Here is a 54,579-nt window from a genome sequence, read left to right as displayed (position 1 = left end):
ATACGTATCCTGTAGCTATATCCGTAATATACTTGGCATGATTCGCTACGAGCATATTATTAGGCAACCCTTTGTCCTCATCAGACGGACGCTCTAAAATAGCATGTTTTCCCATGTAGTAGTTATCAAGCATATTCAGTCGGTCGATGCTTTCTTGATGTTCCTTAATACAACTTGAAATTAATTCAACAGGGATGCCTTTCTCTATCAGTTCTCTATTGCGAATAATCGCCATGTCTTCACCTCAATCCAAATAATGCTTTACTGCCGATTCTTGCTTTGCTATTCTTCTTCATATCAGCCTCAAAAGCATACCTAGTCGCATCAATCGTATGGTTATCTTTATCTTCAAGACGTGCTTTCGGATTACCGTCACGGTCCGTCTGATAATCGATGTTCTCGAATTCTCTTGCTATATTCGGAGTGCGTAATGGATCAATGCAGATAAAATCCAAGTCGTCTAGCCACTCTTCCCCGTACTCAACCGAATCTGGGCCTTTTATTGCAGCCTTAAGACGCCTTATGCCATGTTCATTGCGTAATTCGTCGTTAGACTTAGGCTCAGCGGATTCAGCTGTCATATCCTGCTTTTCGTAACCTTTTTTAATTATCCATTCTGCCAGCTTACGGTTGCTCACTTTCTGGTCATACAATTCATCGATGGCATAGATGCCGTTTTTCTTCTTGTTATAATGCCATCTAACGAATGCCAAAGGATCCGGACCATATCCGTAGTCAATCCCTTGACGAATGTTGTCGAAGGTCTTCACCATATCGTCCGTGATGCTTCCCGCTTTCACTTTCAAGTTATCGAACGGCACAACACCCGAACCAACTGCCTTACCTTCATATTCCCATTCGTAACGCCTGTGATTACGTTCCTTGGCTGCTTCTGCTTCCGCTATGAATTGTTTGGAAATGAACGGGTTGTCCAAGTATGTCGAATGATGAACAAGCGTGTTAGCAGGTTGGAATGAGCTTTCATACTTCTTATTCACCCATGATTGTTTGCGCTTCGGTGGGTTGTAACTGAAAAAGAACTTATAAAAAAGACCATCAGCCAATTCTCCACGTAATAGGGAGTTGGTGATGGTCGTTACCTCTTCTTCGGTTTTGAACTCTGCTAATTCCTCAATCCAAGCAATAGCAAAAGGATAATTCGATGATTTCAAGCCTTTGATACGTTCAGGCTCCTGTGCTCCACGGAATACCATATAATTTCCACGCGGAATGTACGTGATCCGCATCGGGGACTTATTAATCTTGAATAGATGCGAAACACCTTGCTCTGATACGGCCCATTTCATCTGCTCGAAGATTGATAGCTCAATCGTGTTGTCCACTTTACGGATGCCGACCGCATTCACTGCGTATCGCATAAGCAATTGGACGATGATGTGAGCGAAGTCAGATGACTTACCGGAACCACGGCCACCCTTACAGACGATGTTCAAAATGTCTTCTGCTATAGCTGCGCGCCAGACTGGATGGAATGCTTTCGGAAGTAATTCGGATAACTTTTTAACCGCCATCACTATCACCACTTATGTCATCTATGAATTGAACAGCACCAGTAATTTCGGTTTCCACTTTGTCAGTCCAGAGCTTGTAACGCTTACCGAGTAGTTCAGCCGCTTTAACACGTTCAGCCATAGTCGGAGGCATTTCTCCTTCAATTTCTTCGGCGCCACCACCAAGCCCGATTAATGTTGCTGCTCTTGCTTCTCCTCGAATGACGGACGTTAGTAATTCGAGTATTTCTTGTTGATCTGCTACTCTCTCCGACTTCAATTCTTCCATGCGATTGGCTATATAGGCTTTTACCTTAGCATTTCCAAGCATACGACTTCCGTTTGTGCTCGCCGTCGTTTCTTTCTTCACACTCGGATAAGCTTTCAAATACGCTTGTGTGGCGTTTCCTAGCTCTATATAGTAGTCAGCAAATGCTAATTGCTTCTCTGTCAATTTACGTTCAATCAATGGCATCACCCCATTATGCTAGTCGCTTAGTTTGTTTTTGGACATAGAAAAAGCACCCGGGAGGATGCTCGCGAATAATAAGTATTAATTTAGCGTCAATTTTACTTCATTTTTCTTAACCACAATTTTTTTATTTTATTAGCATACATTTTCCCGTCCTGCGTTTTCGCACAAGCATAAACTTGTACTTTATCGCCTTCCTTGAACTTTTGACTCAATAGTAACTCAGACATTTCCGATTCCGTTAAACTATGCCTAAATGCATCATTCCACTCTAATTTACTATTATTCCTTAAAGGATACTCGACACTTATAGATATGTACCTATTCTGATTGTTTTTATATGCAAAGCCGTAAATCATTAAGTTAACAGGGATATTCCTCTTATTTATAACTTTCATTTTCCAATGACCTCGACTAACATCATGCGCTAATTCAAGTTTGTAAAAAGTGTTTCTGACACTGAAATACAAAGTGATCATTAAACCTATGAATGTTAGTGCGGATAATACTATGTTAGAGATTGCAGACACAATATCCCAATTTATCTGTTCAAGCATTTCCCTCACCTCCTACTGACAACATTCGCCAAGAAAAGTGTAAATCCTTTATTTACTACTCGTATGTATCAGGGCTGTAGGAGGGGTCTGGTCGCTCGAACGCACCCCCTCTTTTAATTCTCCCCCTCATATATGCAAACTTCGTATATCAAGCGTATATCACGGAATCTTTATCCATTCTTTCATCGACCTTTTTCTTCGCCCTGCGAATCGATTGCTGCACCATGCTTTTACTGACTCCCAGCTCGTTAGCGATATCGCTCATACTCCTCTTTTGTGCAACATGGAGAATGTAGCATTGACGCTCTCTTAACGAAAACGAAGCTAGAATGTCCGCCATAATAACCTTTTCTTCTCTCGTCATAAACAAATGCTTTTTATTAATATCGTTCTCATCCCTCAGTTGCATCTCGATATCTGGAATCAAATCAATGTTTTCATACGACCTCCGTTGATAAACAGCCTTTTCATCGACCCCTCGATACGTACCTGGTTGTCTACCTGTCGTCATCCACTCCAACGAAAAAGACATACTTTCAATCATACTATTAATCTGCTTCAAGTCCTGCAATTCAATCGGGTTATTCCTATCAATTTGATCCGCACGCTTTTTTAGTTCTTGCCGCCCGCCCGTATACTCTTGTATCAATTCATCTGCCCAATTCAACATAAGATCCCCTCCTCATCATTGGTTAAATGCTTCGCCCTTTTTCAATCAATTCCGTTTGTAACGCCCTTATCTTCTTCACTCCCTATTTTTGAAATAATAAAAGAGGACAACAAATGACACAGCGCAATGCTGTAATCATTGTTGTCCTCTGGTTGGCCAGGGGGACTATTGTCTCAATTTCATATTAGCTTTATTGAGTCTATCTCTATAATGCTGAATTTCATTATCCGCTATTGGCATACCTTCCTTGAACCATTCCAAAGCTAGTTCGAAATCTTTAAGTATTTCGAGACATTCAATGAAGGCATCATATTTTTCCTCAGAAATTATATTGGTTGGAATTTCCGTTAATTGTTGGCGAGTTATTTTATTTATCTCAATAATTCCTTCTACTTTTTTTGGATCTAACTTACCTTCAAGAAAATACTTCATTCTTAATAGTGAAAAATTAACCCCATTTTGCACATTGGCATAGTATTTTCTAAACTCAAAATTTAATTCTTTCATTTTTTCTCTTTTTAATATAGTCTGTTGCATCGTCATTACATTGACAGCATGTTTACCTGCAATAGTTGCACCAATAAAGGCACCCACTAATGTGAATATCCCCCCAAATAAGCTAGGAAAGAACCAGTTTGGTAATAGGTTAGCCTCTGAAGATACAATATTGAGGCAGAGGGAGATGATTATTAGCACCAATACACCGATAATCACTTCAAAAATATAAGTTTTTCCCTTCAAAACTCTTCCCCCGTTTCACTTCCCCTGATTAAAAAATTATTGCTTACAAGTCATTATTTGGTTCCCTCTTAATTGCTCGTAGAACTATTTAACTTGCTCATATACTAAGTGTGTATATGGAACCACTCCACTTAAGAAACAAAAAAACAACATATCCTGAATATCCTTCGAAAAACCAAAGTTACCGTATGTTATATCAATTAATATTGGTAATAGGCCCAAAAATACTATCAACACTGTAAAATCAGCTAGTAAGATTTTTTTCAAATAATTAATTTCTGGTTCACTAAAAGCTAAACGAGTTTTCCCTAAAAACCTCAATAGCCAGCAGTATATTTTATATTCAAAATAAAATACCATTGAGATCAATAATAAAACTGCTTCTTTCGAATAGTTGTTTATAAATACGTTAACCCATGAAAAAAATTCATCTGTTTTAATAATAGTTTCATTAAAAATGATCATGTATGCACTAATAATTAATAGTAAAATTAATGATGATACTATCATCATTAAAGATATAAATCCCACTCTTCCTAATAAACCAAGGTAAATTAATGTCGGAGTCTTCAATAACTTTTCTAACTCTTCAACCAACTTTAGAGTAATAATAACTAATGGGCCGAAGATAATTTTTTTTAAAATGTCGTAGGATATTGTTAGTAAGGTCATTGCTCCATAAATTAAAGTTACCATTATTACGTTCTCAATCAAGTGAATATCATCCACCATTCTATATTAGCCTTTTATTTCAACTGATTTATATGTTCTTGAACCTTACCTATTAATTTCTTTATATCACTTTTCTTATTTAGAATATGCATTTTATCGTGACAGTTCGGACATAAAGCAACAGCGTTGTCTATTGTATCTGACCCACCTTTAGACAACCATTTAATATGGTGGGTATGAAAATAGGGTTTTCCTTTTTTATCATTGAATGGAGCCTTTTCTTCACACAATTGACAGACACCATTCGCCCATCTTTTTGCATACTCAACAATGTACTGATCTCTTTCAAATGTAGTAGACCGCACACTTCTAGTTCCAGGTTTTCCATGGGATAATTCAGCTCTTCTTCTTAGCTCTTCAGTTGATAATTTTCCTGCTTCCCTTACTTGCTTCTCTTTTCTATTTTCATTTTTTTGGATATCAATTTCTAATTTCTTGAATCCATCTTTTAATTTCAACGAGAAAACCCAAACTACCCTTGCATTATTATATTTATCCAATTGTTTTTCAGTAAAAGGATCTGCGATTAATTGAACCCGGCCAATAAAGGTGTATTTTTTGGGCTCAAACACCTCAAATAAATAAACTTCTACACCATTCTTATTAGATTCATTCAAAGTTTTATTTTGATCCTTATGTAAATTTTGATCTCCAACTTGTCCCATACCAGTATAGTAAAACGTGTCAGAAATCCATCTATCCATATAAAGTGATTTATAAGGATCTGATATTATCACTAAACTATTAGTTCTGTGGGATCTTCTCATCCCCCCTTGTGGAGCACATTTAAAAACATTTGTTAGTTGGCTATTATTTAGTTCATCACCTTGTTTTAATCCATTTAGAAATACCACTATAATTCCTCTCCTCTACCCTTCGCATCCGTTTCATTTTCCCCTGATACATCACAATCTTATCCACCATACACCAAAGGACAACAATTGACACAGCGCAATGCTGTAATCAATCGTTGTCCTCTGGTTGGCCAGGGGGACTATATCTTCAGAATACTAATACTTCTTATTTTGGTTAAAATCAAAGTCCGGCAATTTATATGGATTCACTTTTATATCTATTTCAGACTCCAAGATTGGTGGATTTAATTCTTTGTATCGATCAAACACTTTTTGTTCTAGAGGTGTTAGTGTCTTTTTCATTTTTTTAATATAAAGCTTGGTAAAAACCTTACTTTCAATAAAATCATTTTTCAGCATCTTTTTAAATTCTTTATTACTTTTTGCTAATTTTAGTGCATTAAATACTCTTTGCATTGTATGAGTAATGCCTTTCCGTGAAGCGTTAGCAATCTTTTTCAGAATCAGGTTAAATAGATTAATTACTATGCCCCCTGCTAATGAAATGAATATCCAATCCAATATTGTTAAATCAGAAAACTTTAATAAATATTCTTTCAACACTCTTCCCTCCGCATCCTACGAACTTCCCCCTGATGCATTACAACCCTATATTTCCCATGTTATATAAGGACAACAAATGACACAGTGCAATGCTGTAATCATCGTTGTCCTCTGGTTGGTCAGGGGGGACTTTTATATATTCCTAAAATATGAATGTGTTAAATACATATCATTTTTCGGTCGCATATTTTCAAACTTCAATTGAGGAGAATTACATTTAAACTGATTTCCTAAAAAATCAATACCTGTTATCTGAATTATTCCCTCTGTATATCCTCGAAATCCTTTATAATCTATTTTTATAGGAACTATAATTTTATAGTCACCGTACGTTTTCTCATCCCCTCGAGTCTTAATGGGTTGCATTCCCATTAAGCCGTTGTACGAAATTTCTATATCTCTATTAGTGAAACTTACACTTTCGATTATAAAGAAATTTTCTTTTTCATTCACCAAGATTAGATGATCGTTATTTGTTGGCAGCTTATCAATTCGGAATACAGGTTTATGGGAAAATTCCCATTGCTGTTTTTGTAAGTCTACCTGCCCAGCCATATTCTTTACGGATTGATAAGACACGAACACTCCAGATAACGCGATCAACGCTGTTATTACTAATATCCACTCAGACGCACTCAAAATTCCTCTCCCTCTTCCCTCCGCATCCGTTTGATCTTCCCCTGATGCGTCACAATCCTGTATTCCCCGTGCTCCGGCAATTCCCTCACTTTCGCAACCCCATCCGAAATCACCACAACACAGTTCAATGGTAGTTCCATTATACCAATTCCCAACAATAATGCATCCGTATTAAAAGTAATATCTTTGTTCACCAGGACCCCTCCTATGTGGTATACTTTGCTTGTCTAGGGCAGGAGGAATCCTGTCTTCTTTTATTGCCCCAAAACCCCTCTTGGCCGTTGTTTAACCAAACCCTGTTCCGCTTGATCCATAATCAGCAGCGCAACACTTCTTTGATTGCAATGCAGTTCCTTCGCCATTTCTGAAATCCCTACGCCTTCATTCCACAACAGTCGGAATCGCATCAGTTCACTTTCGCGCCAGACCCACTTGACTTCTATATCTTCAAACAGCACGTACTTAACTTCTTGTGCAGCTATCATTTAGGTTGCTCCAATGCTTGATGGGCTGTTCTTCCGCAATCGATTAGAACAGTCTGTTGAAAATATCCTTTTGCATATATCTCTTGATCCGCATAAAACTCCAAAGCTCCACGTAATCGTCTGTTTTCATGTACCGCACTTACCCATTCATGTTGAAGACTTTTGAAATTCAGCTCAAACTCCTGCGCCCGTTCAGCTTGTTCGATAAGAAAACTAATATCGCTCGGCCATACATCACCAGTTGAGTTGAAATGCTTTCGTATCCTTTCCGCATTCGTTTCACTCATCCTAACCCCTCCTCAATTCACTCTGTCTAAATATCCCAACCCGATTGCACTTAGCAAACAGCACCTCATACTGTTGACCGCGCAATCCCTTTATGACCCGCCCTCGAACTCCTTGAAACTCTTTCAGATAGTAATAGTCCTCGACTTCTTTTTCAGTCACATTGACCACGACTTCGACTGTGTTTCCAATCTCGAAAGTTGTTGTTGGCACATCAAATATGGTTAGTTGCTGCACCATTGGTATCACTCCTTTTTACTACTCCTAATGGTCGGAATGTGTAGTAGGACTTAATTCTTCCTCGAACTTTTCTTCTGTTTATGATCAGTAAAAATAGTTTAAATTATAGTAAATAGGTATTTGTTTTAAAAAAAATATTGGTATAATCGTTTTAAAAACAAATTTTTCATAGAAAAGAGGAAGTTTTCATGGTAGAAAGTTTTGTACATCATTTGTGCATCCAAACCAATACATATATAGAAACGTTAAAATTTTATACTGAAAGATTAGGTTTTAAGGTAGTACAAGAATCACCCGATTTCCATGGGCGTAATTTCAACACATGGATACAATTAGGAGACTTTTATATTGAATTGCAAACTGGAAAACAAGATGAAATACTTTGCGATGGAAACGCAAATTCACAAGGCCTAACGCATTTTTGTTTATGGGTTGAAGATTTAAACACAGAGGTAGCACGTCTACGGGAACTTGGCACCGAATTCTTAATGAAGAACAATGAATTCATTTACTATGTCGAGAATGGTAGCTTATGCAAAATAAAAGCTCCTGAAGGAACCATTGTAGAACTTCGTGACAATAAGGGCATTTAAATACCTAACAGGTCCCCTAACGACACAAAATCTGTCTAGTACGACATAAGACAGCACGATAAGTGAAAATTTGCATATGCTATTGAATAGTTTATATTTTCCCTCATCTCCAACTTTTTGTGTTTTTCCGTTTGAGACCTTCTGTTATGAAGGTCTTTTTTCTGTTTACTTGAGTTATAGTGTGGTCGAACCGCGAATTAATCTTCCACAACTACCCAATCTGAATCTAAATGAAGAGTTCGGTCATTTTTGCGCGCTGCTTAGTTCTAACTCATACATCGAATTTTGTCGTAATTTTTGGTCAAAATTATATACCCATCCACTTCCATTGATGTTAAAATTTTGTTCACAATCAGTAAAGGGGTGAATAACATGAAAAAGAAGTTTACACTAGTCGTATCTGCTGTATGTCTTGCAATACTCTTAGTAGGACCAAACTCAGCATCTGCAGGTGGTCTTGGTGGTGGTCCTTGGCCAGGATGTGGTAATAAGCCTTGTTATGACAACCTATAAAGACTTACTATTTTTAATTATCTGTCGCAAAAACTGCCAAAGTCTAATTGGCAGTTTTTTTAGTGCGCTTTTTGGTCGAACTGTGTACTATTTTCTAAACAATTTATAACCACATCTACAACGTTTAATGGTGCTGTAATAAATGTGCATATTTTATTAATGGGGCAAATTATCAGAACGAAATCTGGAATTTAATGATATAATATCCATTCTGTAAATTTAGATAATGAAGGAGGAACCCTACATGATTACTCTCAGAAAAATCACATTAGAAAACCGGCGTGCCATATTTAATTTGGAAGTTTCAGAAGACCAACGTCGCTTCGTTGCGTCCAATCTATCAAGCGTGGCTTCGTGTTACGTCCTTGCAACCAATGAGGGACACCCATTTCCGTTTGCTATTTATTCGAATGAGCAGCCGGTTGGATTTGTTATGCTGACCTATGGAATCACCGGATACGAACTCCCATCAATCGAAGACGACGGCTATTGCATCGTGCGACTGATGATTGACAGGCAATACCAGAACCAAGGATACGGTCGAGAAGCTATGAAAAAAATCTTGGAATTTATCCGTACCTTTCCGGCCGGCCCCGCAAATTACTGCTGGACATCTTATGAGGCCAATAACGTCGTCGCCAAAAAGCTCTATGAAAGCTTCGGCTTCCGTGACAACGGTGAAATCTTCCACAACGAGCCAATAACCGTATTGCAACTCTAGTTTGTTGCCACTCCATGAAAGAAGAATCGTTAAATTTCTCAATTTCTGCGTTCTTATGATTTAACTAGCGGGTGCGATTTTTGCGAGAAATGAGTTTTCATTTCTCTCTCACCCTCCTTACTTCACATTTTGTGTCTACTCCGTACTAAAACAAATCCATCAACCCGCCCCTTTTCCCACACTTCCTGCAGCAGTCTCCCAATTTCTTGACCTTATGCTTGCAGATATGCCGTTTCAAAATCTTGAACATCATCCACCCCATTAGTATTTGATACAAACAACCACTTTCGGCGACAAACTATAAAACTTCCTAACCGTTAGATCCACCACTTGGCTATCGTCCTGCCAAATGACCTTTGTAAGTCCGTCCTTCACGCCCTTAACGTAGTTATCAACGTCAGGTTTAGTTGTTGGCCTTAATTCCCCAGATGCAATGAGTGCCTGTTTAGGCTTAGTTTGCAGGTTCTTCGGTGTCGGACGATAAACATCCACACATAACCGTATCGGGCCTGTAATCAATTCCTTAGGAGCGTGCTGCATAGCTACCAATCTGACAAACTGCTTGAAGTCCTTAGACTTAATCGGATCATAGAGAACCGTTTTTCCGCTAAATGACTTACCTGCCCGAGGTCTAGCTTGCGCGACTGGCTCACCTGGTATTTCGAATAATATCTTTCTCATGCACTCAATCTCTCCTGCTCAACAACCTGGTCAATCGTAATTTGAATCCTTTCAAACTCCGCATCTGCTTCCGCTTGTTTCACCTTGCAGACTGGCCCGTACTCATCATCAATCGACTTCTGTGTTTTCAATTTCCTGCCACACCTTCCGCATGCATTCATTGCTCGTCCCTCCTCAACAGATCCCTTAACGCCTTATCAAAGCACTTGTAACAAAGATATTTACCGCGTTGCCTAACTGGATTGCTACACTCAACACAATTCTTCGGCATGCTCACCCCTCCTAGTTTTTAACGTCCACACGATCTACATTGCATCTATGTGCTACGACACTCACGCCGCAACCTCCCTTTCTGACAATGATTCTTCAAGTAGTCTCACAGCACCCTCCGGCGTCGTCCCTGTCGCTTTACGTAGATCGTTGAGCAATGAGTCGAATTGTCGTTCTAGACGCTTGTCCTTACTTCCAGTGGCGTTCCATGCGCCGACAGTGAGGATTAGTTTGTTGATGATGTCTACTGTCATTCCGATTCCCCCTAAAATGTTTTCTTCCTGTAATCCCTGCCATTCATCCGAATCACGTCTGTGTTATCCATGATTCGCGAGAAGTTCCTGGCATTCACCTTACTTTCAAGTTCCGCGCTAGAAAGATTAGTCGTGTAAATAGTGTGTTTGCCAGATCGACTGTCGATGACTTCAAACAACTTCGTCCACGTCCAGTTGTCCGCTCCGTTTCGCATATTCGTGTATTCTGTCCCGAGGTCATCAAGGACCAGGAGGTCGACTGTCGCAATATAGTTCAGCAAATCATTTTCTGAAAAGCTCGCCTTAGCGTTGTACGTCTCCTTGATTTTCGTTAGCAGCTTAGGAACTGACAGGAAAAGTGCCGTATGCCCTTTCTCTATCAATTTCTTTGCTACAGAGAACGAAAGATGGCTTTTACCAGTGCCGTAAGTTCCGGTTAGCAGCAGGTTCTTCCCTTCCTGCGGATCAAACATCCAAGCGTATTCGACAAGTAACCTCTTAGCAGTTTCAAGTTCTTGCGTAGGTGGGATATAACTTTCAAAAGTCGCTTTCAGCAGTGATTGATTGACCAATGAATTCTGGTCGAACACGTCCTTAGCGCGATTCATCTTGGCTTTGCGCTCGTTTTCAATGACCCGTAACTCAATTTTCTTGTCACCGCATTTGCACCCAAGTAGGAATTGCTCAACCATCCCCTTGTTAGGCCCACCCATAATTGGCATTTCAGTCAACTTCACTCTTTCGCCACAGTCACATTTGTATTCTTCCAAAATGATAGGAGCCGGAAAGTTTTCAAGTACCTTTGCGTAGTTCATGACACCCTCCTAAAATCCGTAGTCATATTTGTGTTCGTGTTCAATTTTCTTCGGTGGTTCGAAGCGATGAACGTTGCTTGGCAGTTTAGGTTTGTTCATTTTCATAACCAACGCATCGTATCTACTTCTTAACTTCGCAGGCGACAAGACATTACTCATTTCGAAATCATCCTGCTGAACCCAACGAATTAATGCACCGATTTCTTTCTTGTCTCGTTTATCAAGTTCGATCAACTTACGGATATCATCAGACCATTTCTGGAGATTAGGTTCTTTGTGATTCGAATTGTTTTTCAATATCTCTTTGTAAAAGAAGTCTGCAAGAATGTAAGGTGGTGAATCTTCGTCGTAAACTCGTTTATGACTACTCTTTAATTCTTTATTATTCTTAATACATTCTTTATCATTCTTCTTTATATCCGCTCGCTGTTCCCTAGCTTCTCCGCTCACTGTTCCTTTGCTGTTACCCTCTCCGTTTTCAACTTGGTACAAATCCCAATTTGACACGGTTACTAGTGTGTATTGTCTGTTACCCCTACCACGGTCAATCTCGATCATCTGCTGTTTTTCTAACCATGCTAAAATGGTAGAAACTGTCTTGGGGTTTGGCTCTTTCCACGCAAGACCTTCGTAATATCCGACCCCTTGAGCGATACTTCTGACGGACGTTAAATGCTGCCCCGGTTTAATAGAGAAGAAATTTCCGTCTTCCATCGGGATTTTATTAGGCGAATGATTCACTTTGTATTTCAGATATTGCCAAACCCTGTGATAAAGAGGGGGCATCATCCAAATGTCGCTTCTCAACTCTGATCTAAAATCTTTTATAAAGCCGCCCATTCTTCCACCCCCTCGATTTATTAGTTAGTTAAACCAATTCCCCAATTTCAATCGTGTCTTTCAGCTGTTTCGTCTTCCTGCAGTAAGCACACTTCTCACACCGTGTAGGTTCTACTTCGCCCGCTTTCAATGCCGCAAACTGATCTATCTTGTGTTCTACATAATCAAGTTCGAACTGGAATCTCGTATCATCGAAGTGCAGCACCGCTTTATCTGGTGGATCTTCTTTCGTTACCGCCACCACATAAGGCGAGTAATAGCTTCCTGTATTCGCTTGGATAATTTCACGGTACATAGCCATCTGTAGCACGTAATCCCATGCTTCAATGAAGGAAACATACTTCTGGTACTTGTCCGACCAATAACGTTGCGAAAGGCTTCTGGTAGTCTTTAAATCAGTGAATGTATTACGAGTGTGATTAATAGAATCGATTTTCGCTTTCCACTTAACTCCGAAAAGTTCGGCAGTGAGGATAATTTCTTTCTCGCCATCCATTGCGAACATAGCAAACTTGTCATTTTTGACAGTTCCGATCATGGCATCAGCGGTTATGAAGTCGGCATATTTATTACCACTTCTATTGAAGATTTCATCAGTATTTTCAGCAGTAAACTTTTCGAATTCGTGATCACTCTCAAACGCCGCATGCGTGTACGATCCGACGACTAACGCTTTACCGAATGATTCTTCATGCTCGCCTTTCAACTTGGCTACAGCCTTCGCTTGGCACTCCACGAACCCTTTGAATTGGGAGACCGAGAAATACTCTCGGTCCGCTTCAAGTGAGAAGTAATTACTTTGGTTCAGTTCCAGCGACATTCACCTTCACCTCGTCCTGTTTCGGTTGTTCATCTGTTTTGAACGATTCAGCCAATCCACTAGACTGCTTTTTCTTCACGTCTCTATCGAACCAATCTTCCGGCTTGCTCATACCGTCCTTAATAGAAGTAAAGATATTGATTAGCTCCACATAGTCGTATTCAGTGAAGGATTCGGCGTTATAACCGAACTTCGTTTCGACCATTTCCTGCGTAATGCGGTGTTGTTCTTTAAACGCCTTTAATGCGTTTGCTATGCGGTCTTTCAATGGGCCTTCATTGTTCCCTTGTAGAGTTCTCTCGCACTCTGAAACAGCTTTGTCTACGATGTCCCCAGGGATAATTCCGAGCACACAAGCACGAACGCGACGAGCTCCGCTACTTGCAACCAATTCGTAGATGTCTCGAGGATCCGTGAGCTTTTGTAATTTCCCTTTCGCTTGTCGGCTATGCTTCACCGTGAACACTTTTTCTTGTCTAACATTCGTTTCTAAGTCCCATGCATAAGCCATGGCGACTGATTCACCTTCGCGTTGTTCGAGTTCCTTTATTCCGAATGCGAGGTTGCCCCAGTTTTGAGCTAGCACCTCAGCCAATCTAATTGACGGACCAATTACTTTCGTTCCCGCTCGTGGATACTGATACATCGCTACTTGAGCAAGTGATGGTCGTTTGCAAGAATCCAAGATCCGTTGTTCCGCTTGGAATATGTTGCGAGGGAATTGTTTGGCCATGAATATCTGACCCTTTACCTCTTCCATCTCTCTCGATGCCGTAGCCTGTCCAATTACTCCTGGTTGTTGACTGTTCTGAAATTGCGATGATAGTTCATTCATGTATATTTCCTCCCGATTTGTGATATAGTAGTTTCAAAGATATTTTTCGTGAGGGCCACTTTGCTGAGTGGCCTTTTTTATTGTCCTGCGTAACTCCATTCAGCCAATCCGATTTTCTCCAAATACTCACCAAGGCAAGTCGGGCCACAAAACAACTCACTGGCATGAAGGATAGAAAGTTCATCCTTGTGTATTTCCTCGCCGCAACACTTACATTTCGTGTATACGACTGGTTCGCCGAACGGGTATCCAGTTTCGATTGTTCGTTCAATCGTTGGATGCATCATAGTTTTTCACCTCTTTCAATAGCGTCTGATACTTCTTTGTTGCACATGTCGCAAAGTGTGGGTTGACCTGACTCTGTGCCTGTAAAGCAACCACACGACTCGCAATAGACGCCTTGTGAGACTAACTTTGCGTATTCATCCATTTGATTCACCCCTTTTCGAACGTTTCCACCGTGTACCGATATAAAACGCGATACATTGCGACAAGAGGATCATCAAAACGTCAACTTTATCTGCTAGTGTTAGCATGTCATCACCCTTTCTGATGGTTGAATCCCATCAACCAGCTCAGGACACAGGGAGGTGATCCCGAACTGATTGATAGGAGCCAAAGCTCCTTCAATGTGTTATAATGTAGTTATCTACTATCGATAAGTTCTCGCCGACTGATCTTGACCATCAGTTGGCTTTTTTTATTTCTTGTAATACTTTCAATGAACGAAGTGCATCTTCTGTACGTTTAACCGCTAAATATACGTCACCCACTTTCAGCTTTTTGAATGCTGCCCTCAAACACATTTCCGCTACAAAGCGTTCGTGTTCTGCTCCTATGAATACGTCCATGATTTCCTCCTAATAAATGAATTTGATAAAGCCGATAACGCCACTCATGCTGTTTAGTACATTCGATAATATCGTTAGGCCGTCCATACCCGCAATGAAGGCTACTAGTACATCCGGCGACTGTGTTAACGTGGCCCACTTTTGAAATGTCGACATCGACGGTTCCTTCGAACCCCGTTCAAACTTCGATACATCGGACTGGTTTATGAATAGCTGCTCAGCTAACTCTGCCTGACTTAATCCTGCCCGCTCACGACATGCTTTCAATATTGATCCGTAACTCATTTTCTTTTCCCCTTCCTTATATTCCAGATTGGAATAGGGAATCTAGTAATCTCGTTGTATAGTTAAGTTGTAAGTGAGACCCCTCCTTACAACTGCTCAAACCCTCGATTTACAAACTCCCAAATTCCGTTTCTAAGGGGCATGGCCACCCCTCTCCGTTTTACTCTACTAACCTCAAATGTTGCTGATTGTTCAATCGCTTGATTTCAAGCCGTAAAGCCGTGTCCGGCGACCATTCTTGGATGTAGATAAGCGATTCCTCGAATTGACCTTTTGGCAACTCTCCGTATCTAGGGATTTCAAAGTATTTCTTGAAGTCCCTCCAAAATTGAGAGAATGCCTTTTTACCGATTTCTTTATATGCAGGTGATTCAATGCCACCTAAACATTGCATTACCTTCCCTCGGGCATTTGCTCCTATTCGTTGTTCTTGCGCTCCGTTAACTCGCATGTGATTTTTCAAATACTTAACTTCGGTTTCGACGGTATCCAAACGTTCTTCTTGTTGAAGTGCTGTTTGTAAAAGTAGTTTTGTGTTGCTTGGTTGTGTTTCTATTATTTTGTAATACTCGTCCACTAACATTTCGTAAGCGTCCCAAGCTTGATCAGTGTTAAGTGACTTAGCATGCAGCCATGCACCTTTTTCCGTCCAAAGGTATAAAACTGACGTATATTTAAGGCTGTCGTCAATTTGACGTGACCCTTTAAACTCCCTTAATTCGTTGCCAGATAAAGCATAGTAGTGCTTACCTTGTTCATATCGCTCGGAGTTGCGTTGAAAATTTCTATTGATAATTTTGTTATCTGTACCAAACGATTCAGCAAGTTGGGATGTTGTCAAAACTCGTTGGTTGTTCTGTTCAATAATTGATAAACTCATACGTTGTCGCCCTCCCGTCTTTTGTTAACTGCCAAAGTTGTAGACCAAATCGTAATTACTTCTACTCTTAATCCATTCAAGCAACTGATCCGTGACGATTTTTGCATGACCAAAATCATGAGTGACTGGGAATCCTTGAATTTTAGATGCACGATATATTGTCGTATAGCTAACGCTCAACAAATCCGCTGCATCTTGTAACGATAGTAAGATTGGCAGATGACGTTCTCGCAACGCTTCACCAACTGCTTGTCTTACCGCTTCGTTGATCACTTCCTGCAAGTCTTTTGCGTTTACTAGAGTGATTTCTGACATTTTCACACCCCTCTCTCTCCTTCACGCCCACCAAACTGAATTTGAATCTCGGCTCTTTAACTCTGTTTATCGCTCCCCTATTTGGGTCGTGGCGCAGGTGGCTATTCAAATGCAGTTCGCTGGGCGTGAGTACATATTTTTAAACAACTTCCGTTCTTGTTGTATGAGTTTCTTGTACTTCATTATCAAATAAAAAGAAGATATCCTCTTCTAAAATTCGAGATATTCGAAGTGCAGTTTCCAAAGGTGGGGATATATAACCGTTTTCCCAATTGGCTACTGACTGCTTACCTTTGTATCCAAGCAATTTTGCCAGCTGTTCTTGAGTTAATCTTTTTTTCTCACGAGATTTTACTAGATTAATATTTTTCATATCGTCACCTCCGTTGTATGAACAACTTGTACCTTCAGTATACATACAAGATTCTTGTACGTCAACAATAAATACAAATATCTTGTACTTTTATTTATTTCTAATTCGTATGATGTACAATATCCTTGTACACGTGGATATTAGGGGGAGTTTCAGTGTTATCCCAAAGGATGAAATACGCTAGAAAAAAATCTAAACTTACACAAGAAGAACTTGCTGCAAAGGTAAATACAACAAAAAGCACTATCAGTAATTACGAAAATGGGCACAGCACCCCATCGAATGACATGCTAATACTTTTATCTGATGCACTTGATATTACAATTGACTATTTATTAGGTAAAACAGATAACCCTAGTTCAGTAGATAAAGAAGAGAAAGAGTTCGAAGCGTTCGTAAACGATCCTGAACTTGGTCGTTGGTACAAAGAGTTGCCGGAAAGCGATGAAGAAGACCTTCGAAAACTTCGACAAATGTGGGAAATCATTAAAAGTGATAAAAGAAACTAACTAATACCCTTTATAAACGAATTTCGTAAAAACCCTATCTAAATTGGTGGGGTATTATTTTAACTAAATAACCAAACAAACATTCCCATCTAGAGGTGACACCATGATGAATTATAGCCATTTGGAAGATTACGTGAAGAATCTTTATACGAGCATAGGAATAAACAATCCTGAACAACTAAACAAAAATTCGATTGCCGTCAGACTAGGGATTACTTTATATGCTTTTAACGGTACGAGTGAAGGTGTTTATTCGAACGGCCGGCAATATATATTTTTAAATCGAAATTTGACTCGAAGAGGACAGTGGCAAGAGTTTGGTCACGAGTTATGTCACATTTTAAGACATGCCGGTAACCAAAAGAAGATGCCTCGAACTTTTATAGACTACCAAGAATGGCAAGCCGAAAATTTCGCATTACATTTTTGTATACCCACTTTTATGTTGATGCACTTGGAATTACCCAAAGATTTCTACCTGGCCGCACGCATGGTTCGAGAGACGTTTCACGTCACTTATGAATTCGCGGAAAAAAGATTGGATATGTGGAAACGGAAGGAGGTGTTTTCAACGAGATACGCTATGCCAATTAGATAAATTATTAATTGAGAGGAGAAATGAATATGTATTGTCGTGTACTCAAAAATGGCAAGTGGTCGTGTACAACTGATGCTACACCGAATCCCCTAACTGGACAGCGTAGGCAAGTAACACGCCGTGGAGATACGAAAAAAGAAGCTGTGCGCAGGGCACAACTTGCGGCTGACGAATTATCGAAAGAACGCCAAACGATGAAAAGGATCGTGCAGGAAGTTTATGACGAATGGTTGAACGTTTATAAAGAAACTGTTAAAGCGTCATCAGTAAAAACTAGAATGGTAGCAATTAAACCGTTTATCGACAAGCATGGCGCACATTTGATTAGTAAGTTACAGATAAACGATATACAAAAATTTTTAGTTGAGAGACGGGACACCGGCATATCACAGCATCATATTGCCGGGACTCGCACCACTTTGAATTTAATGTTTGATTTTGCAGTAAAAAACGACTATGTAGAAAAAAATATCGTGAAAGATACTGTGATACCAAAAGCTAACAAGAAATCCCGACTACTTGTGAACGCAAAGAAGAAATATCTTGAAAAAGATGAAATTCAAAACTTTTTAGCTGGTGTTAGGTCTTCCGGTAGAAGAAATGCTTATCCTGTGGCGCTCACGATGCTTTCTACAGGTTTGCGCATCGGCGAGGTGTTAGCGCTCACATGGAATGATATCGACTTGGAAAAGCGTGTGTTGGTGGTAAATAAGACGTTGTTTGAAAAAGGTGCTGAAGAAGGTGGATTTGAGTTTGCACCGCCTAAAACAGAGGATTCAAATCGTACTGTTTCATTTAATGAGGATTTAGCAGAAGAATTAAAGCGGATGAAGGTGCAATACAACAAAGAAAAGTTAATTGGCCTGCGTGATCCAAAGTCGGAGTTTCGTAATTTAGTGTTTGCAGGTAAATATCAACAACCAGTACGGGCTGTGACAATCGGTAGTGTGTTTAACACGATTTACAGGGCGTATGGCATCAACGATGTAAGTGGGACACATATATTACGGCACACACATATCACGATGCTAGTCGAAGCCGGTGTGGACTTGCCTGTCATTATGGAGAGAGTTGGACACTCGAACATAAACATCACTTTAGAAATTTACACACACGTCACAAAAAAGATGCAGCAACAAAGTGACGATAAAATTAATGAGTATTTCCGCCAATTTATCTAAAATGAAAATAAATGTGGTTTTTGTGTGGTTTTTCACTTCGCGCAACTCTCAATTAACTCGTGCTAACACTGTGGTTGCGCCCTTTCGGCTTTTCAACGTTTGAAATGATCATCATTTCTATTAAAGTAAACGCATGTTCATTTTTAATGAATTTCATCTAATCACTCCATTCATAACTTATTCATCATGCCGTAAACAGGTAATAGTAATGCCAGATAGGCAGCTAAAATACAAATTGCGATGATGCCGAAAAGTGCCGGCTGTAGCATAGCCAATGCCTTGGTCAACTTATCGTCAATCGCTTCCCCCAGATGCTCGCTGTAAATCAACAACTCTTTCGATAGATGGCCACTTTCTGCTCCGTGCTTGGCAAAAGCCGCCAATTGATTTGTTAGTCCCTCCGTCATCTGGCTAGCCGAATGGAACGATTCTCCAAAAACGACTTGTCGTTTCACGTTTTTTGCAATTTCACTGAGTACAACATCCAGTTGTTGATCTATCAAAACATCAAGCGCATTTTGCATTGAAAGCCCCGACTGTAACAAGCCGCCAATTTCACTTGCAAAATCACGTGTTTTCAACATTAAAAAGAAAGTCCCCACAACCGGGATTGCTGTCATGACACGAATTTTAGTATCTGGTTCAATTTTTTTATAGATGATGACACATACTACCGTTAGCAACGCAGATAGAATACCCATACCTATAACAATATCGGGAATCTTAGTCACCAAAGCCGGTAGGATTGATACAAAACTATTTGTTGATTCTTTCCTGGAAAACGCAAGCGCCTCCATGTTTGGCAAGAAAAAACGCCGATAAGCAACTAGTAACACGGTAATAAAAACGAATAAAACAATTGGATATGCGAGCAGACTTTTTAACTTTTTTTGTTTTTCTTCCTTCTTTCTTAAACGAGCCGCCATCCCTTTCAGGGCCAATGCAAGTCGACCATCCAGTTCAGCAATTGCGACAGGAAGAAGCACATTAGAAGAAAAGCCAAAACGACTCAAGATTTGCGTTACACCTAACCCTTCTTTAAAGTCATTGTTGATGTTCGTTAATACGGTCGTGTATTCTTTCATATGATGTGGTAATAACAGCGTGATACCTTCATGAAATGTGTATCCTTCCGTCAACAGCACAGAGAGTCTATCCAGAAATGCCGGCCGATTTAGAAGTACAACTTTTTTCTTAAACGGGATTTTACCCATCTTGCATCACACTTTGTCTAGCGTATTTCCGGATGAGCGACTCCACTTTTAGATCCTCCGGAACGACTACTCTTTCTCCCTTCATAACCGAGTCGGTCATGCGATCGAGCATGTCGCCTTGAATAATTTCAAATACTGCTCCCATCTGACCGGAAGTTGTTCGGATAAGCCGCTGTGCTGAAATACATACGATTGTTTGTCGCAATTCTTCGGCAGAAATACCAAAATCCATCATTCGGTAAAAACAGCCTGCTGGATCTTTAGCATGAACACTTGTAAGCACCAAATGGCCTGTCAATGCAGCTTGAATGGCAATCTTCGCCGTCTCCTTGTCCCGAATTTCCCCAATCATAATGACATCAGGAGAATGGCGTAGTATCGCTTTCAGACCGGCAGCATAAGTCATGCCAGATCGTTCATTTACCTGGACCTGCAGTAAATGGGAATGGTTGTTTTCAACAGGATCTTCCAATGTAATCACATGTCGCTCTAATTGATTCACGCAATGGGCTGTCATTGAGTAAATGGTTGTTGTTTTCCCACAGCCTGTGGGACCTGTGAGGATGACCAATCCTTGTTGCTCCTGTACAACTTGGCGCAATTTATGCGACCATTCTATTTCAATGCAAAGCTCATCAAGCGAAACAATTCGGTCATGCCTTTGAAGACGGATAACTACACTTTCTTTCATGCCAATGGAGGGAATCGTTGACACACGAAAAGAAAAATTATTACCTTGTATCTGTTTGTGAAAAGAACCACTTTGAGGTTTGCGCTTGTCGCTAATATCGAGTGAGGAAAGGAATTTGTAAAAGGAAATCATACGGCCCGCTAACTGCGGAGGTAACGTTCCCGACTGATGAAGTTTTGCATCTTTTTTGAACAATACATCATATCCATCTATCATGGGAACAAAATGAATATCGCTAGCTTCGTATTGAATCGCTGTCTCCAGGAGTTGAAAACTTTTCTTTTCGACAATGTTATCATTCCGAATCATTGCACACCCCTCTTTTTCAAGATGAAGACGAAAGACCACTTTCCATCTTAAGACACAGTATACGACTTGCTAGCCGCCATTGGAATACTTTCCCTTAAAGTTGAATTTTGCACTGCCAAAAGGGGCCAAATTCGCATTTCGACTTTATTTTTCAAAGCAAATCTCAAATTTATAGAAAGATTCTCCTAATACACTTCTTTGTCACAATGAAAGTACGATTGGAGTTTACATCTACAGCTGTTATCCTTTATAATGAATGGGAGCTTATTGTAATGTTTTATTAAGGAGGGACGCACACATGGATAATATGTTTAAATTAATGGGCTGGTGGACAGGCATCTTCGCAGTTATGTTCTTTATCGGAGATATGCTTACTCCCGCGCTTATTTTTGTTGCGAGCACGGTTTTCTTCTTACTACTTGGGTTTTTGAACCTTACAGAACGTATGTATATGTATATCTTCGGGGCATACCTAACTGTTTTCATGGTTGGATTCAGCTATTATACAACATTCATTCACGTACAAGGTATGCACTAAAAAGTACATACAAAAAAACAGCCTCAATTGGGGCTGTTTTTTTGTTTTCTGTTACAACCTTCCTTGCCGGTTACTAAGAAGGCAGTTAAAACCCATTCAAATATGGATTTGAATCTTTTTCATCCCCTGGTGTTGTTGCAGATTCATGACCAGGATAGATAATATAATCATCATCGAGTGTTAGTAATTTATTGTGAATGGAGTCAAGCAAGATACCGGTATTACCTCCTGGCAAGTCGGTTCTACCAATGCTTCGCTTAAATAATGTATCGCCAACAATCGCAAAACGGTCCTCCTCAAAAATGTAGGAAACACTTCCTGGGGAGTGACCGGGTGTATAGAGCACTTCAAAGCTAAATGGACCTACATTCATCAAACCTTCTTTTGAGATAAGATGATCCGGCTTTCGTATACGTACATCTTGCAACCCAGGGTATTTTGCAGAACCATTCAGCTTAGGATCCGACAACCACTCGCGCTCTTCCTCGTGAATATAAAGCGGAATGCCAAATCGATCCCGTATACTGTCAACAGCCCCGATATGATCAAAATGGGCATGTGTTAGCAGAATTGCGATTGGGGTCAATTCTTGGCTAACCACTTTACGAATAATACGCGAACTTTCTTCACCGGGATCGACTATAAGACAATTCCCTGCCTCATCCCGAACAATATAACAATTCGTCTGAATTGGCCCCAACGGATAAGTATTAATTTTTAACATCATTCCCACCTCCTTCAAAACATAATACGCAACATGAAATACGATTTCAAACATTCGTCACTTATTTACCTCGACAAAATTGATTGTAAACAGTACAATAGAGGAGGAATATTAATCAATTATACCTCGGCGTATCTGCATCCAAATTTTGAAATACGTTTGTACAATTAATCCCTTTCAAAATTTGTGACATCGGCCTGAGGCTAACAGTGAGGAATTGAACTTCATTCCTCTTCATTCAGCTTGGGAGTGAATCCCAACTGAATTGAATGGCTGTTTCGCATTCATCCCACAACCAATAGATGTGGGGGATTTCTGCTAAAGCAGGTGCAATCAGACTTGCACAGAAGTTCCTATTGAAAGGAGTGTCTTCCCAATGAACTTATTGATGGTTATTTTCGGACTGGTCGCAATTTTAGCGGTAGTTGGTACAGTTCAGGCGTTCAAAGAACGTAACATTTTAAGTATTGTATTCAATCTTGGAGCTGCAGTCGTTTTTGGAGGCTTTACAATTGCGACAGTTGTCTTCCAGGGGTATCCACCAGGTCTATAAGAAAAGCGAAAGCACCTATTCAAGGTGCTTTTTTCTTTGCCTAACAAAAAACAACATCCTTTATGAATAAACATACAAAGGATGTTATTTCACTTAATTTTATTTCATTTCATTTCAAATATTCTAGCCATTTACTACTTTCCTCAGTCTCAACATCGATAATTGTTACCAACGAAGTACCTGTTAAGCATTTTTGGCCTGATGGCGAACAGCGTAGGTAGCCTTCTACAACCTCTTCCCCAATCACCTTCTGTTGTCCTTCTCTTATCTGTAACAGCCTAAACTGGGAGGTCAACTCGTCTAGTTGACCGCCCGTTGCTGATGCACTCAGGTATACCGTATTGCTTGAAACCCATTCAACTTCAGGAATCACCCATTCCGAATAATTACTGACAGCAGGCAATGTCCATTCCGAGCGAGCTGTGCCATCCAATTCGGACAGTATGTAATACGCATCCCCTACATCATCTATACGCACTGTAAGTAATGAGTCGTTATATGTATCAAAATAAACAATCCCTGTTCTATCTAAATCCTCCCACTTCTCTGTTGACAGATCAAATGTAAGTAGCTTTCCACCATCCAATACATGGTCCTCTATATTGGCAACGACAATTTTTTCCCTACCAAACCATTTAGGAAAAGGATCATCGACTGGCAAAAGACCTAAATAAGATTCGGCACCATTATAAAGAAAAAGATCGAACGTCCAATCTTGATAAAATGCGGTGAGCAGAATGAGTGAAGGGTCTAAATCATTCCACTCAATTCCCAACTCAGTGGATGCAACTTCAATTTCATTCTGTACGACACCATCCGCCGACAATACTTTAATCGTAGCAGAAGTTGAGTCATCACTTGTATGTAGTAAAAGATAGTTTTTAGTGGGGTGGATGAGGACATCGATGATCATCGACTTTTCTTCGTACAGATTATCCGTTTCGCCTGTATGCACGTCAAAACTATTCACTTTATAAAAACCCTCATCTTTTTCAACATAAACAATCTTTGTATCCGTTAGCCAACCTGCCACAAAGTGAAATTTCGCAGGATCAACAGTAAGTATCTGACTCATTTCCTCATCAGTCTCGTCTGTGTGTTCGACAGGCTCATCATCTGGTACTATTTCGTCGTTATTATCCGTTTTCGCTGTACAGCCTGTTACAAGTAAGGCTGCTAAGCAAAAAGTGAACAATCTTTTTTTCACGATGCCACCCCCCTCACGTATTCATATGTAAAAAAAAGGCCGCACGGAAAGTTCCGTGCAGAACCTTATTGTTGTTGCTGGTAACCTTTCATCGGTGGAGTCTGCTCTAGTTCTTGCTCTTCTTTAAATCTGAGCAAATCTCCATTAATAATCATGTCAGAATAGTTCAGCTCGGTCGAAGTACGTTCGATAAACGGTTCGCATTCAGCCATTTCGATCTCATCACCCGTTTCACTATCATAACAGACATCCTGTGTGTAAACTGCTTTATCTGTTACAAAACGTCCGTCACGGAAAATGACAAATGGCTCATGATCCGGTGAGAAAATATCTGCACCCAATTGCATATCGTCTTTTGTATCGACGCCCATCAAGTGAAGAATGGTTGGTCTTAAGTCAATTTGCCCTGCTACTTCGTCAATCGTCTGCCCTTCACCGTAACCAGGAATATGAACGTAAAGTGGAACCCGTTGCAATTTCGCATTATCATAAGGTGTAATTTCCTTATCTAAATACATTCCCATCGCTTTGTTATGATTCTCAGAAATACCATAATGATCTCCATACATTACAATAATCGAGTTGTCATATAAACCACTAGCTTTTAAGTCTTCGAAAAGTACTTTTATTGCCTCATCCATATACCTTACCGTCTGGAAGTATTTATTTAACGTCTTCGAGTTTGAGGTGTATTCTGGAATCAGTTTATCTTCTTCATCCAAATCAAACGGATGATGGTTTGTCAATGTAATCAACCTTGAGTAGAACGGTTGCGGCATGTCTTTCATCAATTCAACCGATTGATTGAAGAACGGGATATCTTTCATTCCCCAGTTGACAGCCTCCCCTTCCCCAACTTTATAGCTTTCAAGATCGTAAAACTTATCAATTCCAAGCGCATTGTACATGATATCGCGGTTCCAAAAACTTCTGTTATTGGCATGCATCACATTTGTAAAATAGCCTTCTTGACCAAGTTGTTCCGCCATTGATTGGTATTTATTTCCGCTATGTGTGAAAAATACAGCACTACCGTTTCTTGGATACAACGAGTTTTCGAGAATAAATTCTGAATCCGATGTTTTCCCTAGTCCTGTCTGATGATAAAAATTAGGGAAGTAGAATGTATCTGGATCCTTCGATAGCTCATTTAAGAAGGGAGTAATCACATGCCCATCCATCTCTTCATTAATAACGAAGGATTGTAAGGATTCAAGTGAAATAGCAATAATATTACGCCCTTTTGCCACGCCGTACATTTCCGAGTCAGGAGCAGCGTAATTTGCATTAATATAGTTCCCCGCTTCTACCAATTCACTACCATCCGCAAGTGCACGTTGCGCGTGCGATTTGGATTGGATAAACAAATCATAAATATGATAGTTGTAAGTTCCAATATTTTTCACGAGCAGTTCTCTGTCAAAGCTTCGTGTTAATAATTGCGGTCTTTCCATTTCAGCAAGACCAAGATTCACCATCATAACAGTAGCCGTAACAACAAAATAAAGTTTACGTGCAATTTTTCCGCGCTGAACACTTCGTTGACCTTCCGGAATAAACCGAATGGCTAAGAAGACGATTAATACATCTGTGAAAAAGAATATATCTGTCAAGTGTAGATTGGCAGTCACCGAGGATGATAGATCTCCAAAGTTACTCGTTTGGAATAACACAGGCAATGTAATAAAATCATTGAAAAATCTATAAAACACTGCGTTACTGAACATAATGATCGAGGTAATTATACTCACTGACAGTAAGTATATATTACGTCTTTTTGTACTCTTCATGAATAGCGCAAGGCCATATACGAATAACAGGAAACTTAGTGGATTCAAAAAAAGAATGAATTCCTGCATCATATTATCGATTTTCATTTTAAAGCTAGTTAAATAACCGAAATATGTTGTAAGCCAAGTTGCGATAATTGCGATGATGAGTACGGAATGTTTGGGCCATACTATTTTCTTCATTCCATCTCTCCCTTTCAGTATAGTTACTACTATAAATTTGGTATTACATGCGTTTTTTAATCTGCACCCTATATTAGACGGTGTAGACAGAGAAAAGTTTCAAAAATAAATAAGTAAAGATGAAAAAAATGATAACAACAGGTCTATTCTCGCTACTTGGATGCTTCGTTCCGCAAAATCAGTACAGCTTGCAAATAATCTTCCTGCATCAATAAACCATTATCATATAGATCTTTTACTTCCGATTCTAACATGGCGATATCATCTTTCCGATCACCTGTGTAAACATAGATACCGAAACGTTTCAATAATTGAAGGACTCCAAAAAAATCTTTCATGCTCACTCCTCGTTTTCCTGGCAACTAATTACTTGTTCTACCGTGAAAATCTTGTTAATTGGCATATCATGATCTTCATTAGGGATGACATGACCCGTCTGGCATGGGAATGCTAATGATAGCGTCTCACCCTGATAATCAGTTAAGTAGCGATCGTAATACCCACCGCCAAAACCAATCCTGTACCCTTCGTTCGAAAAAACAACGCCCGGCACAATTTGCAAATCGATGACATCTTTTTCAACCGAAACCGTCTCTTCAATAATCGGCTCTAAAAGGTCCATATATACAGTTTCTAAATGATTATACGCCGTAATGATCCGAAAATCCATCCCGCGCGTTGCTCGCAGACATTTTGGTAGCGCAATCCGCTTTCCAGCTTGCCATGCAGCTTCGATGAGGGGGCGTGTATCCACTTCCGGGAACCGGGAAAGCGTTATGCCAATTGTATCAGCACGGCGGAATTCATCCGACGCAACAACACGATCCACAATCGCTCTGGACATATTTTTATATTCTGTTCGATCCATACTATTCAATATATCTAGCACTTGATTCCTTATTAACTTTTTAGTCATTTACATTCCCCTTTCGGTTCTGAAATGAAAAAACCAAAACCGGTGAAGGTTTTGGCCTGAGCGATTATTTCGTTTCACGGTGCAAAGTTTGTTTCTTTTCACGTGAGCAGTATTTTTTCATTTCAAGACGTTCCGGATTGTTACGCTTGTTTTTCTTTGAAATATAGTTGCGCTCACCGCATTCTGTGCAAGCAAGTGTAATATTTACGCGCATTATTGTCCCTCCCACTCATCAGGAATATAAATTTTTTATGAGCATGATTTATACGACTTATCAAGTGTACCACATAAACCGTTTTTGTCTAGTAGAAAGTTTGAAATTTCCTTACCGAGCTAGGTATGCTAAAATAGGGACAATTGATTCATTAAGGAGCGTTGACATGGACATCACACTAATCCTCCTCATTATTGGACTGATAAGTATTGTGGCTTCCTTTTTCACAAAAAACTTTTCCACCAAATATGCAGATGAGTTAGAAAGAGTTTCTATAAGCCTTCACGAAGAAACCAGTAGTTTAAAAAAAAGAATTAAAGTTGTTGAGGAAGAATTAATGATCAGCAGCAATCAGTTGCCTTTAGGTAATAAAGGGAATCCAGTACCAAAAGTGAAACCTGTTCACGACATCATTGTCAATCAGATTCTATCCCTTCATTCCCAAGGCTATTCCATCAACGACATTGCAAAACGCTCTACATTATCAAAAGAAGATGTCATCACAGTGTTGCAGTCGAAAGGTGTGAGAGCATGATTCGTGAAGTATTGCGTATACTGGGCGTTGGCTGTATCCTCGCAAGTGGAATCCTTTATTTTACTAATGACGGAAGTGCTATTTCCGACACACAGGTAATAAAATTACAAGATGAGCTAGTCAACCTTAAAAGTGATCTTGCTAAAACAAAAGAGGAATTGGCAATTGCCCAAACAACTTCTTCAACAGAAGCAAAAGTCCCTAGAATGGACCAAAAAGAAGTAGAAAGCTTGACGGAACCTTTGCTGACAATTGAACCAGGTTCAAATTCCACAGTGGTTTCTGCATCATTGGAAAAACTAGGTATTATCAAAAACGCCGCTGAATTCGACGCCTATCTCGCCGACCACGCCTTGGCAGGTAAAATCCAAATTGGCGAATACAAAGTAGATACTTCCATGGATTTTGAATCGATTGCCAAAACAATCACAACAGGAAAATAGGGAAGCCACTCAAGTGGCTTCCCTATTTTCTATTTGTCTGATTCTGTTTCAGCCGGCTTTTTAATTGGCTGGGTAACATCAGCCGTATTTTCTTCAGCTCGCTGCGCTTTTAGTTCAAAATACTTATCCACGGCCGCTTTAGCAATTTCATTATTGGCATATGGATATTTACTTGTAGTAGAGACATGAGGAATGAGAACAGCGTACGCAATTTCTGGATTTTCAAAAGGAGCAAAACCAACATGAGACAGGCTAATTGTCGTACGGCCTGAGCTACTAGTTTGTGCTGTTCCTGTTTTCCCTGCCCCATCAAAATCATTAAAAATTCTTTTGGCCGTCCCATTTGCCCCGTGATACGTATAGTACATACCACGCTTCACTTGTTCAATTTCTGCATCGGTACTATTAATACGATTCAAAATCGTCACATCAGTTTCCTGAATTAATGGTCCAAGTATTTCCCCATCCTCAGAAGGCTCACGAATTTCTTTTAATACTTTGGGTGCAATCCGGTAGCCGCCATTAGCAATCGTAGACACATATTGCGCCAGCTGGAGTGGTGAATATGTATCGTACTGCCCAATGGCAAAGTCAAGCAATAATCCTGTTTTTGTTTCATTTCCAACATAGCCCGCTGATTCACCTGGTAAATCAATTCCTGTTTTTACGCCTAAGCCAAACGAGGCAAATGATTGACGGAATGTTTCGAATGCTGTTTTGTCAATGCTCATTGACTCTCCATACCTATAATTGCCTTTCCCCATAGCGATAGCAATCCTGAACATATAAACGTTTGAGGATCTACCAATTGCTTCAATATCACCTATTGACATTCTAGAGCCCCGGTTGAAAACCGAACTTTTGAGTGTACCCCCAATCTTAATCGGCTCATCAATTTTAAATTCACCAATGCGTGCTGCATTCTCTTGATACCCCGTGAGCAGTGTCGCCATCTTCACTGTCGATCCGGCTTCATAGGAAGAAGTGAAAGTACCGTATGCGTAATCTAGTATTTCAAATTTCCCCGTGTCCTGATTCTTAACGACTTGTTTACCAACAAGAGAGAGAACCTCTCCATTATTCGGATTCATCATGACTAGAAACGCACGATCTAACTCCTGCGCATTTGGGCCCGCCTTCAGTTCCAATAGTTTGTTTGACACGATTTCTTCCAGTGCTTGTTCTAGCTCACTGTCAATGGACAGGACTAAATCTTTACCAGGTTCTCCTTCTCGAATCGTTTTAGTTTCTACGACACGACCACTGCGATCTTTAATATTTTTAGCAATGGTTTTTTGCCCTCTCAATAACTCCTCATAATACTGCTCGATATAACTTTTTCCCACACGGTCATTTCTTGCATAATCTCTTGCCAAAAAATATTCCTTGCGCGAATCTGGAATACCCTCTATCGGAGTACTCAGTCTTCCAAGAATGGCACTCTTCGATTTTTGGACTCGAACCCAGTCTGACGTTGTGTCGACACCTTGAAGCTCCGGTTCACCAAGTCGCTCCGAAACAGCTGCGAACTCTTCTTTAGAAACATTACCACTTTTTACAATTTGCGGAGAGTAAGCGTACCCTGACATCATTTCCCTATAAATAGCCAACACTTCAAGTTCCTCATCTGTAAAGGAGTTAATCTCTTCATCAGTCACGCGTTCTCGTGTCAGCTTATTAATAGCGCGCTGAGCTTCCGTACGCGTTAGTGAGCCATCCTTTTCATACTTTAGTTGTTCTTTCTTCGAAACTTTCGCTAACGCTTCTTCCGGATGGTTTAAAATCCAAAAATCTCTTTTATCCCCCCGCGTAATCCTGTTCGTATCCTGTTCAATTAAAGTTGCCAATACTTTGGCGATTTCATGCATCTCTTTCGCACTTGTTGAAGTTGTTTTCGTATACGTGATGGCATCCTTCGGTTCATTATCAACGAGAACAGTTCCTGAACGGTCGAATAACCTTCCTCGCGGTACACTTGTATTGACAGCAACTTCTTCTGTCCGCTCAAGCTTGCGGCTGTATTCTTCCCCTTTGACAATCTGTAAATAGCCCAGCCGAAAAATCAGCAAAGAAAATAGAATGAAAATAGAAAAGAATAGGAAGTTCATCCGAAATGCGATATGTTTTCGTTGGCGTATTTTAGCTTGATCTGCTTTATGTACCTGCTTTTTCATATGTATCCCCTCTCCCAAAGACAATTAATGCCCGGCGAAATGATGACATTTACCGATGGCATTCACTTACAACTGTAGCGGTTGGCCTCTTTGCTGAAGAGAGTCAACCATGTTGAATTATAGCACCCTAAAAAGAAAAAGCACATACCTTGACGTACAAGGTCTGTGCTTTGTTCCTTCAAAAGGGTATTCCGTTCAATTATTTACCGTAACGTTTTGCAACTTCATCCCAGTTAACAACATTCCAGAACGCTGCAATGTAGTCGGGACGACGGTTTTGATAGTTTAGGTAATACGCATGTTCCCAAACGTCAAGTCCAAGAAGTGGAGTATTCCCTTCCATGATTGGTGAATCTTGGTTTGGAGTTGAAGTAATTTCCAACTCGCCATTGTTTACTGAAAGCCAAGCCCAGCCTGATCCAAAACGAGTAGCGCCCGCTTTTGCAAACTCTTCTTTAAATGCATCAAAGCTACCGAATTTTTTATCAATCGCTGCAGCAAGTTCACCAGTTGGTTGGCCACCGCCGTCAGCTGAAAGTTGTTCCCAGAATAAAGAGTGGTTTGAGTGGCCGCCACCGTTATTACGGACAGCAGTACGTGCCGCTTCAGGAACAGCGTCTAAGTTTGCAATTAGTTCTTCAATTGACTTGCTAAGAAGTTCTTCGTTTCCTGCAAGTGCATTATTCAAGTTAGTTACATATGCATTATGGTGTTTCGTGTGGTGAATGTTCATTGTTTCCTTGTCGAAATGTGGTTCCAATGCATCGTATGCATATGGTAGTTCAGGTAGTTGGTAAGCCATTGTCATTTCCTCCTAGAGAGTTTCAATATTATCCTACGCCTTCAACATTATCAAAATTGCAAATAGCGTTCAAATAAAATGTACTATTTTAGCACTTTCATCGAACAAAGATGAAAAAGACAGCAATCATAACTACCATGACAAATCCTTTTGTCACAATTGACGTAAAAAATCCAACGAGCGAGCCGACACCTGTCTTAAACGCCTGTTTAACATCTGAACGTGAGACAATCAGTTCTGCAATTACAGCCCCCAAAAAGGGACCTATCAAAATACCAGCGACCGGAATGACGAATGGCCCCAATAGAAGACCGATTGTGCTTCCCCACATCCCTGCTTTTGAACCACCAAACTTCTTCACACCTACCAGGTTTGACAATGTGTCCGCACCGAACAACAAGATTACGAACAGCACTTGGATAATCCAGAAGTATGCGTTCATCCCATCAAATGTATGGATCCATCCAAACAGGAGGTATCCGCCTACTAAGAAGAGAGCAGACGGAATGATTGGATACACTAGTCCGGCAAAAGCAATGATAAACATGACGATTGCAACAATCCAGCCTATGATTTCCATTGGTTCCCCCCTAAATTATCCCCTATTTCCTAGAATCGCTTCTGCGATATTCACCGCATGGTCACCAATACGTTCCAAGTTTGAGACGATATCGACAAACACCATACCCGATTGCGCTGTACAGCGACCTTCATTAAGACGTAGAATATGTGATTTTCTAAATTTCCGTTCCATTTTATCTATTAAATCTTCTTGTTCTGCAACAGCCCTCGCTAATTCCATATCATTCATATTAAGCGAATCAACAGCTTTTTGCACAGTTTCAATGGTCAACGTAAACATTTCCGACAACTCAGCCATCGCATCACTTGTCAACTTGACGCGATTCACATCTCTGTAGTCGATAAGTTCGATAATATTTTCAAAATGATCTCCAATTCGTTCAATATCACGCACTGAATCCATGAGCATGACATGACGAGCAGATTCAACCGGTGAAATACTGACAGAAGAAATTTCAATCAAATAATCCGTAATTTTCCGATCTAAATTATTGATAGCGTCCTCAATCTGTCCAGCTGTTTCGGCATGTTTCTTATTCCCAGTCTTCAGGTATTCAAAGGATTCCTGCAAACCATGTACACCAAATTCACCCATTCGGACAATTTCTTCTTTTGCCTGCCCGATTGCAACTGCAGGAGATTGATCAATGAAATGCCTATCCAAATGTTTCGGCTTATATTCAATTGTCACATCTTCACCTGGAATCACTTTTGTCACCAACCATGCCCATGCACCAATTAACGGGAATTGAATGATAGTGTTTGCAATGTTGAATGAACCGTGCGCAAAGGCAATTTGCATTTTATTTTCAAGCGCTAAGACTCCTGTTAACCATTCCACATAGGCGGTAAACGGCACAAGGAGCAACATAAAGACAATTGTCCCAATTACATTGAAAAGAACATGCGCTGCCGCTGCCCGTTTAGCTGCAATGGATGCACCTATTGAAGCAAGTACCGCTGTAATCGTCGTTCCGATGTTGTCACCGAACAAAATCGGTAAAGCTCCATTTAAATCGACAAGATTTTCAGCATAAAGTCCCTGTAAAATTCCAATCGTCGCACTAGAACTTTGTACAATTAGCGTAAAGACCGTTCCAACAACTACACCAAGTATCGGCTGATCACTCATTGAAACCATCAAATTAGTAAATGTATCCAGCTCCCGAAGTGGTTTCATTCCCCCACTCATCAATTCAAGTCCAAGGAATAATCCACCGAAACCAAAAATGACTTCCCCTACATTTTTCACTTGACTTTTCTTGATGAAGAAAATAAGGAATGCACCAACTGCCATGATCGGCAGTGCGTATGCACCGACATCGAGTCCAATGATGAATGCAGTTACGGTAGTCCCAATATTGGCCCCCATAATTACACCAATCGCCTGTCGCAGTGTCATAAATCCTGCGCTGACAAGTCCAACCGTAATCACAGTCGTTCCAGAACTCGATTGAATGAGAACTGTCACGATAATTCCAACAAGCACTCCCATGAAAGGGTTTGTGGTGAAACGATCTAGAATTGCGCGTAGCCTATCGCCCGCTGCTTTTTGAAGACCATCACCCATGTACTTTATTGCGAACAAGAATATCCCAAGTCCGCCCAAAAACTGGAACAGCATTTCCTGCCAGTTTACTTCCATTCTGCAGTCAACCTCCATCATCCTCATATGTATAGCATCTTATTATGTTGATAAGACCTACGGATTGTAAATAGAAATGAGTCAATCTTTACATTCCCTTAACAATTGATTCACAAAATGTCATCATTCTGTCGAATTTGTTGTTAAGCACTATTTCCAAAGATAATGGTAGACTGTTACTAGACGGAGGAGGATATACATATGAAGTTTCATCAAATTTTTAAAGCAGCTATTTATGAACCGAAAAAGTTAGCCGCATTCCGTTTATTGAAGATCGGCAAAGTTTTCCGCTACGTATTCCTGTTTGTAACACTATTTACCGCAATATCTTTCATCCGCTATGTGACTGGCGACGCTGTGCTGTTTGAGGCCTCACCAGAACTGTTGGAGCACGCAAAATTGGTCGGCTGGTTAATCTACCCGATTGCCTTCATCCTGCAGCTGGTTATCAGTACCACTTATATCTTCCTTCGTATTAGCATTTTTGGTTATGTCGGCGTCTTGCTCTTACGATTGACAAAAAGACGTGGTGAGTACCGATTTATGTGGAATACTGCGGCTATCGCAGTCACTGTTCCAATTCTGGTGACGATTATACTTGATTTCTTTCCAGCAACGAGTAACTATAGTATGTTTGTCACGTCACTCATTCATGTCGGCTATATTGCAGCTGCGGCCAAGTATTATCCAAAACTAGTGAAATGAATAATTCCCCTTCCCGTGCATATAGTGACGGAGGGGGGAATTTTTATGAGAATACTACTACTTGCCGCACTATTATTCGTAGCCTTTCACTTCATCCGAATGGACCTTGTTGAAGGGACCATTTCGCTCGCTTCCTTTATGAATGATGATGAGCCTGTGCATTGTGAAGAACAGCCTGCACCAACATCTATTCCCGTCACGACTGTTGATGGTGATACAATTGAAACACTCTTTGCGCTGTATCCTGATCCAGAAACTAACTTTATAGATAGATTGAATTCTTTTTATTCCCTAAACCCACATCTTCAAAACCAACAAATCATCGGTGGGGAGAATATTGTACTCCCGCTTTCGCGTATCCCATCTGACGATTGTACAGAATCTACAAGATAAGGGCTGTCCCTTGTCTTTTTGCTGTGTTGATTGCTAAAATAGATATAGTTATAAGGTCTAGACCAACTAAGGAGAGAAATAAATGAAACCAATGATAAACAGAGCAAACACACGTCAGGTCCGCGTTGGAAACTTGACTATCGGCGGCAGTGACGAGCTTTTCATCCAAAGTATGACCACAACAAAGACGCATGACGTGGAAGCGACAGTCGCGGAAATCTTGCGTTTAGAAGAGGCCGGATGTCAAATCGTCCGCGTTGCATGTCCAGATGAACGTGCCGCCTATTCAATTGGGGCTATCAAAAAACAAATTAATATACCGCTTGTCGTCGACATTCACTTCGATTACAAGTTAGCACTAATTGCCATCGAACAAGGGGCGGACAAAATCCGCATTAACCCAGGAAATATCGGAAGGCAATCGAAAGTTGAAGCTGTTGTCAATGCTGCAAAAGCAAAAGGTATTCCCATTCGTATTGGTGTCAACGCTGGATCACTAGAAAAGAAAATTCTTGAGAAGTATGGCTACCCAACTGCGGACGGCATGGTCGAAAGTGCCCTTCACCATATTAAAATATTAGAAGACCTCGATTTCCATGACATCATCGTGTCTTTAAAAGCGTCCGATGTCAATTTGGCTGTCGAAGCTTATAAGAAAGCCGCGGCTGCTTTCGATTATCCATTACATTTAGGGATTACCGAATCTGGTACACTATTTGCGGGATCCATTAAAAGCTCAGCTGGTCTTGGGACATTGCTGTCAGCCGGAATTGGTAATACCATGCGCGTATCGTTGAGCGCAGATCCTGTACAGGAAGTTAAAGTGGCACGTGAGTTGTTGAAAGTATTTGGTCTTTCATCCAATGCAGCAACGCTCATTTCATGCCCAACATGTGGACGCATTGAAATCGACCTCATTTCAATCGCTAATGAAGTCGAAGAGTATATTTCGCATATCAAGGCACCTCTGAAAGTCGCAGTTCTCGGTTGTGCGGTCAACGGACCAGGTGAAGCACGTGAAGCAGATATCGGCATCGCCGGGGCACGTGGTGAAGGTTTGCTCTTTATGAAAGGGAAAATCGTTCGTAAAGTACCTGAGGCAACGATGGTCGATGAACTGAAAATTGAAATCGATAAACTTGCGGAAGAGTATTTTGAAAAGAAACGCCAAGAAGAACTACTACTACAAGCGGGAAAAACGGAATGAGAAATCTCCGTTTCGGCATCGACATCGATGGTACGGTGACATGCCCGACTTCCCTACTGCCACATATCAATAAACAGTTCGGTTGCAATCTTGTTCTCGATGACATTACAGCCTATGACTTGACCGAAGCATTCCAGGTGGATAAGGATATATTTTGGCAGTGGTATACGGGGGCGGAGGCACATATATATAGTACTTCTCCTGCGCAAGCCTATGCCAAGAAGGTATTGGACAACTGGCATTCACAGTTCGAACTATATTATATTTCTGCCCGTGGTCCGCAAGTCTATGATGCTACAATGGATTGGTTCAAGCGTGAAGAAATTCCATACGACCATATTGAGCTTGTCGGTAGTCATCATAAGATTGAAACAGCGAAAAAGCTTGGCGTTCATGCATTTTTTGAAGATAAGCATGACAATGCCGTGGAAATTCACGAGGAGCTTAATATCCCTGTCCTTCTGTTTGATACGCCGTATAACCGGGAGCCTATTCCCGAAGGTGTCATACGCGTTAATGACTGGCAAGAAGCGAACGATTGGATTAAGAAATTATTTCCGATTGAACAAGCGATATCGAAATAAAAAAATGGTGTGGTACTCTAATTTTAGAGTGCCACACCATTTTTAATTCGCTACACATAAAGGACATTTTCCGTAAATCTCAAATTTATGCCCTTCCACTTCGTAATCCGGTAAATTGACTGAAATCATTTCCATCGGACAATGCGGGATGTTGCGCGTCTTCCCACAGGTCGTACAGATGAAATGATGATGATGGACACCAGGCTCACATTGCATACGGAAATGACGTTCGCCTGTCAAATCTGTTTCCTCAAGAATACCGAGTTCCGCAAAGGTCGTAAGGTTCCTATATATCGTATCGAAACTAATCCCCGGGTTGTCTTGTCCCATAAAACTTCTTACTTCCGCCGCAGTCATATAGCGATCATTTTGCGAGAAAAAATGAAGAATGGTTTCCCGATTTTTCGTCCGCTTAAATTGATTGTCTTGCAAAATACGCCATGCTTCGTCGAGTGTCATACCATTCCCTCCTTCACAACACGAGCACGATGCCCAGCCCGTAATTTATTCCACATAAGAACGATCAGTAAAATAAGGATAGACGTAATCACGATTGTTCCACCAGGAGCAATATCAAGATAATAAGCTGTCACAAGACCCACGATGACGGAAGTCTCACCAAAAGCGATGGAATAGATCATCGCTCCTTTGAAACTCTTCGCAAGTTGCATTGCCGCCGCGACCGGAATAGTCATTAGCGAAGACACTAGTAATATACCGACGATGCGCATCGATGCCCCTATGACAAGCGCCGTAATAATCATAAACACCATTTGGATAAAGCGACCATTGACGCCTGATACTTTGGCATAGTCCTGATCAAATGACAAAGCAAACAGTTCTTTATACAAAAACCGGATAAATACGATGACAATGATGGCAATAATGACGACAATAACTAGGTCTTGTCTGCTCACCGCGGACACGGAACCAAACAAATAGCCAATCAAGTCAGAAGCGAAACCTTTCGATAATGAAATGAAAATCGCGCCAAGCCCAATACCTGCCGATAAAATCACCGGTATGGCAAGTTCCTCATAATGTTTGTAGGCGCCCCTTAATTTTTCAATTAGGAGTGAACCACCAACCGCGGAAGCAATTCCGAGGTAAACTGGATTCAACGCGGCAAAAAAGAGCACTTGCTGACTTAAGTAAAGACTTCCTGCAATGCCTGCAAGCGCAACATGGCTAAGCGCATCTGCGATAAGTGCAAGACGTCTAACGACGATAAACAAGCCCAGTAAAGGCGCAATAATGCCTATGATCAATCCCGAAAGAAATGCATTTTGCAGAAATTCATACGATAAAATAGCGCTGATCATCGTCCCACCTCCGTCGGTTGCTGGTGAACGCGTCGCACTGGATGCCCATACCACCTAGATATATCTTGATCTTCCATATTTTTATACGCAGATTGCACGCCATGAAAATGAATCGTTCTGTTTAGACAGGCCACATGCGTCGCCAAATCGGTCACAAGATCAATTTCATGTGTTACAAGTACAATGGCAATACCATGCTCACGATTCAAGTTATTGAGCATAGAATAGAACGATGCTACGTTTTGTTGGTCGATTCCTACGGTCGGCTCATCCATAATGAGCAGATCCGGTTTCCCTGCAAGTGCCCGTGCGATAAAGACGCGTTGCTGTTGACCACCGGATAATTGACCGATATTCTGTCTTGCAAATTCCTCCATCCCGACAATGCGGAGCGCTTCTAACGCCTGTTGTTCATTTTTTTTCGAAAAACTTTTAAATAATCCTACTTTTCGCGTCAAGCCGCTACGTACTACCTCAAGGACAGTCGCCGGAAAGCCAGAGTTAAATGAATTCGATTTCTGCGACACATAACCAATCCGCTCCCGATGGTTAAATGACTCCATATCCTCGCCAAATAATTTCACTGAGCCACTCGTTGGTTTGAGTAGCCCCAAAATAATATTGATAAGCGTTGATTTACCGGAACCATTTGGTCCTATTAGTGCCCAAAATTCACCTTCCTCCACTTGGAGGGAAATATGTTCAAGGGCGATGGACTGTTCATAACTGAAACTCACATCGTCCAATTGAATAATTGTATTTTTCATTTTGCGATCCTTTCTCCTTAACAGTAACCATTCCGATTCACTCGTCAAAGTATAAACTATTAGGCGAAGGGAAACAACCTTTTAAGAAAGATGGTGTTTATAGTGGATTATGCGCAACTATTGAATGAAGTAAAGTTGAGAAGTGATGAGGATGTAAAAGTTCTTGCGAGGCAGTACGGAGTCGAACTTTCTATCACGGAAATTAGAGCCCTTCGACCTCTATTAGACGATGTTTCATTCCATTGGCTTTTTACGGGTGTCCCTGAATCGTTCATCAACAAAATCAGAAAAGCGATTGGTAACCGGAAAACAGAAATACTTTTTCAAAAATATATAGACACTACAAAATGATAAAACCCGTCTGCATTGTATGCCAATTGCAGACGGGTTTTGTTATTCAGCTTTCAATTGTTCCATTTTTGCCGGCTCAAATGATTTCGCCTTCAACATCTCAATTTCGAGTTTATAAGGCGCCGATTTCTTTTTAGGATCTTCACCAACAAAAGGAGTCTCCAAAATTTTTGGAATTGCTGCGAATGTCGGATGATGAACGATATAAGAAAGCGGTTCAAAGCCAATATGACCAAATCCGATGTTCTCATGACGGTCTTTCTTCGCGCCGCGCTCATTCTTACTATCATTGACGTGAATGACAGAGATTCTGTCGAGTCCAACAATTTTATCGAACTCATTTAACACACCTTCAAAATCACCGATGATATCATAGCCTGCATCATGAACGTGACATGTATCAAAACAAACGGATAATCGTTCATTATGCGTCACGCCATCAATAATCGCCGCAATCTCATCAAAGTTTCGGCCACATTCCGTTCCTTTACCAGCCATAGTTTCCAGCGCAATACGAACTGGATAGTCTTGGGAAAGTACTTCATTTAACCCTTCAATAATTTTAGCAATGCCCAAATCAACACCCGCTCCTACGTGCGCCCCAGGATGCAGGACGATCTGGTCGATACCGAGTGCCGCTGTCCGTTCAATTTCCTTCTGCAGGAAACTGACACCCAGCTCAAAAGTTTCTGGCTTTAACGTGTTAGCGATATTAATGATATAAGGAGCATGGACAACGATATTTGATAAGCCATTGTCCACCATATGCAGTTGACCCGCCGCAATATTTAGTTCTTCAATAGGCTTCCTGCGTGTATTCTGTGGTGCCCCCGTGTAAATCATAAACGTGCTAGCGCCATAGCTTGCAGCTTCTTCACTTGAGCCTAGTAGCATTTTACTGCCACTCATCGAGACGTGAGAACCAAGCAATAAAGGTTTATCGTTTGTCATTTTTTACGTGTCAATCTCCTTTCACGCTTTTTAAAGCGTTCAACTTCCTGTGCCATTTTCTTTTTATAGCCAGGCTTGACTTTCGCAGGTTTCCGGACGAAAGAAGTCGCCTTGCGGTCAATGTCATCTTCTTCTTTGACACGGTTACGTCTAGCATGACGTTCTTTTACTTCAATCCACTCACCATTTTTCACATCTTCGTGAATAAACGGAATGCCGAGCTTCTCAATTTTGACGATTTTATCATCTTCAGACGGCTCGTATAATGTAATCGCAGTTCCTTCTAAACCTGCGCGTGCCGTACGTCCCACACGGTGGATGAAAAACTCCAGCTCATCCGGTAGTTCAAAGTTAATGACGTGGCTAACTCCAGGAATATCAATACCGCGTGCCGCAAGGTCTGTCGCCACGATATATTGGTACTCTAAATCACGGATTTGTTTCATCATGCGCGTCCGTTCACGTGGTGTTAAGTCACCGTGGATTTTCCCTGCTTTAATGCCATTTTCAGCAAGGTAAGCAGCTAGTCCGTCTGCATTTTGACGTGTATTCGTGAAGATAATCGCCAAATACGGGTTGATGGATTCAATGACATGCAATAATTTTTTTCTTCTGTTCATACTGCGAACAGGAACAAGGGAATAACGCATTCCCTCCGTTAACGGCTTGCGTTCGCCGATTTTCACATGAACTGGAGTTTCCATGTATTTGTTCAAAAACGGCTTTAATTTCTCAGGAATCGTAGCAGAAAATACATACATTTCAAGGTTCGGTGGCATTTTCGATGCAAACTTATCAATATCTTCGATAAAGCCCATGTCAAATGCAAGATCCGCTTCGTCGATGACTAAAATTTTCGCCGTATGGATGGCAAGTGCTCCATTTTCGGCCATATCGCTAATACGTCCTGGTGTTCCAACGACAATATGTGGGTTCGATTTTAACTTACCAATCGAACGTTGCTTGTCCGTTCCACCAATCAGTAGCGAGCTACGTACATCGGTTCCTGCTGTCATCTTCGCAAGCTCATCGAAAAGCTGCGATGCCAGTTCTCTTGTCGGAGCCGATATCACTGCCTGTAATTCATCGACAGTTGCATCTGTCCGTTCTAATACAGGTATAAGGAAACTGTGAGATTTCCCCGTTCCAGTATGTGCTTGTCCGATTGCGTTCGTCCCTTTCAGGATGAGCGGAATCATTTCTTTTTGAATCGGTGTCGGATTTTCAAAGCCGAGCCTCCCGATAGCTTCCCGAATAAACGGTTTGAATTGGTAATCAGTAAATTTAGACATTGGTGTTCCTCCTAATCATACTCCCATTATAACACGATTTTGTTCCGCCGTATGTGATTTTCGCATAGTATACAATGTGAAAGTTCATTCTGATTTATTGAAAGGAGAAAATTATGAGGTATGAATCCTTTTATCCGTTCGTGCAACAAGGACCCACTCCACCTCCCATGGGACAAACGGGCCACATGCAGATGCCAAATCAGTACATCCAAAACGGTGGCTTAATGGGGACTCCAATGGGGAACCAGATGGGCGATCCGATGAGTAATCCAATGGGGAACCAAATGGGCAATCCGATGAGTAATCCAATGGGAAACCAAATGGGTAATCCAATGGGGAGCCAGATGGGCAGTCCGATGAGTAATCCAATGGGGAACCACATGGGCAACCCGATGAGTAATCCAATGGGGAACCACATGGGCAATCCGATGAGTAATCCAATGGGGAACCAAATGGGCAATCCAATGAGTAATCCAATGGGTAATCCAATGGGTAATCCAATGGGGAACCAGATGGGGAGTCCAATGAATAATCCTTTAGGTGGTTCCGCGGCCAATCAAGGGCAACAGCAAGGTCAACAGCAAGGCCCTACAAAGATGGAATCCTATATGCAAACCGCCAACCAATTTCTAAATACCGCCAACCAATTTGCACCGATGGTTCAACAATTTGCACCAATGGTTCAAAATTTACCCGCCATGTGGAGATTATACAAAGGCTTTCAAGGACTCCCAGGGGCCGGTGCAGCCGTAGCTAGTGCAGGTTCGGCTGCTAATACAGCTGCAGCAGCAAGCGCCCCACTCGGCTCATCCATCCCACGCATCTTCCAACCATAAAAAGGGTAAGGCGATTAAAGTTCGCCGCGGCGTAATTGAATCAACTAGCCGACTCCGCTATAATGGATGATAGATCCTATTTAGAGGAGTGAAAGTGCATGAAAGTATTGAAGATTTCCCCTAGAGGGTACTGTTACGGGGTTGTCGATGCAATGATTATCGCAAGAAATGCGGCACTCGACAAAACTTTGCCGAGACCCATTTATATATTGGGAATGATCGTCCATAACAAACATGTGACAGATGCGTTCGAAGAAGACGGCATCATCACGCTAGACGGCGAAAACCGTTTGGAAATTCTCGAAAAGGTTGAATCGGGTACAGTTATTTTCACAGCGCACGGTGTGTCACCCGAAGTCCGTGAACTAGCTAAGAGAAAAGGACTTGTATCAATTGATGCAACATGTCCCGACGTAACCGTAACCCATGATTTAATTGGGGAGAAAACTGCAGAAGGCTATGATATTATTTACATCGGTAAAAAATTTCATCCTGAGCCAGAAGGTGCAATCGGTGTCGCGCCACATGCTGTTCATCTAATCGAAACAATCGAAGATGTTAACAATCTCAACGTTACAAATGACAAACTGCTTGTCACGAACCAAACGACAATGAGTCAATGGGATGTCGTTCATATTATGGACGCACTGCAAGTAAAATATCCGCATATTGAAGTCCATAAAGAAATTTGTCTTGCGACACAAGTAAGACAGGAAGCCGTTGCAGAACAAGCAGGTCAGTCAGATTTGCTAATTGTTGTAGGAGATCCGAAAAGTAATAACTCGAACAGGTTGACGCAAGTTTCTGTTGAAATTGCTGATACGCCCTCGTATCGGATTTCAGATGTTTCGGAGCTGGATGTCAGCTGGCTAACAGGCGTTGAGACCGTATCCGTTACGGCTGGCGCTTCAACACCTACATTGATTGTCAGGGAAGTAATTGCTTTCTTGGAGAAATTCGATTCGGAGGATCCGACGACGCATCATCCAGAGCGGAAATTCCAATTGGAAAAAATCCTACCGAAAATCAAAAATCCTACTCCCGTTGAACGCATTGAGCCATACGCAACAACATAAAATAAACCGACCTCCATTAGCAGAGGTCGGTCCAGACTGTAGACAAACTCCAGAAATTATGGTGTTTGCCTACAGTCTTTTTTCTTTTACAATAGTAGTACTACTAGAAAAGTTGATTTTCGCTGCGGCCGGACGCTTTCCGCGGGCACGGCTTCAGCCGCTTCCCTCGCTGCGCTCAGTCCAGGGTCTTCAGCTCGCGCTGTCCCCGCAGGAGTCGCCGCCCTCCGCTTCAATCAACGGTGTCTCCTAAAAAATGAATGAGGTGATGGATTTTGTTGTGTCAAATAAAGTGAAATGGTTCTGTAATGATTGTTGATTGGATGAACTGCACATTGTATCGCGCTTCTTCGCAAGCTTTACGCATATAATCTGCGACGCCCTCAATCATCACTTTTTCAATATTATGCCCCGGATCAATGACTGCAAGCCCCATTGCCTCGGCATCATGCGCAACATGGTAATATAAATCCCCTGTGACTAGAACATCAGCACCGGCCCTTTTAGCCGCACCGATATATTTATTACCGTCGCCTCCAAGCACTGCGACCTTTCGAATTGCCTTGTCTGGGCTCCCCACATAGCGCAGGGCAGGCACGCCAAATACATTTTTTACATGTTCTGCAAATTGAGCAAGTGTCGTTTTTTCGTTCAGCTTACCAATTCGGCCAAGACCGTATTCATTGGTCCGTTGATCTAGGATGAAGAAATCGTAAGCCGGCTCTTCATATGGATGTGCCGTGAGCATAGCCTTCAACACTTTACTGCGTATGTTACCAGGCAAGACGACTTCAATTTTCTCTTCTTGTACTTCTTCACTTTTACCAATCTCCCCAATGTATGGGTCAGCACCTTCTACAGGCGTAAAGCGGCCCGTCCCCGATGAGCTAAAACTACATCCCACGTAATCTCCAATTGCACCAGCTCCCGCTTGTGAAAGCGCTTGTCTGATGTTATCCACATGCGAGACAGGACTGAAGACGACTAATTTATAAAGTGGCTCGGAAAAGGTTGGTTCTAAGACCGCTGTGCTCTGTAGTCCCAGTTTTGCAGCCAACATATCGTTGACGCCCCCCGGGGCAACATCCAAATTGGTATGTGCTGCGTAAACGGCGATATCGTGTTTCACGCATTTTTCAATCATTCTGCCTTGTGGTGTATCCGTCAATAGACTTTTAAGTGGTCTGAAAATTGGTGGATGATGTGCAATGATAAGATTTGCTCCTTGCTGAATAGCTTCATCAATCACTTCTTCATTGACATCCAATGTAACAAGCACTTTTTCCACCGAACGATTCAGCTGCCCAATATGAAGCCCTACCGGATCACCGTCCATCGCAAAGCGTTTCGGTGACCAGTTTTCAAAAAGGCTAATGATTTCATGCCCATTCACTTTTTTCATATTGCCAGCACCTTTCCAACAAAGTCGATGTGCGTGAGCAATTCTTGTTTCCGTTCTTTGATAGCATCCGTTTGTTCCGCCTGTTCAAGAGAACCTAGAACACGTCGCCATTCCGTCAATTCCCTCTCCCACTTCTCAAGGAATACAGCCGATTTGTTCTGGAGCAAAATGGGGCCTACAAGTAGTTCCAATTCATTGTATATTGCTGCTCCCCGTTCCAATACGATGATTTCGTAGATTTTACCATCTTCCTTCAAAATAGCCTCGTCACGAATGGTCCAATCATTTGCCACAGCCCATTCACGAATCGCTTTTGCGTAGATATTGGGTTGCGCAATGATGCGCTTCACGCCTTGAAGTCTGTCTTTACCACTTTCCAAAATGTTAGCTATTAGTGGCCCACCCATCCCAGCGATTGTTACTGTATCGACTGCATCACTTTCTTCAATTGCAAATAAACCATTAGCCAATCGTACGGTCACCGCAGATGATAATCCCTCACGTCGAACATTTCTAACAGCCGAGTCATACGGCCCCTTCACAACTTCGCCTGCTATCGCCTTCTGCACCGTTCCATTATGTATAAGGAAACACGGCAAATAGGCATGATCACTCCCTATATCCGCCACAACAGCCCCTGTTTCGACAAAAGAAGCGACCGTTGCCAATCTAGTTGATAAACGTACAGTATTCAATTCATCCCCGCCTTTCGTAATTTTCCAAACAACGGACGTCTAAAAGAACGTCCATATCTTTTCTTACTGTTATTGTATAAGATGTTGAACGACTTTGTACAATAGAAAAAGCCATCAGTCGACAGAGTTCTTCTGCTGACTGACAGCTCTTTACACATTACGAATTATTTAAGTGATAGAATATAGTCTGCCATTGCATCTAATTCAGCATCATCTTTAATGATTCCTGGTGGCATTGAACCTTTACCATTCTTGATTACATCTTTAATTTCATCTTTAGAAAGACTAGTACCAACCAATTTAGGTCCAACGGAACCACCTTCAAGGTCACCACCGTGACAGCCGATACATTTTCCGACTGCAACTGCAGGATCGAATTCTGCTACTTCTTCAGTTCCTTCATCTTCACCCGCGATTTCTTTTTGTTGATCAAGTCCATAGAGGGACATGAAGAAAATAAGACCAAGTCCGAGCGCAAAGATTAGAAAATAAGGTATTACTGGATTTTTACCCATTGAATTACCCTCCTTCATTAGAATTTATTCTGTATTGGATACAGTGCACAATTATCATTGTACTGTATTCAATTGAAAACTGAAAGAGTTATTGATTATCTTTTCATTCGTTGTAACAATTTCGACAAATATTCGACAATCCCCAGAAAGAGTATGTTCATTCAGCAGGTATTTGAATCACAATTGGATAGAAAATAGACTGACATTCATCCAGCCACTCATAAGATATGAGGACTTTCACCAAAACAAATTAGCAACCAATTAGTCGGGCAATTACCATGCGCTGGACTTCGGACGTACCTTCCCCAATTTCAAGTAATTTCGCATCACGCAAGTAGCGTTCGACTTCATATTCTTTCATATATCCATAGCCACCGTGAATCTGGATCGCCTCTGATGCAATCTCCATGGCGACTTCAGATGCATAGAGCTTACACATTGAGGCTTCTTTTGAAAACGGACGACCTTGGTCTTTCAACCAGGCTGCTTTATAAACCATATTACGGGCTAACTCAATTTTCAGGGCCATATCAGCCAATTTAAATTGTGTAATTTGGAATGCAGACAATGTTTTCCCGAATTGCTTGCGTTCTTTGGAATAACTGAGCGCTCGGTCGAATGCTGCCTGCGCAATTCCCACAGCCATTGCACCAATCCCGATACGTCCGCCATCCAATGTCACTAGAAACTGCCGGAAACCGTTGCCACGTGTACCTAGAAGGTTTTCTTTTGGTACACGAACATTGTCTAACACAAGTTCTGTTGTATTAGAGGCATGTAGTCCCATTTTTTCATAATTGTCGATAACAGTGAAACCTGCTGCATCCGTCGGTACAATAATGGCACTAATTTCTTTTTCCCCGTTGTTATTTCCAGTGATAGCAGTAATGGCTAGATGTTTGGCATAGCTTGCATTTGTGATAAATGCCTTCGAGCCATTGATGACGAAATCATCGCCATCTTCTTTCGCCGTCGTTTGCGTTCCCCCTGCATCTGACCCAGCATTCGCTTCCGTTAAACCAAATGCACCAAACGATTCTCCCGTACAAATCGGCGTTAGATACTGCTTTTTCTGCTCCTCTGTCCCAAATAAATTCAACGGTGCTCCCCCAAGCGAAATATGCGCTGAATAAGTAATTCCTGTTGAGGCACATGCACGGCTTAACTCCTCTGTAACAATAGCGAAGCTTACCGTATCGGCCCCCCCACCCCCATATTGTTCCGAAAACGGAAGGCCCATCATTCCCATGTCGGAAAGCTGCTTAAACACTTCCATCGGAAATGCATTTGTTCGATCGCGATCAATGGCACCGGGTGCAACGACTTCATCCGCAAATTCCCGAATCATTTTTTTAATCATCTGCTGTTCTTCTGTCAAATCGAAATTCAACATCTTCATCCCCTTTGTTGTAAACGCTTACACTCTAATTATAGCGAATTCTCTACCACTTTTACAACTATTCAATTACGTATCGGCGTAACAGCGTCCAATTTTTGAATTGCTCTTGTGCCTCTTCAATATAGATATGCAAAAAGGAGGGATTGAACTATCCCTCTTCATCATTTTTTCGCTTGTAGGCTTCTGCTAGATCCAGTTAAAATGAGAGTAGTAAAAACCCGATAATCAGTAAAAGTCCCGAGACCCCAGAGATTGTAAAATACAGTAATCGCAATAGTCGCCCCGTAAATAGCCAAAGTGAACAGTTCAGCATAAGTAACCCCAGAAGGAACATCGTATGCCCTTCAAAAAAAACCATCCAAATTTTTAAAGACATGGTCAGGAGCATGAACGAAACAGCTATGTATAGAAAAGGAACTAATGCCTGATTAGCTTTTTTATGTAAAGTCGATAACAGAAAAACAACCGTTATGACGGCTGCTAGCGTAAGTGTTACCACAGGATATTGTGTAAAGGCAAACATGCCGCCACTACTGACAATTACTACTAAAGCGAGCCACAAAACTGTTCGATTCAATTTCTTTTTTTCTTCAACCAAAATGGAATCAAACACATTTACTCCCCGCTGGCTTTCCTCTTCCCCCTGTTCATAAAGAGTGATAAGAAAATCACAATAATGTGCAGGCAATAGCTTATTTTGTTTCCAATATTTGATTTCAGAGATAATGATTCGTTTTCGCTGCTGATTCATTCCAGTTATCCCCCTTAAACAGAAAAAATACCGGCATATACCTATGCCGGTGTAGTGATTTCATTCTAGAAAATCCTTTAATCTTTTACTTCTTGACGGGTGGCGTAGCTTGCGTAATGCTTTCGCCTCAATTTGACGAATTCGCTCCCTCGTTACGCCAAATACCTTCCCGACTTCTTCAAGTGTTCTGGTACGACCATCGTCTAGTCCGAATCGAAGACGAAGAACGTTTTCTTCTCGGTCTGTTAATGTATCAAGCACGTCTTCCAACTGCTCTTTTAGCAATTCATAAGCTGCATGATCGGACGGAGACTGCGCCTCAGAATCTTCGATGAAATCGCCAAGATGAGAATCATCCTCTTCCCCAATTGGCGTTTCCAACGACACAGGTTCCTGTGCGATTTTCAAGATTTCACGCACTTTTTCTGCTGTCAAATCCATTTCTTCTCCAATTTCTTCAGGAGAAGGTTCACGTCCAAGATCCTGCAATAATTGACGTTGTACACGAATCAGCTTATTGATGGTTTCAACCATATGAACTGGAATACGAATCGTACGTGCCTGGTCCGCAATAGCACGCGTAATCGCTTGGCGAATCCACCAAGTTGCGTACGTACTGAATTTAAAGCCCTTTGTATGGTCAAACTTTTCAACCGCTTTAATAAGACCCATATTCCCTTCCTGGATTAAATCTAGGAATAGCATACCGCGTCCAACATATCGTTTTGCAATACTGACAACAAGACGAAGATTGGCTTCAGCCAATCGTTTTTTCGCTTCCTCATCACCATCTAGAATACGAATCGCCAGTTCGACTTCCTCTTTACCCGTTAGCAAGTCAACACGGCCAATCTCTTTCAAGTACATACGAACTGGGTCATTGATTTTTACGCCTGGTGGAACACTAAGATCATTCAAATCGAACTGCGTTTCTTCCGCTCCCGCTTTGCCACCTTCTTCACCAGACTCTTCATCGGCTTTACGATCCATTTCAATGCCCTGTGTCTCGATTAAATCAAGGAATTCCTCGAACTGTTCCGGTTCCATTTCGAATGCTGCTAATTTTTCCGTTACCTCATCAAGCGTTAGTTCACCTGATTTCTTTCCGGCCTCCAGCAGGTTCGCTTTCGCTTCCTCAATCGTCAGTTCATGTTCCATATCACCAGTTAATTCTTTTTTATTCATCTTACCCGTTCCTCCTTAGTACACCGGAATACGACTACAATGTCGTCAAAGTTTTCCGGAGCTGTATGATTTCCCTGGCCAGCTCCAGCGCCCGGGTATGATCTTTCATTTTTTCCGCTTCTTTAGACTCGTGCAATTTCGTTTGGATCGTCATAGTGATCCGATATTTCTCCAAATGAAGAATACAATCATTAATTTCTGCTTCCGTTTGTTCGGGGTCTCTTTCGACCATGGCTGCTTCTAAGATGACTTTTCGCAGCTCCCTGTCCTCAACCGACTCCGCAAACCTATGGAAATCGGGAGTCCGGTATTGCTCGTAAAACCCAGCGAGTCGAACGAAAATCGCAATATAGTCATCCCGGATGAACAAGTTTGGCTTGTCTATCTGTAAACGGTCAAACAACGCGCCGTCATTTAATAAATGGCAGAGCAGCAACCGTTCGGCACGTTCAGTACCGGTTTTCTTCCTAGTTGGAACCGGAACCGTATTACTCTGGGGACGATGCATCCCTTCAGCAACCGGATTTACTTGTGTTACTTTTGCCTGATGTCCGGCAATTTTTATCATCTGTTGCTGAATCGCATCAACAGAAACGCCGGTTTCAGTTGAAAGTTGTCGAATATATAGATCCCGTTCCACTGGTGAAGATCGTGGAGCTAATTCTTCCAGTACCTCGTGTATATATTGCAACACATCGTTTTCATAGGATAAGTTCTTGGAACGTTTGGCATATGCCATGATGAATGACATAAACGAATGAGGGTTATCAATGATTTTCTCTCGAAAAGCATCTCCACCAAATTGCGTAATATAATCGTCGGGATCCATTTTCCCCGGTAACAGCGCAATTTGAACGTCCATTCCTTTTTTGGCGGCCATTTCTGCAAAGCGTTTGGCCGCTTCCCATCCCGCATCATCACCATCGCAGCAAATAATGATTTCTTTAGCAATTCTTTTAAGTTTAACAAGATGTTTATCGGACAGTGCAGTCCCCATAACAGCGACACTATTCGTTACGCCGGCACGATCTGCTGATATTGTGTCCATAAATCCTTCAAACAGTATTACTTTACCCGTTTTACGGACATTAAGACGTGCATTGTGAAAATTGTATAAAATATGACTTTTTTCAAATATCGGGGTTTCAGGGCTATTAAGATATTTCGCCTCTTGTTTAGTGCCCGATAAGATCCGCCCGGAGAACGCAACAACATTGCCATTATCGTCACGTAATGGGAACATAATACGTCCACGGAATCGATCGAAATAGCCAGTCCCATCATCTTTCATGATACACAGTCCAGCACGTTCCATATCTTTCATATCGTAATTTTTTCGTAGCATAAGATTCGTCAACGCTTCCCAATCATTGAGTGACCACCCGATACCATACTTTTCGATACTGGCCCTCGTAAATCCTCTCTTTTCAAGATATTGTAGTGCTTCTTCACCTTCCACAGTGTTTAACAGTAGATGACTGTAAAAATTTGCTGCAAGGGCATGTGCTTCAATCATAGACTTAAATTCATGTCGGGGCTGTGCCTCGGAATCATCACTCATTACAGCATCGATTTCAATACCCGTCCGGCCCGCAAGTTTTACAACCGCCTCCGTAAACGGACTGTTTTCGATATCCATGATGAAGGTAATGGCATTGCCACTTGCACCGCATCCGAAACAATGAAACAACTGCTTGTCCTCTGAAACTGAAAAAGAAGGCGTACTTTCCCCGTGAAACGGACAAAGCCCAAACCAGTTTTTCCCCCTTTTCGTCAGCTGTACATATTCGCCGATCAAATCTACAATGTCGGTCTTCGAGCGGACGGCTTCAATTGTCTCTTCTGGTATTCTCGTCATCGTATCACCATTTTCCACTCTATCTACTACTGATTTCGATAAATTCTTCAAAAACCCTTTGTATTCGACAAATTATTTTCGATTATACTCCGAAACTATCATTTTACACTACTACAAAGACTTTTGCTTCAAATCTATTTCGCTTCGGCGTAATTGCGTCCAAATTTCGAACAATGTTTGTGGCTGCATAGGCAAGCTAAACATTTTCATCGGTAAAAGAAGAACCATCCCAAAAATATTGGGCGGTCCTCCTTATCACTTTGTCTAGGTTTCAATCCCTTAACGATTTTGATTTGTAATTTCACTAAGTATAACATTTGCTGTTTCTTCGACAGCTCGGTTCGTTACATTGATTACTTTGCAACCTATTTTTGAGATGACTTGATTGAAATGGTTAATTTCATTATCAATTCGTTCGATTTTCGCATAATTTGCATCATCTTTCAACCCAAGTGCTATCAATCTTTCTTTTCGAATGAAGTTCAGTTTTTCCGCAGAAATGACAAGTCCGAAGCATTTATCGGGATCTATCATAAATAATTCTTCTGGCGGATCCACTTCAGGAACAAGCGGTACATTTGCCACTTTATAGCGTTTATGTGCTAGGTATTGTGATAATGGTGTTTTCGATGTTCTTGAAACACCCACCAAAACGATATCCGCTTTCAAAATCCCTCGTGGATCTCTACCATCATCGTATTTAACAGCGAACTCAATCGCTTCAATTTTCCTAAAATAATCATCATCTAATTGTCGAACAAGTCCCGGCTCTTCCAGTGGTAGTTCACCTAGGTTCGCACCAATTCTATCGACAACTGGGCCGAGTAAATCAATGCATTGAACACCATATTTTTCGCATTGTTCTTGAATTTTCCGGCGCATACCCGTTTTCACAAGTGTATAGATAATAATGGCTTCTTGACTTTTTGCTAAATAAGCAATTTCATGTAGTTGTGACTCTTCTTCGATATGTGAAAACCTTTTCATCGAAACCGCTTCTAGCCCCTGTCTAAATTGACTGGCAGCAGCTTTTGCAACTAAGTCGGCAGTTTCTCCGACAGAGTCAGAGACGATGAATAATGTTAACTTCTTCATAATATCCTCCTCATAGTTCATGGTCCTCCGAAAGTGACAGGAAGGCTGCAGTAATGTTTGTTTTCGTAATCCTTCCCACGACTTCAAGACCTTCCCCTTTGTCATTGACAACAGGTAAGGAATCAATTTGTTTGTCTATCATCTTCTTCGCCACATGCAATAGTGTATCCTGCTTAGTACAATACGTAATATTTGGCATTCTAGTCATAATTACGTGAACTGGAATCTTATCCAAGTCTTTGTTGCCCAGGCTCGTCCGCAATAAATCTTTTCTCGATAATACTCCGGTAAGAAGTGAAGAACGACTCACTACAAAAAGTGTTCCAACGTCTTCCAGGAACATCTGACAAATCGCATCATAAACCGAGATATTTTCCGCAACGACGACCGGAATTGACTGGAAATCACGAACTTTCATACCTATCATACTATCTGCAACTGATTGGACAGGTTTCTTTCCTGAATAGAAATAGCCGACACGAGGTCTGGCATCTAAAAAGCCTGCCATCGTTAAAATTGCTAAATCTGGACGGATCGTTGCCCTTGCCAGCGTAAGCCGTTCTGCAATTTGTTCGCCAGTAATTGGTCCATCCGCTTTGACGATCGCAAGGATCTCCGTTTGGCGCTTATTCAGTTCCATATGTGTCACCGCCCTAATCGTTCAATTCTATATCCACGATTATTATATACGAAGACGTGCACTATTGCGAAGAAAGCGGAACCATGCTACACTAAAAAAGTATTAAATAGGCGGAGACAGGACAATAAGTAGTGTCAATAGAAGCGAACGGGGAAAGTGAAAGCCCGTACTGACATGAAACGGCACCCTCGAGCCATTGCACTCTAAAGTGGGCTATCTTTGGTAGCCAATCGAGGTGGAACCGCGGGTCATCATGCACTCGTCCTCGGACATTATGTCCGGGGATGGGTGCTTATTTTAATTGGAGGGATTTATTATGTCAATGGAACAAGTTGTTAATTTAGCAAAACAAAGAGGGTTTGTCTTCCCTGGCTCTGAGATCTACGGAGGTTTGGCGAATACATGGGACTACGGTCCACTCGGTATCGAATTAAAAAATAACGTCAAAAAAGCTTGGTGGCAGAAATTTGTTCAGGAATCACCGTATAACGTTGGTCTTGATGCAGCTATCCTTATGAATCCAAAGGTCTGGGAAGCTTCAGGCCACATTGGTAACTTTAACGACCCGATGATTGACTGTAAAAAATGTAAAACACGCCATCGCGCGGACAAATTAATTGAAGATGCACTTGAAGCTAAAGGAATCGAATTGGTCGTTGACGGCCTATCTTTCGATAAAATGGCAGATCTTGTCAATGAACATAATGTTATCTGCCCAACTTGTGGAGCGATGGACTATACGGAAATCCGTCAGTTCAACTTAATGTTTAAAACTACACAAGGCGTGACAGATTCATCCGCAAACGAAATTTTCCTTCGCCCTGAAACAGCACAGGGGATTTTCGTAAACTTTAAAAACGTTCAACGTTCGATGAGAAAGAAAATGCCTTTTGGTATTGCACAAATCGGTAAAAGTTTCCGAAACGAAATCACACCTGGTAACTTCACGTTCCGTACGCGCGAGTTTGAACAGATGGAACTTGAATTCTTCTGCAAACCTGGCGAGGATATGAAATGGTATGAATTCTGGCGTGATTACTCAAAAAACTTCTTATTAAATCTTGGAATGACTGAAGATCATATGCGTTTACGCGAACACAATGAAGATGAACTTTCACACTACTCAAAAGGGACTGTCGACATCGAATACAAATTCCCATTTGGCTGGGGTGAACTATGGGGCATTGCGAATCGTACTGACTTTGACTTAAATCGTCATATGGAGCATTCAGGTGAAGATTTCCATTACCAAGACCCTATCACGAATGAAAAATTCGTACCGTATTGCATCGAGCCATCCCTTGGCGCAGACCGCGTTACGCTAGCATTCCTATGCGATGCTTATGATGAGGAAGAGTTGGAAAACGATGACAAACGTACTGTTCTTCGCTTCCACCCTGCTCTTGCGCCTGTCAAAGCTGCGATTCTTCCGCTGTCGAAGAAATTAGCAGATGGTGCGGATGCAGTATTCGCAGATCTTGCGAAACATTTCAATGTTCAATACGATGATTCTCAATCCATCGGTAGACGCTACCGTCGTCAAGACGAAATCGGTACACCATTCTGTATCACATATGACTTCGAATCTGAAGAAGATCGCCAAGTAACAGTACGTCACCGCGATTCCATGGAACAAGTTCGTATGCCAATTGCAGAAGTAAAAGAATATATTGCTAAGCATCTTGAGTTTTAAGTAAAAAAGAACCCAGACATTGAAATGTCTGGGTTCTTTTTTTGTATAGGGTATTTTCGTAAATTTTGTTGTTTTTGATGCTTTGGTTTTCTGCGTTAAAATTTATCTATAGAAACTTTAAGAGGTTTTTACTCGTCTAAATAGAATGATAATAATAAAACTTTGGAGGTAATATTTTTTGAGAAAAGTTATCTTTATGGCTTTATCTTTAGCTTTTATGTCTTTGGTCCTCTTTGGTTGTCAACCGGAAGAGAATATCTC

At 41.2% G+C, this 54,579-nt stretch carries 73 protein-coding genes (1 of these 73 cut by a window edge); 18 read left to right on the top strand and 55 right to left on the bottom strand.

What is annotated here, in order from left to right; translation table 11 throughout:
• The 14 genes from ACIQ0H_RS04905 to ACIQ0H_RS04840 form a co-directional block, all read right to left on the bottom strand.
• Positions 1-235, bottom strand: partial view of a phage portal protein gene (locus ACIQ0H_RS04905; protein ID WP_403411719.1) — the 5' portion only. The gene continues 1,148 nt to the left of window position 1, outside the view; the window shows 235 of its 1,383 coding nt (coding positions 1-235); it begins with the start codon at positions 233-235; its stop codon lies off the left edge, out of view.
• A gap of 4 nt (positions 236-239) precedes the next feature.
• Positions 240-1,532 carry a PBSX family phage terminase large subunit gene (locus ACIQ0H_RS04900; protein WP_403411716.1) on the bottom strand — a complete coding sequence of 431 codons (1,293 nt, stop codon included), beginning with the start codon at positions 1,530-1,532 and terminating at the stop codon, positions 240-242.
• Positions 1,522-1,980: a terminase small subunit gene (locus tag ACIQ0H_RS04895; RefSeq protein WP_403411714.1), complete on the bottom strand. Its 459-nt coding sequence runs from the start codon at positions 1,978-1,980 to the stop codon at positions 1,522-1,524. Before ACIQ0H_RS04895 ends, ACIQ0H_RS04900 begins: the two co-directional genes overlap by 11 nt.
• 101 nt (positions 1,981-2,081) lie before the next feature.
• Positions 2,082-2,540, bottom strand: coding sequence for a hypothetical protein (locus ACIQ0H_RS04890; protein ID WP_403411711.1), 459 nt, complete (start codon positions 2,538-2,540; stop codon positions 2,082-2,084).
• Between the two features lie 148 nt (positions 2,541-2,688).
• Complete coding sequence (locus ACIQ0H_RS04885) at positions 2,689-3,210, bottom strand: sigma factor-like helix-turn-helix DNA-binding protein (protein WP_403411708.1); 522 nt, start codon at positions 3,208-3,210, stop codon at positions 2,689-2,691.
• A gap of 165 nt (positions 3,211-3,375) precedes the next feature.
• Positions 3,376-3,951, bottom strand: coding sequence for a hypothetical protein (locus ACIQ0H_RS04880; protein ID WP_403411705.1), 576 nt, complete (start codon positions 3,949-3,951; stop codon positions 3,376-3,378).
• A gap of 84 nt (positions 3,952-4,035) precedes the next feature.
• On the bottom strand, positions 4,036-4,665 hold the full coding sequence (locus tag ACIQ0H_RS04875) for a hypothetical protein (protein WP_403411702.1): 630 nt from the start codon (positions 4,663-4,665) through the stop codon (positions 4,036-4,038).
• Between the two features lie 32 nt (positions 4,666-4,697).
• The gene (locus tag ACIQ0H_RS04870) at positions 4,698-5,537 is read right to left on the bottom strand and encodes an HNH endonuclease (RefSeq protein ID WP_403411699.1); all 840 of its coding nucleotides are present in this window, start codon (positions 5,535-5,537) and stop codon (positions 4,698-4,700) included.
• Between the two features lie 156 nt (positions 5,538-5,693).
• Positions 5,694-6,098 carry a hypothetical protein gene (locus tag ACIQ0H_RS04865; protein ID WP_403411696.1) on the bottom strand — a complete coding sequence of 135 codons (405 nt, stop codon included), beginning with the start codon at positions 6,096-6,098 and terminating at the stop codon, positions 5,694-5,696.
• A gap of 135 nt (positions 6,099-6,233) precedes the next feature.
• Positions 6,234-6,740, bottom strand: a complete 507-nt coding sequence (locus ACIQ0H_RS04860) for a hypothetical protein (protein WP_403411693.1) — start codon at positions 6,738-6,740, stop codon at positions 6,234-6,236.
• Entirely contained in the window at positions 6,737-6,934 is a 198-nt protein-coding gene (locus ACIQ0H_RS04855; protein WP_403411690.1) for an XtrA/YqaO family protein, read from the bottom strand. The genes ACIQ0H_RS04860 and ACIQ0H_RS04855 overlap by 4 nt, the downstream gene beginning before the upstream one ends.
• Positions 6,935-6,994: 60 nt before the next feature.
• Positions 6,995-7,225 carry a helix-turn-helix domain containing protein gene (locus ACIQ0H_RS04850; protein WP_403411687.1) on the bottom strand — a complete coding sequence of 77 codons (231 nt, stop codon included), beginning with the start codon at positions 7,223-7,225 and terminating at the stop codon, positions 6,995-6,997.
• On the bottom strand, positions 7,222-7,512 hold the full coding sequence (locus ACIQ0H_RS04845) for a hypothetical protein (protein WP_403411684.1): 291 nt from the start codon (positions 7,510-7,512) through the stop codon (positions 7,222-7,224). The genes ACIQ0H_RS04850 and ACIQ0H_RS04845 overlap by 4 nt, the downstream gene beginning before the upstream one ends.
• A 1-nt stretch (position 7,513) precedes the next feature.
• Complete coding sequence (locus ACIQ0H_RS04840) at positions 7,514-7,750, bottom strand: hypothetical protein (protein WP_403411681.1); 237 nt, start codon at positions 7,748-7,750, stop codon at positions 7,514-7,516.
• 188 nt (positions 7,751-7,938) lie between these two features.
• Between ACIQ0H_RS04840 and ACIQ0H_RS04835 the strand changes: the two genes are divergently transcribed.
• The 3 genes from ACIQ0H_RS04835 to ACIQ0H_RS04825 all read left to right on the top strand — a co-directional run bounded on the left by ACIQ0H_RS04835 (position 7,939) and on the right by ACIQ0H_RS04825 (position 9,577).
• Positions 7,939-8,343 carry a VOC family protein gene (locus tag ACIQ0H_RS04835; protein WP_403411679.1) on the top strand — a complete coding sequence of 135 codons (405 nt, stop codon included), beginning with the start codon at positions 7,939-7,941 and terminating at the stop codon, positions 8,341-8,343.
• Positions 8,344-8,715: 372 nt separating this feature from the next.
• Positions 8,716-8,856: a hypothetical protein gene (locus tag ACIQ0H_RS04830; protein WP_403411676.1), complete on the top strand. Its 141-nt coding sequence runs from the start codon at positions 8,716-8,718 to the stop codon at positions 8,854-8,856.
• Positions 8,857-9,100: 244 nt separating this feature from the next.
• A complete protein-coding gene (locus tag ACIQ0H_RS04825; RefSeq protein WP_403411673.1) occupies positions 9,101-9,577 on the top strand; it encodes a GNAT family N-acetyltransferase in 477 nt (158 codons plus the stop codon).
• A gap of 261 nt (positions 9,578-9,838) precedes the next feature.
• Here the strand turns inward: ACIQ0H_RS04825 and ACIQ0H_RS04820 are convergent, their stop codons facing one another.
• From ACIQ0H_RS04820 to ACIQ0H_RS04755, 14 genes are all read right to left on the bottom strand, one after another.
• Positions 9,839-10,258, bottom strand: coding sequence for a RusA family crossover junction endodeoxyribonuclease (locus ACIQ0H_RS04820; RefSeq protein WP_403411671.1), 420 nt, complete (start codon positions 10,256-10,258; stop codon positions 9,839-9,841).
• Positions 10,255-10,419 (bottom strand): DUF6011 domain-containing protein, encoded by a 165-nt coding sequence (locus tag ACIQ0H_RS04815; RefSeq protein ID WP_403411669.1) that lies wholly within the window; start codon positions 10,417-10,419, stop codon positions 10,255-10,257. The genes ACIQ0H_RS04820 and ACIQ0H_RS04815 overlap by 4 nt, the downstream gene beginning before the upstream one ends.
• 171 nt (positions 10,420-10,590) lie before the next feature.
• A complete protein-coding gene (locus ACIQ0H_RS04810) occupies positions 10,591-10,782 on the bottom strand; it encodes a hypothetical protein (protein WP_403411667.1) in 192 nt (63 codons plus the stop codon).
• Positions 10,783-10,793: 11 nt separating this feature from the next.
• A complete protein-coding gene (locus tag ACIQ0H_RS04805; RefSeq protein ID WP_403411664.1) occupies positions 10,794-11,597 on the bottom strand; it encodes an ATP-binding protein in 804 nt (267 codons plus the stop codon).
• Between the two features lie 9 nt (positions 11,598-11,606).
• On the bottom strand, positions 11,607-12,437 hold the full coding sequence (locus ACIQ0H_RS04800) for a GntR family transcriptional regulator (protein WP_403411661.1): 831 nt from the start codon (positions 12,435-12,437) through the stop codon (positions 11,607-11,609).
• Positions 12,438-12,465: 28 nt separating this feature from the next.
• Positions 12,466-13,257, bottom strand: coding sequence for a PD-(D/E)XK nuclease-like domain-containing protein (locus tag ACIQ0H_RS04795; protein ID WP_403411658.1), 792 nt, complete (start codon positions 13,255-13,257; stop codon positions 12,466-12,468).
• The gene (locus ACIQ0H_RS04790) at positions 13,232-14,092 is read right to left on the bottom strand and encodes a hypothetical protein (RefSeq protein ID WP_403411656.1); all 861 of its coding nucleotides are present in this window, start codon (positions 14,090-14,092) and stop codon (positions 13,232-13,234) included. The genes ACIQ0H_RS04795 and ACIQ0H_RS04790 overlap by 26 nt, the downstream gene beginning before the upstream one ends.
• Before the next feature lie 77 nt (positions 14,093-14,169).
• The gene (locus ACIQ0H_RS04785) at positions 14,170-14,379 is read right to left on the bottom strand and encodes a hypothetical protein (protein ID WP_403411653.1); all 210 of its coding nucleotides are present in this window, start codon (positions 14,377-14,379) and stop codon (positions 14,170-14,172) included.
• Positions 14,376-14,522: a hypothetical protein gene (locus ACIQ0H_RS04780; protein ID WP_403411650.1), complete on the bottom strand. Its 147-nt coding sequence runs from the start codon at positions 14,520-14,522 to the stop codon at positions 14,376-14,378. Before ACIQ0H_RS04780 ends, ACIQ0H_RS04785 begins: the two co-directional genes overlap by 4 nt.
• 256 nt (positions 14,523-14,778) lie before the next feature.
• Entirely contained in the window at positions 14,779-14,943 is a 165-nt protein-coding gene (locus ACIQ0H_RS04775; protein WP_403411648.1) for a hypothetical protein, read from the bottom strand.
• Positions 14,944-14,952: 9 nt separating this feature from the next.
• Positions 14,953-15,228, bottom strand: coding sequence for a helix-turn-helix domain-containing protein (locus ACIQ0H_RS04770; protein ID WP_403411645.1), 276 nt, complete (start codon positions 15,226-15,228; stop codon positions 14,953-14,955).
• A gap of 160 nt (positions 15,229-15,388) precedes the next feature.
• Positions 15,389-16,108 carry an ORF6C domain-containing protein gene (locus tag ACIQ0H_RS04765; RefSeq protein ID WP_403411642.1) on the bottom strand — a complete coding sequence of 240 codons (720 nt, stop codon included), beginning with the start codon at positions 16,106-16,108 and terminating at the stop codon, positions 15,389-15,391.
• Positions 16,109-16,132: 24 nt separating this feature from the next.
• A complete protein-coding gene (locus ACIQ0H_RS04760) occupies positions 16,133-16,423 on the bottom strand; it encodes a helix-turn-helix transcriptional regulator (RefSeq protein ID WP_403411639.1) in 291 nt (96 codons plus the stop codon).
• A gap of 139 nt (positions 16,424-16,562) precedes the next feature.
• Entirely contained in the window at positions 16,563-16,796 is a 234-nt protein-coding gene (locus ACIQ0H_RS04755; RefSeq protein ID WP_403411636.1) for a helix-turn-helix transcriptional regulator, read from the bottom strand.
• A gap of 155 nt (positions 16,797-16,951) precedes the next feature.
• Here ACIQ0H_RS04755 and ACIQ0H_RS04750 point away from each other — a divergent pair, with 155 nt between their 5' ends.
• The 3 genes from ACIQ0H_RS04750 to ACIQ0H_RS04740 all read left to right on the top strand — a co-directional run bounded on the left by ACIQ0H_RS04750 (position 16,952) and on the right by ACIQ0H_RS04740 (position 19,084).
• A complete protein-coding gene (locus ACIQ0H_RS04750; RefSeq protein WP_403411633.1) occupies positions 16,952-17,305 on the top strand; it encodes a helix-turn-helix domain-containing protein in 354 nt (117 codons plus the stop codon).
• A gap of 106 nt (positions 17,306-17,411) precedes the next feature.
• Complete coding sequence (locus ACIQ0H_RS04745; RefSeq protein ID WP_403411630.1) at positions 17,412-17,903, top strand: ImmA/IrrE family metallo-endopeptidase; 492 nt, start codon at positions 17,412-17,414, stop codon at positions 17,901-17,903.
• Positions 17,904-17,929: 26 nt separating this feature from the next.
• Entirely contained in the window at positions 17,930-19,084 is a 1,155-nt protein-coding gene (locus ACIQ0H_RS04740) for a tyrosine-type recombinase/integrase (protein ID WP_403411627.1), read from the top strand.
• Positions 19,085-19,254: 170 nt separating this feature from the next.
• Here the strand turns inward: ACIQ0H_RS04740 and comGB are convergent, their stop codons facing one another.
• Together comGB and comGA are read right to left on the bottom strand one after the other, a co-directional pair.
• Positions 19,255-20,298 carry a competence type IV pilus assembly protein ComGB gene (gene comGB / locus ACIQ0H_RS04735; RefSeq protein ID WP_403411624.1) on the bottom strand — a complete coding sequence of 348 codons (1,044 nt, stop codon included), beginning with the start codon at positions 20,296-20,298 and terminating at the stop codon, positions 19,255-19,257.
• Positions 20,291-21,298, bottom strand: a complete 1,008-nt coding sequence (gene comGA / locus ACIQ0H_RS04730) for a competence type IV pilus ATPase ComGA (RefSeq protein WP_403411621.1) — start codon at positions 21,296-21,298, stop codon at positions 20,291-20,293. Before comGA ends, comGB begins: the two co-directional genes overlap by 8 nt.
• A gap of 298 nt (positions 21,299-21,596) precedes the next feature.
• On the opposite strand from comGA, the gene ACIQ0H_RS04725 reads away from it, so the two are divergent.
• Positions 21,597-21,836, top strand: a complete 240-nt coding sequence (locus ACIQ0H_RS04725) for a DUF2626 family protein (RefSeq protein ID WP_403411618.1) — start codon at positions 21,597-21,599, stop codon at positions 21,834-21,836.
• Between the two features lie 85 nt (positions 21,837-21,921).
• On the opposite strand, the gene ACIQ0H_RS04720 is transcribed toward ACIQ0H_RS04725, so the two are convergent.
• Positions 21,922-22,560 (bottom strand): MBL fold metallo-hydrolase, encoded by a 639-nt coding sequence (locus ACIQ0H_RS04720; RefSeq protein ID WP_403411616.1) that lies wholly within the window; start codon positions 22,558-22,560, stop codon positions 21,922-21,924.
• Positions 22,561-22,936: 376 nt separating this feature from the next.
• On the opposite strand from ACIQ0H_RS04720, the gene ACIQ0H_RS04715 reads away from it, so the two are divergent.
• Positions 22,937-23,113: a DUF2759 domain-containing protein gene (locus ACIQ0H_RS04715; protein ID WP_403411613.1), complete on the top strand. Its 177-nt coding sequence runs from the start codon at positions 22,937-22,939 to the stop codon at positions 23,111-23,113.
• Positions 23,114-23,222: 109 nt separating this feature from the next.
• Here ACIQ0H_RS04715 and ACIQ0H_RS04710 read toward each other — a convergent pair whose 3' ends face one another.
• From ACIQ0H_RS04710 to rpmG, 5 genes are all read right to left on the bottom strand, one after another.
• Positions 23,223-24,320, bottom strand: coding sequence for a YqgU-like beta propeller domain-containing protein (locus ACIQ0H_RS04710; RefSeq protein WP_403411610.1), 1,098 nt, complete (start codon positions 24,318-24,320; stop codon positions 23,223-23,225).
• A 65-nt stretch (positions 24,321-24,385) separates the two neighbouring features.
• On the bottom strand, positions 24,386-26,293 hold the full coding sequence (locus tag ACIQ0H_RS04705) for an LTA synthase family protein (protein ID WP_403411607.1): 1,908 nt from the start codon (positions 26,291-26,293) through the stop codon (positions 24,386-24,388).
• A gap of 152 nt (positions 26,294-26,445) precedes the next feature.
• Positions 26,446-26,631: a YqgQ family protein gene (locus ACIQ0H_RS04700; RefSeq protein WP_403411604.1), complete on the bottom strand. Its 186-nt coding sequence runs from the start codon at positions 26,629-26,631 to the stop codon at positions 26,446-26,448.
• 2 nt (positions 26,632-26,633) lie between these two features.
• Positions 26,634-27,209: a 5-formyltetrahydrofolate cyclo-ligase gene (locus tag ACIQ0H_RS04695; RefSeq protein ID WP_403411601.1), complete on the bottom strand. Its 576-nt coding sequence runs from the start codon at positions 27,207-27,209 to the stop codon at positions 26,634-26,636.
• Between the two features lie 64 nt (positions 27,210-27,273).
• Positions 27,274-27,423: a 50S ribosomal protein L33 gene (gene rpmG / locus ACIQ0H_RS04690; RefSeq protein WP_067403526.1), complete on the bottom strand. Its 150-nt coding sequence runs from the start codon at positions 27,421-27,423 to the stop codon at positions 27,274-27,276.
• Between the two features lie 166 nt (positions 27,424-27,589).
• Between rpmG and ACIQ0H_RS04685 the strand changes: the two genes are divergently transcribed.
• Both ACIQ0H_RS04685 and ACIQ0H_RS04680 read left to right on the top strand, forming a co-directional pair.
• Entirely contained in the window at positions 27,590-27,958 is a 369-nt protein-coding gene (locus ACIQ0H_RS04685) for a hypothetical protein (RefSeq protein WP_403411598.1), read from the top strand.
• Positions 27,955-28,401 (top strand): hypothetical protein, encoded by a 447-nt coding sequence (locus ACIQ0H_RS04680; protein WP_403411596.1) that lies wholly within the window; start codon positions 27,955-27,957, stop codon positions 28,399-28,401. The genes ACIQ0H_RS04685 and ACIQ0H_RS04680 overlap by 4 nt, the downstream gene beginning before the upstream one ends.
• Positions 28,402-28,430: 29 nt before the next feature.
• On the opposite strand, the gene ACIQ0H_RS04675 is transcribed toward ACIQ0H_RS04680, so the two are convergent.
• From ACIQ0H_RS04675 to ACIQ0H_RS04660, 4 genes are all read right to left on the bottom strand, one after another.
• Positions 28,431-30,575 (bottom strand): peptidoglycan D,D-transpeptidase FtsI family protein, encoded by a 2,145-nt coding sequence (locus ACIQ0H_RS04675; protein ID WP_403411593.1) that lies wholly within the window; start codon positions 30,573-30,575, stop codon positions 28,431-28,433.
• Positions 30,576-30,774: 199 nt separating this feature from the next.
• Positions 30,775-31,377, bottom strand: coding sequence for a superoxide dismutase (locus ACIQ0H_RS04670; protein WP_403411590.1), 603 nt, complete (start codon positions 31,375-31,377; stop codon positions 30,775-30,777).
• Positions 31,378-31,474: 97 nt separating this feature from the next.
• On the bottom strand, positions 31,475-31,957 hold the full coding sequence (locus tag ACIQ0H_RS04665; protein WP_403411587.1) for a DUF456 domain-containing protein: 483 nt from the start codon (positions 31,955-31,957) through the stop codon (positions 31,475-31,477).
• A 15-nt stretch (positions 31,958-31,972) separates the two neighbouring features.
• Positions 31,973-33,604, bottom strand: a complete 1,632-nt coding sequence (locus ACIQ0H_RS04660) for a Na/Pi cotransporter family protein (protein ID WP_403411584.1) — start codon at positions 33,602-33,604, stop codon at positions 31,973-31,975.
• Positions 33,605-33,805: 201 nt separating this feature from the next.
• Here ACIQ0H_RS04660 and ACIQ0H_RS04655 point away from each other — a divergent pair, with 201 nt between their 5' ends.
• The 4 genes from ACIQ0H_RS04655 (at position 33,806) to ACIQ0H_RS04640 (ending at position 36,493) form a co-directional block, all read left to right on the top strand.
• Complete coding sequence (locus tag ACIQ0H_RS04655) at positions 33,806-34,309, top strand: DUF1189 family protein (protein ID WP_403411581.1); 504 nt, start codon at positions 33,806-33,808, stop codon at positions 34,307-34,309.
• Positions 34,310-34,354: 45 nt separating this feature from the next.
• Positions 34,355-34,702, top strand: coding sequence for a hypothetical protein (locus tag ACIQ0H_RS04650; RefSeq protein WP_403411578.1), 348 nt, complete (start codon positions 34,355-34,357; stop codon positions 34,700-34,702).
• An 82-nt stretch (positions 34,703-34,784) separates the two neighbouring features.
• Positions 34,785-35,909 (top strand): flavodoxin-dependent (E)-4-hydroxy-3-methylbut-2-enyl-diphosphate synthase, encoded by a 1,125-nt coding sequence (gene ispG / locus ACIQ0H_RS04645; RefSeq protein ID WP_403411575.1) that lies wholly within the window; start codon positions 34,785-34,787, stop codon positions 35,907-35,909.
• The gene (locus ACIQ0H_RS04640) at positions 35,906-36,493 is read left to right on the top strand and encodes a 5' nucleotidase, NT5C type (RefSeq protein WP_403411572.1); all 588 of its coding nucleotides are present in this window, start codon (positions 35,906-35,908) and stop codon (positions 36,491-36,493) included. Before ispG ends, ACIQ0H_RS04640 begins: the two co-directional genes overlap by 4 nt.
• A gap of 42 nt (positions 36,494-36,535) precedes the next feature.
• On the opposite strand, the gene ACIQ0H_RS04635 is transcribed toward ACIQ0H_RS04640, so the two are convergent.
• Genes ACIQ0H_RS04635 through ACIQ0H_RS04625 form a run of 3 tightly spaced genes read right to left on the bottom strand, consistent with a single transcriptional unit; the run spans position 36,536 to position 38,582 of the window.
• Positions 36,536-36,952, bottom strand: a complete 417-nt coding sequence (locus ACIQ0H_RS04635; RefSeq protein WP_403411570.1) for a Fur family transcriptional regulator — start codon at positions 36,950-36,952, stop codon at positions 36,536-36,538.
• A complete protein-coding gene (locus ACIQ0H_RS04630; protein ID WP_403411567.1) occupies positions 36,949-37,815 on the bottom strand; it encodes a metal ABC transporter permease in 867 nt (288 codons plus the stop codon). The genes ACIQ0H_RS04635 and ACIQ0H_RS04630 overlap by 4 nt, the downstream gene beginning before the upstream one ends.
• Positions 37,812-38,582, bottom strand: coding sequence for a metal ABC transporter ATP-binding protein (locus tag ACIQ0H_RS04625; protein WP_403411564.1), 771 nt, complete (start codon positions 38,580-38,582; stop codon positions 37,812-37,814). The genes ACIQ0H_RS04630 and ACIQ0H_RS04625 overlap by 4 nt, the downstream gene beginning before the upstream one ends.
• Positions 38,583-38,672: 90 nt before the next feature.
• Here ACIQ0H_RS04625 and ACIQ0H_RS04620 point away from each other — a divergent pair, with 90 nt between their 5' ends.
• Positions 38,673-38,933 (top strand): hypothetical protein, encoded by a 261-nt coding sequence (locus ACIQ0H_RS04620; protein WP_403411561.1) that lies wholly within the window; start codon positions 38,673-38,675, stop codon positions 38,931-38,933.
• A gap of 42 nt (positions 38,934-38,975) precedes the next feature.
• Here ACIQ0H_RS04620 and ACIQ0H_RS04615 read toward each other — a convergent pair whose 3' ends face one another.
• The gene (locus ACIQ0H_RS04615) at positions 38,976-39,884 is read right to left on the bottom strand and encodes a deoxyribonuclease IV (protein WP_403411558.1); all 909 of its coding nucleotides are present in this window, start codon (positions 39,882-39,884) and stop codon (positions 38,976-38,978) included.
• On the bottom strand, positions 39,881-41,176 hold the full coding sequence (locus tag ACIQ0H_RS04610; RefSeq protein ID WP_403411555.1) for a DEAD/DEAH box helicase: 1,296 nt from the start codon (positions 41,174-41,176) through the stop codon (positions 39,881-39,883). Before ACIQ0H_RS04610 ends, ACIQ0H_RS04615 begins: the two co-directional genes overlap by 4 nt.
• 113 nt (positions 41,177-41,289) lie before the next feature.
• On the opposite strand from ACIQ0H_RS04610, the gene vrrA reads away from it, so the two are divergent.
• Positions 41,290-42,012 (top strand): VrrA/YqfQ family protein, encoded by a 723-nt coding sequence (vrrA, locus tag ACIQ0H_RS04605; RefSeq protein WP_403411552.1) that lies wholly within the window; start codon positions 41,290-41,292, stop codon positions 42,010-42,012.
• Between the two features lie 98 nt (positions 42,013-42,110).
• Positions 42,111-43,088 carry a 4-hydroxy-3-methylbut-2-enyl diphosphate reductase gene (locus tag ACIQ0H_RS04600; RefSeq protein WP_403411549.1) on the top strand — a complete coding sequence of 326 codons (978 nt, stop codon included), beginning with the start codon at positions 42,111-42,113 and terminating at the stop codon, positions 43,086-43,088.
• A gap of 86 nt (positions 43,089-43,174) precedes the next feature.
• On the opposite strand, the gene ACIQ0H_RS04595 is transcribed toward ACIQ0H_RS04600, so the two are convergent.
• The 10 genes from ACIQ0H_RS04595 to ccpN all read right to left on the bottom strand — a co-directional run bounded on the left by ACIQ0H_RS04595 (position 43,175) and on the right by ccpN (position 52,634).
• Positions 43,175-43,321, bottom strand: a complete 147-nt coding sequence (locus tag ACIQ0H_RS04595) for a hypothetical protein (protein WP_403411546.1) — start codon at positions 43,319-43,321, stop codon at positions 43,175-43,177.
• A gap of 47 nt (positions 43,322-43,368) precedes the next feature.
• On the bottom strand, positions 43,369-44,487 hold the full coding sequence (locus ACIQ0H_RS04590; protein ID WP_403411543.1) for a Nif3-like dinuclear metal center hexameric protein: 1,119 nt from the start codon (positions 44,485-44,487) through the stop codon (positions 43,369-43,371).
• Positions 44,484-45,182: a tRNA (adenine(22)-N(1))-methyltransferase gene (locus ACIQ0H_RS04585; protein WP_403411540.1), complete on the bottom strand. Its 699-nt coding sequence runs from the start codon at positions 45,180-45,182 to the stop codon at positions 44,484-44,486. The genes ACIQ0H_RS04590 and ACIQ0H_RS04585 overlap by 4 nt, the downstream gene beginning before the upstream one ends.
• 164 nt (positions 45,183-45,346) lie before the next feature.
• Positions 45,347-45,697, bottom strand: a complete 351-nt coding sequence (cccA, locus tag ACIQ0H_RS04580) for a cytochrome c550 (protein ID WP_403411537.1) — start codon at positions 45,695-45,697, stop codon at positions 45,347-45,349.
• A gap of 250 nt (positions 45,698-45,947) precedes the next feature.
• Positions 45,948-47,087: an acyl-CoA dehydrogenase family protein gene (locus ACIQ0H_RS04575; RefSeq protein WP_403412380.1), complete on the bottom strand. Its 1,140-nt coding sequence runs from the start codon at positions 47,085-47,087 to the stop codon at positions 45,948-45,950.
• A gap of 205 nt (positions 47,088-47,292) precedes the next feature.
• Complete coding sequence (locus ACIQ0H_RS04570) at positions 47,293-47,847, bottom strand: hypothetical protein (protein ID WP_403411534.1); 555 nt, start codon at positions 47,845-47,847, stop codon at positions 47,293-47,295.
• 60 nt (positions 47,848-47,907) lie between these two features.
• Positions 47,908-49,032, bottom strand: coding sequence for an RNA polymerase sigma factor RpoD (rpoD, locus tag ACIQ0H_RS04565; protein WP_403411532.1), 1,125 nt, complete (start codon positions 49,030-49,032; stop codon positions 47,908-47,910).
• 34 nt (positions 49,033-49,066) lie between these two features.
• Positions 49,067-50,890, bottom strand: a complete 1,824-nt coding sequence (gene dnaG / locus ACIQ0H_RS04560; protein ID WP_403412377.1) for a DNA primase — start codon at positions 50,888-50,890, stop codon at positions 49,067-49,069.
• A gap of 279 nt (positions 50,891-51,169) precedes the next feature.
• Complete coding sequence (locus ACIQ0H_RS04555; protein ID WP_403411529.1) at positions 51,170-51,985, bottom strand: pyruvate, water dikinase regulatory protein; 816 nt, start codon at positions 51,983-51,985, stop codon at positions 51,170-51,172.
• Positions 51,986-51,995: 10 nt separating this feature from the next.
• A complete protein-coding gene (ccpN, locus tag ACIQ0H_RS04550) occupies positions 51,996-52,634 on the bottom strand; it encodes a transcriptional regulator CcpN (RefSeq protein WP_403411528.1) in 639 nt (212 codons plus the stop codon).
• 304 nt (positions 52,635-52,938) lie between these two features.
• On the opposite strand from ccpN, the gene ACIQ0H_RS04545 reads away from it, so the two are divergent.
• Entirely contained in the window at positions 52,939-54,318 is a 1,380-nt protein-coding gene (locus tag ACIQ0H_RS04545; RefSeq protein WP_403412374.1) for a glycine--tRNA ligase, read from the top strand.
• Positions 54,319-54,579: the final 261 nt, after the last annotated feature.

Source organism: Sporosarcina sp. NPDC096371 (genome assembly GCF_044762865.1).
GTDB lineage: Bacteria > Bacillota > Bacilli > Bacillales_A > Planococcaceae > Sporosarcina.
This window is presented reverse-complemented; position numbering and strand designations above follow the sequence as displayed.

Excerpts from the sequence above, each read along its gene's own strand:
- ACIQ0H_RS04900 (WP_403411716.1), bottom strand. The coding sequence starts at position 1,532 with ATGGCGGTTAAAAAGTTATCCGAATTACTTCCGAAAGCATTCCATCCA.
- ACIQ0H_RS04890 (WP_403411711.1), bottom strand. The coding sequence starts at position 2,540 with ATGCTTGAACAGATAAATTGGGATATTGTGTCTGCAATCTCTAACATA.
- ACIQ0H_RS04885 (WP_403411708.1), bottom strand. The coding sequence starts at position 3,210 with ATGTTGAATTGGGCAGATGAATTGATACAAGAGTATACGGGCGGGCGG.
- ACIQ0H_RS04850 (WP_403411687.1), bottom strand. The coding sequence starts at position 7,225 with ATGATAGCTGCACAAGAAGTTAAGTACGTGCTGTTTGAAGATATAGAA.
- ACIQ0H_RS04845 (WP_403411684.1), bottom strand. The coding sequence starts at position 7,512 with ATGAGTGAAACGAATGCGGAAAGGATACGAAAGCATTTCAACTCAACT.
- ACIQ0H_RS04840 (WP_403411681.1), bottom strand. The coding sequence starts at position 7,750 with ATGGTGCAGCAACTAACCATATTTGATGTGCCAACAACAACTTTCGAG.
- ACIQ0H_RS04835 (WP_403411679.1), top strand. The coding sequence starts at position 7,939 with ATGGTAGAAAGTTTTGTACATCATTTGTGCATCCAAACCAATACATAT.
- ACIQ0H_RS04830 (WP_403411676.1), top strand. The coding sequence starts at position 8,716 with ATGAAAAAGAAGTTTACACTAGTCGTATCTGCTGTATGTCTTGCAATA.
- ACIQ0H_RS04825 (WP_403411673.1), top strand. The coding sequence starts at position 9,101 with ATGATTACTCTCAGAAAAATCACATTAGAAAACCGGCGTGCCATATTT.
- ACIQ0H_RS04820 (WP_403411671.1), bottom strand. The coding sequence starts at position 10,258 with ATGAGAAAGATATTATTCGAAATACCAGGTGAGCCAGTCGCGCAAGCT.
- ACIQ0H_RS04815 (WP_403411669.1), bottom strand. The coding sequence starts at position 10,419 with ATGAATGCATGCGGAAGGTGTGGCAGGAAATTGAAAACACAGAAGTCG.
- ACIQ0H_RS04810 (WP_403411667.1), bottom strand. The coding sequence starts at position 10,782 with ATGACAGTAGACATCATCAACAAACTAATCCTCACTGTCGGCGCATGG.
- ACIQ0H_RS04805 (WP_403411664.1), bottom strand. The coding sequence starts at position 11,597 with ATGAACTACGCAAAGGTACTTGAAAACTTTCCGGCTCCTATCATTTTG.
- ACIQ0H_RS04800 (WP_403411661.1), bottom strand. The coding sequence starts at position 12,437 with ATGGGCGGCTTTATAAAAGATTTTAGATCAGAGTTGAGAAGCGACATT.
- ACIQ0H_RS04795 (WP_403411658.1), bottom strand. The coding sequence starts at position 13,257 with ATGTCGCTGGAACTGAACCAAAGTAATTACTTCTCACTTGAAGCGGAC.
- ACIQ0H_RS04790 (WP_403411656.1), bottom strand. The coding sequence starts at position 14,092 with ATGAATGAACTATCATCGCAATTTCAGAACAGTCAACAACCAGGAGTA.
- ACIQ0H_RS04785 (WP_403411653.1), bottom strand. The coding sequence starts at position 14,379 with ATGATGCATCCAACGATTGAACGAACAATCGAAACTGGATACCCGTTC.
- ACIQ0H_RS04780 (WP_403411650.1), bottom strand. The coding sequence starts at position 14,522 with ATGGATGAATACGCAAAGTTAGTCTCACAAGGCGTCTATTGCGAGTCG.
- ACIQ0H_RS04775 (WP_403411648.1), bottom strand. The coding sequence starts at position 14,943 with ATGGACGTATTCATAGGAGCAGAACACGAACGCTTTGTAGCGGAAATG.
- ACIQ0H_RS04770 (WP_403411645.1), bottom strand. The coding sequence starts at position 15,228 with ATGAGTTACGGATCAATATTGAAAGCATGTCGTGAGCGGGCAGGATTA.
- ACIQ0H_RS04765 (WP_403411642.1), bottom strand. The coding sequence starts at position 16,108 with ATGAGTTTATCAATTATTGAACAGAACAACCAACGAGTTTTGACAACA.
- ACIQ0H_RS04760 (WP_403411639.1), bottom strand. The coding sequence starts at position 16,423 with ATGTCAGAAATCACTCTAGTAAACGCAAAAGACTTGCAGGAAGTGATC.
- ACIQ0H_RS04755 (WP_403411636.1), bottom strand. The coding sequence starts at position 16,796 with ATGAAAAATATTAATCTAGTAAAATCTCGTGAGAAAAAAAGATTAACT.
- ACIQ0H_RS04745 (WP_403411630.1), top strand. The coding sequence starts at position 17,412 with ATGAATTATAGCCATTTGGAAGATTACGTGAAGAATCTTTATACGAGC.
- ACIQ0H_RS04740 (WP_403411627.1), top strand. The coding sequence starts at position 17,930 with ATGTATTGTCGTGTACTCAAAAATGGCAAGTGGTCGTGTACAACTGAT.
- comGB (WP_403411624.1), bottom strand. The coding sequence starts at position 20,298 with ATGGGTAAAATCCCGTTTAAGAAAAAAGTTGTACTTCTAAATCGGCCG.
- comGA (WP_403411621.1), bottom strand. The coding sequence starts at position 21,298 with ATGATTCGGAATGATAACATTGTCGAAAAGAAAAGTTTTCAACTCCTG.
- ACIQ0H_RS04725 (WP_403411618.1), top strand. The coding sequence starts at position 21,597 with ATGGATAATATGTTTAAATTAATGGGCTGGTGGACAGGCATCTTCGCA.
- ACIQ0H_RS04720 (WP_403411616.1), bottom strand. The coding sequence starts at position 22,560 with ATGTTAAAAATTAATACTTATCCGTTGGGGCCAATTCAGACGAATTGT.
- ACIQ0H_RS04715 (WP_403411613.1), top strand. The coding sequence starts at position 22,937 with ATGAACTTATTGATGGTTATTTTCGGACTGGTCGCAATTTTAGCGGTA.
- ACIQ0H_RS04705 (WP_403411607.1), bottom strand. The coding sequence starts at position 26,293 with ATGAAGAAAATAGTATGGCCCAAACATTCCGTACTCATCATCGCAATT.
- ACIQ0H_RS04700 (WP_403411604.1), bottom strand. The coding sequence starts at position 26,631 with ATGAAAGATTTTTTTGGAGTCCTTCAATTATTGAAACGTTTCGGTATC.
- ACIQ0H_RS04695 (WP_403411601.1), bottom strand. The coding sequence starts at position 27,209 with ATGACTAAAAAGTTAATAAGGAATCAAGTGCTAGATATATTGAATAGT.
- rpmG (WP_067403526.1), bottom strand. The coding sequence starts at position 27,423 with ATGCGCGTAAATATTACACTTGCTTGCACAGAATGCGGTGAGCGCAAC.
- ACIQ0H_RS04685 (WP_403411598.1), top strand. The coding sequence starts at position 27,590 with ATGGACATCACACTAATCCTCCTCATTATTGGACTGATAAGTATTGTG.
- ACIQ0H_RS04680 (WP_403411596.1), top strand. The coding sequence starts at position 27,955 with ATGATTCGTGAAGTATTGCGTATACTGGGCGTTGGCTGTATCCTCGCA.
- ACIQ0H_RS04675 (WP_403411593.1), bottom strand. The coding sequence starts at position 30,575 with ATGAAAAAGCAGGTACATAAAGCAGATCAAGCTAAAATACGCCAACGA.
- ACIQ0H_RS04670 (WP_403411590.1), bottom strand. The coding sequence starts at position 31,377 with ATGGCTTACCAACTACCTGAACTACCATATGCATACGATGCATTGGAA.
- ACIQ0H_RS04665 (WP_403411587.1), bottom strand. The coding sequence starts at position 31,957 with ATGGAAATCATAGGCTGGATTGTTGCAATCGTCATGTTTATCATTGCT.
- ACIQ0H_RS04660 (WP_403411584.1), bottom strand. The coding sequence starts at position 33,604 with ATGGAAGTAAACTGGCAGGAAATGCTGTTCCAGTTTTTGGGCGGACTT.
- ACIQ0H_RS04655 (WP_403411581.1), top strand. The coding sequence starts at position 33,806 with ATGAAGTTTCATCAAATTTTTAAAGCAGCTATTTATGAACCGAAAAAG.
- ACIQ0H_RS04650 (WP_403411578.1), top strand. The coding sequence starts at position 34,355 with ATGAGAATACTACTACTTGCCGCACTATTATTCGTAGCCTTTCACTTC.
- ispG (WP_403411575.1), top strand. The coding sequence starts at position 34,785 with ATGAAACCAATGATAAACAGAGCAAACACACGTCAGGTCCGCGTTGGA.
- ACIQ0H_RS04640 (WP_403411572.1), top strand. The coding sequence starts at position 35,906 with ATGAGAAATCTCCGTTTCGGCATCGACATCGATGGTACGGTGACATGC.
- ACIQ0H_RS04635 (WP_403411570.1), bottom strand. The coding sequence starts at position 36,952 with ATGACACTCGACGAAGCATGGCGTATTTTGCAAGACAATCAATTTAAG.
- ACIQ0H_RS04630 (WP_403411567.1), bottom strand. The coding sequence starts at position 37,815 with ATGATCAGCGCTATTTTATCGTATGAATTTCTGCAAAATGCATTTCTT.
- ACIQ0H_RS04625 (WP_403411564.1), bottom strand. The coding sequence starts at position 38,582 with ATGAAAAATACAATTATTCAATTGGACGATGTGAGTTTCAGTTATGAA.
- ACIQ0H_RS04620 (WP_403411561.1), top strand. The coding sequence starts at position 38,673 with ATGGTGTTTATAGTGGATTATGCGCAACTATTGAATGAAGTAAAGTTG.
- ACIQ0H_RS04615 (WP_403411558.1), bottom strand. The coding sequence starts at position 39,884 with ATGACAAACGATAAACCTTTATTGCTTGGTTCTCACGTCTCGATGAGT.
- ACIQ0H_RS04610 (WP_403411555.1), bottom strand. The coding sequence starts at position 41,176 with ATGTCTAAATTTACTGATTACCAATTCAAACCGTTTATTCGGGAAGCT.
- vrrA (WP_403411552.1), top strand. The coding sequence starts at position 41,290 with ATGAGGTATGAATCCTTTTATCCGTTCGTGCAACAAGGACCCACTCCA.
- ACIQ0H_RS04600 (WP_403411549.1), top strand. The coding sequence starts at position 42,111 with ATGAAAGTATTGAAGATTTCCCCTAGAGGGTACTGTTACGGGGTTGTC.
- ACIQ0H_RS04590 (WP_403411543.1), bottom strand. The coding sequence starts at position 44,487 with ATGAAAAAAGTGAATGGGCATGAAATCATTAGCCTTTTTGAAAACTGG.
- cccA (WP_403411537.1), bottom strand. The coding sequence starts at position 45,697 with ATGGGTAAAAATCCAGTAATACCTTATTTTCTAATCTTTGCGCTCGGA.
- ACIQ0H_RS04570 (WP_403411534.1), bottom strand. The coding sequence starts at position 47,847 with ATGAATCAGCAGCGAAAACGAATCATTATCTCTGAAATCAAATATTGG.
- rpoD (WP_403411532.1), bottom strand. The coding sequence starts at position 49,032 with ATGAATAAAAAAGAATTAACTGGTGATATGGAACATGAACTGACGATT.
- dnaG (WP_403412377.1), bottom strand. The coding sequence starts at position 50,890 with ATGACGAGAATACCAGAAGAGACAATTGAAGCCGTCCGCTCGAAGACC.
- ACIQ0H_RS04555 (WP_403411529.1), bottom strand. The coding sequence starts at position 51,985 with ATGAAGAAGTTAACATTATTCATCGTCTCTGACTCTGTCGGAGAAACT.